Origin of the sequence: Marinobacter sp. DS40M6, assembly GCF_028581595.1 — a bacterium.
Taxonomy (GTDB): domain Bacteria; phylum Pseudomonadota; class Gammaproteobacteria; order Pseudomonadales; family Oleiphilaceae; genus Marinobacter; species Marinobacter salarius.
This window is the reverse complement of record NZ_JAFCAE010000004.1, coordinates 570,980-626,018: the sequence shown is the minus strand read 5'-3', so window position 1 is coordinate 626,018 and position 55,039 is coordinate 570,980. Positions and strand designations below refer to the sequence as shown.

Genomic DNA, 55,039 nt, shown 5'->3' with positions numbered 1-55,039 from the left:
CCCGTCGCCGGCATGACCGAGCAGGAAATGGAACGCACCGCCGAACTGCTCACCAGCCTCGCCGGCAAGCAGTCGGTGGTGGTGGTGGAGCACGACATGGGCTTCGTGCGCTCCATCGCCCGCAAAGTCACCGTGTTGCACCAGGGCAGCGTGCTGGCGGAAGGCACCATGGACCAGGTCTCCAACGACCCGGAAGTGATCAAGGTGTATCTCGGGGAGGAGGAGGCGTAATGCTCAAGATTGAAAAACTGAACCAGTTCTACGGCGAAAGCCACACCCTGTGGGAGCTGGAACTGGACGTTCCCAAAGGCCAGTGCACCTGCGTGATGGGCCGCAACGGCGTGGGCAAGACCACCCTGATGAAATGCGTGATGGGGGAGGAAACCACCAGCAGCGGCAGCATCCAGTTTGATGGCGGCACCGAACTGACCAAACAGAAACTGGAAGAGCGCTCTCGCCTGGGCATCGGATACGTGCCCCAGGGACGGCAGATATTCCCGCTGCTGACCGTGGAAGAAAACCTGCGCACCGGCCTGGCCGTGCGCAAGGACGGCAGCAAGAAAATCCCCGAGCGCATCTACGAACTATTCCCCGTGCTCAAGGAAATGAAAAACCGCCGTGGCGGCGACCTCTCCGGCGGCCAGCAGCAACAGCTTGCCATCGGCCGCGCCCTGGTGATCGAGCCTCAGTTACTGATCCTCGACGAACCCGGCGAAGGCATCCAGCCCAACATCGTCGCCCAGATCGGCGAAGTCATCCGCCGGTTGATCAAGGAAGACGGCCTGACGGTATTGCTGGTGGAGCAGAAACTGCCCTTCGCCCGCAAATACGCCGACCGCTTCGCCATCATGGACCGCGGCCGCCGCGTCGCCGAGGGCGAGATTGCCGAGCTGTCTGATGAACTCATCAAGAAGCACCTGACGGTATGACCGCCTACAAATCGATCGCCCTTAACGCCACCGACGCGGCCCATGACTCCGGCCACCGCTTCGACGCGGACCGACGCTGGGCCGCCACCCTGGACCTGGCCTTCGACGCCAGACAGGAGCAGGGCGCGCAGGTCACCCGCATGACCCGCACACGGTTCAAGGGTCCATTGCGCGTGCAGCGGCCGTTCTACCCGGAAGGCAAAACCGGTTGCTGCCACGTGTACCTGCTACACCCGCCCGGCGGCCTGGTCAGCGGCGATGCCCTGAATATCAATGTGTCCGTCGGCAGTGGCGCGCACACCCTGGTGACCACCCCGGCGGCGGCAAAACTCTACAAAGCCGACCGCAACGGCGTGGCCTGGGCACAGCACACACACCTGAACGTCGCCGATGGCGGCATTCTTGAATACCTGCCCCAGGAAACCCTCGGCTTCAACGGCTCCCGGGGCGAGCAGACCACCACTATCGAACTGGAAACCGGCGCCAAATGCCTGGGCTGGGAAATTCTCGCCCTCGGCCGCCCGGCCAGCAACCTGCCGTTCGTCACCGGCCACATGGAGCAACGCTTCAGCCTGAACATGGACGGCAAACCGCTGTGGCTGGAGCGCCAACTGTTAGACCCCACACACGCCCGTTTCAACGGCAAATGGGGGCAGGGCGGCGCCACCGTTCAGGCGACCTTGTGGGTGGTTGGTTTGGAAGACGAAGCCGGCGCCATCGAAGCCATCCGTGAACAACTGCCGGCTTCAGCCCACTGGGCCATCACACGCCGGCGTGGCGTTGTGTTGTTGCGGTACCTGGGTAATGAAAGAAACGAAGCCTGGGATGTTTGCCAGCGGGCCTGGGAGGTACTTCGGCCTCTGTTGGCCGGCCAGTCCGCGGTTGTTCCGCGGATCTGGTTGACTTGATGGTTGGTGCGGGAACAGGGCGGGGCGAACCGTCCGGGGCACGCTGTGAATACGTCCATGTACGCTTGACGAAAACATCCATGTTTTCGACATCCCCGGACGGTTCGCCCCGCCCTGTTAAGCGGAAAAATGAGTTAGCGCACTAGCTCGATAGGGTCAGAAACAACTATTTGGAACAACGGAAGTTAATCCAACAGGCAACTCAGAATTCAGACAAGGCAGGAGGGAAGGGGTGCACGGGATCGTAAAAAACATGGATGTTTTTTCCGAGCGTACAGGGACGTATTCACCGCGTATCCCGTGCACCCCTTCCCTCCTGCCGACAAACTCCAGAACCCGAGGAGAACAAAAATGGAATTAACGCCAAGAGACAAAGACAAGCTGCTCCTATTCACAGCAGCGCTGTTAGCAGAACGCCGCAAGGCCAAAGGCTTGAAACTGAACTACCCAGAAGCCGTCGCCCTGATCAGCGCCGAAATCATGGAAGGCGCCCGCGAAGGCCGCACCGTGGCTGAAATGATGACCGCCGGCACCGAAATCCTCACCCGCGACGACGTCATGGAAGGCGTGGCCGACATGGTCGACGAAGTCCAGGTAGAAGCCACCTTCCCCGACGGCACCAAACTCGTCACCGTCCACAACCCCATAGTTTGAGGAAGCTGCCATGATCCCCGGCGAATACCAGCTGAAAGACGGCGACATCGAACTCTGCGAAGGCCGCCAACGCATCACCATTGAAGTCGGCAACACCGGCGACCGCCCGATCCAGGTCGGTTCCCACTACCACTTCGCGGAAACCAACCCCGCTCTCGATTTCGACCGGATTAAAGCCAAGGGCTACCGGCTGGATGTGGCGGCAGGCACCGCCATCCGTTTCGAACCCGGTCAAACCAGAGAAGTGACTCTCATCCCATTCGCCGGCAACCGAGAAATCTACGGTTTCCGCCAAGAAGTCATGGGAAGACTCGACAAGAACTGAGGACAACAGGAGCAGGGGGTTAAAGAAGGCCCGAATGAACTCTGAGGGTCGGGCGGATAGGGCTTTCCAGGAATGTGCGGAGCCATGGATGGCGGAGCCCAAGCGCACATGGATGTGCTTGTAGCGTTTCCTGGAAAGCCCTATCCGACCGGCCCAGGCACCGAAGTTTTAGGCCTCAGTAACCCAGGCACCCAAGCAAAAACGAGGGACAGCATGAAGATAACAAGACAAGCCTACGCCGACATGTACGGCCCCACAGTGGGTGACCGAGTCCGCCTGGGCAACACCGAACTGTGGATCCAGGTTGAAAACGACGCCACCCACTACGGCGACGAAGTAAAATTCGGTGGCGGCAAAGTCATCCGCGATGGCATGGGCCAGAGCCAAAGGGCCGACGACACCGTCATGGACACCGTCATCACCAACGCCTTAATTCTCGATTGGTGGGGCATCGTCAAAGCCGACGTCGGCCTGCAAAACGGCAGAATCGCCGCCATCGGCAAAGCCGGCAACCCCGACACCCAGCCGGACGTCACCATCGTCATCGGCCCCGGCACCGAAATCATCGCCGGTGAAGGCAAAATTCTCACGGCTGGCGGCATCGACGCCCACATCCACTTCATCTGCCCCCAGCAGATCGAAGAAGCCCTCATGAGTGGCATCACCACCATGCTTGGCGGCGGCACCGGCCCAGCGACTGGCAGCAATGCCACCACCTGCACCCCCGGCCCCTGGCACATCGGCAAAATGCTCCAGGCCGTCGACGACATGCCCATGAACATCGGCTTCCTCGGCAAAGGCAACGCCAGCCTGCCAGAGTCCCTCGAACTGCAGATCAAAGCCGGCGCCATGGGCCTCAAACTCCATGAAGACTGGGGCACCACACCGGCCAGCATCGACAACTGCCTCACCGTGGCTGACAAGTTCGACGTACAGATCGCCATCCACACCGACACCCTGAACGAATCCGGGTTTGTGGAAGACACCCTCGCCGCCTTCAAAGGCCGGTGCATCCACACCTACCACACCGAAGGCGCCGGCGGCGGCCATGCCCCCGACATTATCACCGCCTGCTCCAAGGACTACGTACTGCCGTCCTCCACCAATCCCACACGGCCGTACACCGTCAACACCATCGACGAACACCTCGACATGCTGATGGTCTGCCACCACCTGGACCCCAACATCCCGGAAGACGTGGCCTTCGCCGATTCCCGCATTCGCCGCGAGACGATTGCAGCGGAAGACATCCTCCAGGACATGGGCGTGATCTCCATGATCGCCTCCGACTCCCAGGCCATGGGCCGGGTGGGGGAAGTGGTGTGCCGCACCTGGCAGACCGCCCACAAGATGAAAGTGCAGCGCGGCCTGCTGCCGGACGACGAACAACTGGGCGCCGACAACCTGCGCGCCAAACGCTACATCGCCAAATACACCATCAACCCCGCTATCACCCACGGCATCGCGCACGAAGTGGGTTCCGTGGAAGTGGGCAAGCTGGCGGACCTGGTGCTGTGGGACCCGGCCTTCTTTGGCGTAAAGCCTGCGCTCATTGTGAAAGGTGGGATGATTGCCGCGGCCCCCATGGGCGATCCCAACGCCTCCATTCCCACGCCCCAGCCCGTGCACTACCGCATGATGTTCGGGGCGCTGGGTCGGGCCGCCAGTGCCACCCGCCTGAGCTTTGTCAGCCAGGCCGCGCTGGATGCGGGCATTGGCAAGGAACTGGGGCTGAACAGCACCCTCGCGGCCTGTAAAAACGTACGCAGCGTTCGTAAGGGCGACCTCAAACTCAACGACGCCTGCCCACACCTGACCGTGGACCCACAAACCTACGAAGTGCACGCCGATGGCGAACTGCTCACCTGCGAGCCCGCCACCGAACTGCCACTGGCGCAGCTATATCATCTTTTTTAAGGAGCCCGACATGCTTGAGCTGACACAGAGAGTCGGCCCAGTGGAAACCAGCGAAATCCACGACCACCTCACGCTGCCCTTTGAGCTGCGCATGCGCGGCCGCCTGCGCGCCAGAACCGACACCGGTTACGATGTTGGCCTGTTCCTCGACCGCGGCCCCGTGCTGCGAGAGGGCGAATTCCTGCAGGCCCAAAGCGGCGAAATCATCCGCATCCGCGCTGCGGACGAACCCGTCGTCACCGCCCGCATCGAACCCGGCCTGCCGTTGGCACGGTTGTGCTACCACCTGGGTAACCGACATGTGTCGCTGTCCATCGGCAGCGAAGACACCGCAACAGATGGAAAGACCGGATGGGTACGCTTCCCGCCGGACCACGTACTGGAAGAACTGGCCGAACGCCTGGGCGCCACCCTGGTACACCACCAGGCTCCCTTTGATCCGGAGCCCGGCGCATACGCCCAAGCAGGGCATGCTCACGGCCATGGCCATTCACACGATCACAGCCACGGGCACGACCATGACCACCCTCATGCTCACTGACAGCAGCCAGACCGCCGTAGGCGACCTGTCCCTGCTGGGCTTGATGCAACTGGTCAGCCCCGCACTGCCCATCGGGGCCTTCGCCTGGTCCCAGGGCCTGGAAAGCGCCTTCGAACTGGGCTGGGTGAACAATGAAGACCAATTGGGCGACTGGTTGGAAGGCGTACTGGAAGACGGCCTCACCCGCTGCGAGTTGCCCCTGCTCGTGCGCCTGCAAACCGCCTGGGCCAACAGCGACAGCGCCGAATTGGTCCACTGGAACCAATGGCTGCACGCCACCCGCGAGACCGCTGAATTGAGCGACGAAGACGCCCGCCTGGGCTCTGCGCTCATTCGCCTGCTGGGCAGCCTGGAACTGATGCCGGCCGAAGGCCGAATGCCGGAAGACCCCGGCTACGTCACTGTCTTCGCCTGGGCCGCCCACATGCGCCACGTACCCGTGCGCCAAACCCTGCTCGGCTTCGCCTGGGCCTGGCTGGAAAACCAACTCGCCGTCGCCTGCAAAGCCATGCCCCTGGGCCACACCGCCGCCCAGCGGCTGACCGAACGGCTGCGCCCCAAACTGGTACACGCCGTCGACCAGGCGCTGACGCGGGAAGACAACGAACTCGGCCCGGTACTGCCCGGCCTCGCGCTCGCGAGCGCACACCACGAAACCCAGTATTCACGGCTTTTCAGAAGCTGAACAAAAACGATCTTGATTAGAGAAACGGAGAACACGCCATGAAACATTGTCTGAGAGTAGGAGTCGGCGGCCCGGTTGGCTCAGGTAAAACCGCCTTGCTGCGTCAACTTTGCAAAGCCCTAAAAGATCACTACGACATCGCCGTCGTCACCAACGACATCTACACAAGGGAAGACGCGGACTTCCTCCTGAAACACGATGCCCTCCCAGCCGACCGCATCCTGGGCGTAGAAACCGGCGGCTGCCCCCACACCGCCATCCGCGAGGATGCCAGCATGAACCTGGCCGCCATCGACGACCTGCAAAGCCGCCACCCCAATCTGGAACTGGTACTGGTCGAATCCGGCGGCGACAACCTCTCCGCCACCTTCAGCCCGGAACTGAGCGACTTGACCCTGTACGTGATCGACGTGTCCGCCGGCGACAAAATCCCCAGAAAAGGCGGCCCCGGCATCACCAAATCCGACCTGCTGATTATCAACAAAATCGACATCGCCGAACAGGTACACGCCTCCCTGGATGTGATGAACCGGGACTCAAAGAAAATGCGCGGCGAGCGCCCGTTTGTGTTCACCAACCTGTACGACGGAGTAGGGCTGGAAACCATCATCAGCTTCATCCTTGAACGCGGCATGCTGCCAGAAAGGCGGCCGGAAAAAGTCGCCGAAAGCGCCTGACCCGAACCACAAAGATTCAGAACCACCAAGACACGGAGAAACACCATGAACACAGTCACCCGCCTGCTAATCGCCACCGGCCTGATGCTGACAGCCACCACCGCAACCGCCCACACCGGTCACGGCACCCACGCTGAAAGCGGCTTCCTCAGTGGCCTGTTGCACCCCATGCTGGGCCTGGACCACCTGCTGGCCATGGCCGCCATCGGCTTCTGGAGTGTGCGCCAGAATAAACTCATGAAAAACGCGACGCCGGCCTTCGTGATCGGCGGCATGATTCTGGGCGCAGCCCTGGCCTGGGGCGGACTGAGCCTGCCCGGCGTTGAAACCGGCATCACCTTCTCTGTCCTGGTGGCCGGTATTCTCATCGCTACTCTGGCGAAACTGCCCACTGCAGTGGGCGGCACGCTCGTCGGTGCGTTCATGCTGTTCCACGGCTTCGCCCACGGCGCGGAAATGCCGGCAGGCGCAACACTGGCTGCCTACTTGGCTGGGTTCTCCATCGCCACCCTCGCTATCACCCTGGTTGGGCGCGGTTTGGGTAGCCTGATGCTGAAGGCGGATAGCCGATTTAGCCGTGGTGTTGGTGGTGTGCTGGCGGCTGCGGGAGCGTATCTGGCGGCTGCCTGATATTGCACAGTTAACCAAGGCAACCAAAAAAGCCGCCCGGGAAACCGGGCAGCTTTTTATGCATCTGGTTTACTAGATTTTACATCGGACGGGTAGGAAGTTTTCTAAAGTTTAGGCTAGTGTGTAGTCATAAGAAACGGATTCACGCCGCGGTTAAGGATGACGGATGGACCACACACTTCAAAACGCCATTCCAATGGAAATCTGGTACCTGATCCCGTTAGCCATCCTCGTGGCTGTCATCAAATCGCCCTGGTTCAAAGGTAAAGCCGGGGAATCGGTGGTTAACCTGACCGCCAGATTTTCTCTCGACAGAACCCGTTACCACCTCATCAAGAACGTCACCCTGCCCACGGACGATGGTACCACCCAGATCGACCACATCATTGTTTCCCGTTACGGGGTGTTTGTGGTGGAAACCAAGAACATGAAAGGCTGGATCTTCGGTAGCGCCAAACAGCGGTACTGGACCCAGAAGATCTTCAAGTATTCCCAGAAGTTCCAGAACCCGCTGCACCAGAACTACAAACACGTAAAAACGCTGCAGAGTTTGTTGGGCCTTACTGATGAACAGGTATTTTCAGTAGTGGTGTTTGTGGGGGATTCGACGTTCAAAACGCCAATGCCCGAGAACGTGACTCACGGGGGCGGGTACCTTCGCTTCATCAGAGCTCAAACGGAAGAGCGGTTGTCGGATGTTGAAGTTCGCGCAGTGGTTGAAAATGTTGAGTCCGGGCGACTGGTGGCTTCGTCGAGGAATCACCGGAAACATGTTGCCCATGTGAAGGATATTCTGGCAAACAAGAAGAGTGAACCTCGGTGCCCGAAATGCAAGGGGGAGATGGTGAAAAGGACAGTGAAGCGTGGGGTGAATGCAGGGAGCGAATTCCTGGGGTGTAAGGCGTTTCCGAGGTGTCGGGGAACTGTTGATGCTTCGTTATTGCAATAATGAAGCAGTCAAATGATTACCGCTCTTTCGGTGTTCTTTTGTGTCGTAGGCAGTTGATTTAAATGAAATTGGTTCAAGTTTGTGGTGTGGATCATTGAGCGAATTCGAGCGGTCAAATGATTGCAATAATGAAGCGTTCTATCTAACCACTGTTAGATTTATCTTTATGTTGGGAGAGTATAATGGATAAAACAAAAATCAGGATCGATCTTGTCCAAGGAATAATCGAGGCAGAAGGCGATTCTGCGTTTGTTAAATCAGTCTATGATGACTTCAAAGATCGCTTAAACTCCCCGCCTCCAAAACCAATGCAGGGTGTAAAGAAAGAAGAACAAGAAGCACCAGCAGCACCTACACCTAGCAAGAAGGCCACTCCAGCACGGAAGAAAAAAGCAAGTGGTGGAAGTGCATCTGGGAAAATGGTTAATGACCTGGATTTATCCGGTGCTGGCGGGGCAGAAAGACTCAAGGATTTCTTTAGTCAATATAAAATATCAAGCAATTACGAGCGCAACCTAATATTCGTTTACTACTTACAGCACAGGCTCAATATTCAAGGAATAACAATCGATCATGTTTTTACATGTTATCGAGATGTAGGAGTTAAGGTGCCCAGCGCTCTTCAACAATCTCTCTGGGATACATCAAAACACAAGGGATGGCTTGATACGAGCAATGGTGAAAATATAACTACTACTGTCCCGGGAATGAATCATTTGGAGCATGACTTAAAAAAACAAGAGGATGAGCAGTGAAGGAGGATATTGACGAATTTGTCCAACAAATTCCGAATATAACGGAGCAAAAACCAGCCATACTGATCGACTATTTTGTATATTTCATAACGGTCATTCTCAAAGAAGATTCTTCAACTCCAGCTGGAGTAGAGAGGTGCTTTGAGCTGGTTCGAATACAAAAATATTCGAATATTTCCTCTTATTTATCGAGAAATTCTAAGCGATCTAAAAGCACCGCTCCGAAGTTTCTTAAAACGAAAGCAGGTTACCAACTAGAAAGAGGAGCCGAGTTAGAAATACAAAAGACATTACATATTGGTCCAGCTCGGCAGGAAACTAGTCATCTTTTAAGAGGTCTTCTAGCCGAAGTTTCGAGCCAGCATAAGCGTGCGTTCCTGCAGGAAGCTATCGACTGTTATGAAATTGGCGCAAAGCGGGCATCTGTCGTTATGGTTTGGATTCTTACTATAAATCATCTTTATGAGTATATTTTTCATAATCAAAGGTCTTCTTTCGATGGCGCCCTATCGAAGAACAATGATAAAAGAATTAAAATAACGAAAATTTCAAAGATGGATGACTTTTCAGAGATTCCCGAAGGAAAATTTATTGAGTTGGCTAGGTCGGCGGGAATTATATCCAATGATATTCGTAAAATATTGGATGTAAAACTGGGGATTAGAAATTCGTATGCGCACCCATCGAATGTTACGATATCTGACGTCAAAGCTACTGATTTTATTATAGATTTGGTTGAAAACGTAGTGCTGAAGTACGAGGTCTAGTGTCGGAAAAATCTAACAATTTACTGCACTCGGAAAAATTACTCGCTGCGCTCCTAATTTTCCGGTGAGCAAGGCGTTCAGCCTCTAAAGGAAGGTAGTTTGGAATTTATACACGCCATAGAGCTATGTAACTTTTACCCATGTCATAACATCGGTATTGATGGGAGGCTGCGCTCGCCAAATTTGATGGCATTGACTGACCCTGAGGGTATAGGGCGTTCTCAAAAGAGAATTGATAGCTATCCAATAGATGACATTAAAAACGGTAAAGCACAGCTTGGCGCAGTTACTCCCCGCTTGGTCGCAGTGGGAATAGAAGCAGCGCTCCTTCGAAACGATATGAAAATCATCGACGGGTACGGAAGGGAGATTCTTTACAGTGAACCAGGTCGAGCTGAGAAGATCAAAAGGGCTGATATAGAACTCGAGTTTGAGCACTACAGGCGGCAGTACTACCCAGAAAAGATAAGCCGTTTAACATGTATCTATCTTGCCGATAGAACGGATGCAGGAAAGGATCTCATCCATTCTATGCTGGGGCCTGAAGTCGAAATTCTGGAAGTTAAGAGCTCGTTCTGTCTGGGCATTACGAAGGCAGATGTCTCGTGGTATGACCAGTACGCCTTGAATCCGAAACAAGAGTATATCGAGAATTACTGGTCAGGAGTCCAGTTCTCTGAAAGGGAAACATGGGAATATCTTTTTGACGGATGTATCGAAATTGAAGACGAAAGTCTGTTGAGGGTACTCAATGATGGAGCTTCGCTTTAAGAAGCCGAACAAGTCGCTGTTGTCGGACAATTTCTCCACCGCTTCGCGGTTCCAAAATTGCCTCAAAGCTTTGCGTTATGTTTCAGGGAGTCGAGATGTCCAATGATCGTCCCACCAGCGTCAGCGTTGTTGCATGGTTTTTTATCATTATTGGCGCCCTAAGCGTTATTAGTGCAATAGGCTACATAGTCGTTTCGATGGCCAGCGACAACGTCACAGGTAGCGCTTTGGTTGGTGCTCTTCAAATCGTCATCGCGGGCTTTGCTGCTTATGCGGGGTATGGGCTACTTCGAGGTTCGTCGGTTATGAGGCAAGCCCTAGAAATTCTGTCTTACCTTTTGGTTTTGGCGCTCGGGGTATACGGCGTAATCTTGGCTCGTGATTTCTCGTCTTGGGGGCCCTTGGTGAATTCTGGCTTGTACATTGTTCTGTTCGCGTTTGTGATTCGGGGCCTTCGAGGCCAAAAAATGCGGGAGTACGCATCAAAAACATAACCAGTGCATCAAATTCGTTCTGCACTTCCCCCACTTCAATAGACACGCATCGATAACTCCGCCAAAGGAGAAAACCGATGCCTACGATCAACAGGAGAACCGGGACAGATCTATTTTTTTGTTTTCTCTGATGGCCCAGCGCTAAAGTGAGTCACTACCGGAAAATAGATCTGTCGCGGTTTTCGGGACGAGGCCTGCGCTCGGTACAAGGCTCTGCAAGGGGAAATGCATTGAATCAGAAAGGTTTACTCACGGCATGGAATGACGCCAAGGGGTTTGGTTTTATTACGCCGGAGGGCGGTGGTGAACGGGTCTTTGCCCATATCAGCAGTTATAAAGGCGGGGGCCGGCCGATAGCCAATCGTAAGGTGACTTACAGCATCACGAAGGATGGTCAGGGCCGGCTGAGAGCAGAACGGTTCCATTACGCTGGAGCGGCAAAGGTAGGCGCTAGCATGGCTGCGGGCGCCTGGGTGGCAGCGGCTGTTGTGGTGGTGTTTTTCGCCATTCTGGCAGTACTGGTCCATTATGGTTATTTGCCGGTCTCGTTCTTGGCTGCCTACGGCGGGGTGAGTCTGGTGTTGTTCGTGATGTACTGGATCGATAAACGCGCGGCGCAGCGAGGTGCCCAACGCACCGCTGAGAAAACGCTGCATCTTTTCGAGCTTTGCTGTGGCTGGCCCGGTGCGCTGATGGCGCAGCAGGTTCTCCGACATAAGACGCGGAAGGGTAGCTATCAGTTCGTTTTCTGGCTGGCGGTCGTGGCTAATCTTGGTACTCTGGGTTGGCTGCTTGTCGCTCCGGAGGCGATGAGTTGGCGGCAACAACTTGGCTTTGATTTGTCGAATTCTTTGCAGCCGCTTATCTGGTAGCTGAGTGAAAACCGGGACAGACCTATTATTGCTTCTATTTAGACAAACTGGCGCGCTTTTCCGGAGACATTACCTTTTCCCACTCAGCCTCATCGCCCAGAAAACCGGGACAGATTTATTTTCTTGAAAACTAAAAATAGATCTGTCCCGGTTTTGCGGTTTTGGTTGTGGTTCGTCATTGATTCGTTTAGCCCCCCAGGCCCAAGCCCAATATATAGAGACCGATTCCAGCCCAGGTGAGCAGTAGCAGCGCCCAAGGTAGCCATGGGGTTCGATAGCGGATCTCGGATTTTGCAGGATTTTGTTCCGCGCTTTCGGTCGCTGTCTGGTGTTCTTCTTTTTTGCGCTGTTTGTCTTTTTCCCGGGCTTTGGCTTTTTGCTGTTTTTTATACTGATCGATGCCCTTCGCGATACCTTGCGCGATCATTTTTGTCTGCTCCTTGCTTTGCCGGGGCCGCTGAGTCGCCTTTGCCATGGTCAAGGCTTCCTCCTGGGTTTTCGGTGACGGTGCCTGCTTTTTAATTTTTGCCATAGGGCTCGGCTCGGGTTGTTGGTCAATGGGCTATTGTAACGGTTAAGATCGGCTTCGTTTATTCAGCTAGGAGCCACGCCATTACCGTGCCACTGCCTCGTTTATATTCTTTCCGTCGTTGTCCATACGCTATGCGCGCTCGGCTCGGGATCTTGTTTGCCGGCCTGACGGTGGAGCTGCGGGAGATCGTGCTAAAAAACAAGCCGGCGCAGATGCTGGCGGTCAGTCCCAAGGGCACGGTTCCTGTTCTGGAGCTGGCAGGAGGTGACCGTTCCGAGAGGCTCGTTATTGAGGAAAGCAGGGAAATCGTCGAATGGGCGTTGCGGCAGAGTGATCCGAAGGGTTTGTTGAACACTGATTTAATAAGCGCTAATGCCCTGATCGACCGCAACGATAACGAATTCAAACACTGGCTGGATCGTTATAAATACGCGGATCGCCATCCAGAACTCTCCCAGTGGGATTACCAGCAGAAGGGTGAGGTGTTTTTGCAGGCGTTGGAAAGCCTATTAGCCAGGAACCGGTATCTCCTGGGGAGCAACATCAGCATCGCTGATATTGGCATCATGCCCTTTGTACGCCAGTTCGCCCATGTCGATCGGGAGGTGTTTTACAGTCTGCCCTATCCGAATTTACAGAAATGGCTGAGGGATTGGCTGGATCATCCAGTGTTCCTGCAGGCCATGATCAAGTTCCCGTCTTGGCAGGAAGGCGATGATGAGGTGGTATTTCCACAAATAACCGCGTTCGCAAGATCTTAAAAACCGGGACAGATCTATTTTCCCCCTGCCCGTTCCCGCCGAATCAGCAGTGCCAAAGCCAGCGCCGCCAGTGACCCCATCACGGCGGCGAAAGTGATCCCGGTCGTCTTCAGGCTGGTCACGCTCGCCATCAATCCCAGGCCGATCACCGGTACCGAGATAGCGATATAGGCCACGACAAAGAACGTGGACGTCACCGCTGCCTTCTCTCTCACAGGGCTGGCGGCGGCGATGGCGCCCATGCCGGCGCGGAATGAGATGCCCTGGCCCATACCGGCAATCACAGCACCGCCGATGAACAGCGCGAGGGACTGGGTGTATATGCCCAGCGCTATCGGAATCACACCGAGCATCAGGGAAGCGCAGCCCAGAGGTAGGCGCAGCCTGAGCGGCAGTCTGCCCTGCAGGAACTGACCCAGGGTTGAGGCGATGAAGATGCTGCCGGCCACAACGCCGATCAAAAACCGATTGTCGTAGCCCAGGACCTTGCCCATCATCGCCGGGGCGATGGATGTGAAGAAGCCGCACATGGCGAAGCCTGCGAAACCGGCAATGGCGGCGGGAATAAAGACACCGCGGACTTCCGCTGGCACGCTCAGGCGCTGGATGGTCAGTTTGGGACGAGCGGGTTTCGAGACGGTCTCAGGCGCTGCCCAGATGCAGCACACGGCCAGCACAGCCATGGCAATGTGCACCAGAAAGGTCAGGTGCAGTGGCCAGGGTAGGTACTGGGAAAGAGCGCCAGCTAACATCGGCCCTAGGCCCAGCCCGCCCATGTTCGCCGCTGTGGCAAAGAAGGTGGCTTTCTCACGCCAGTGGGGCGGGGCAAGTTCAATGACTGCCACCGTGGCCGTGCCGGTAAAGATCCCTGCGGACAGCCCCGACAGCACCCGGCCGGTCAGGATCATCGCCAGGCCATCGGCCTGCAAGAACACCAGGTCACTGATGATGGAGCAAGCCAGGCCCGCAAACAGCAAAGGCCGCCGGCCTATCTGATCAGACCAGCGCCCGGTCAGTACCAGTGCGGTGATCACACCAAAGGCATAGGTGGCAAAGATGATGGTGATCATCAGGTCGGAAAACCCGAAACTGTTCTGGTAGATCGGGTAAAGAGGCGTCGGCATGGTGGTGCCGAGCATCGTGACACTGAATGTGAAGGCTGCGCCCAGGAAAATAAGCAGCGGAAACAAGCGGTGTTGCTTGGGTGAGGGCATGCAGGGGTCCTGGTCGGCGATCTTAAAAGTTGGTGTGCTCGTTTTTGGTCTGTTCACACCCGATCAATAATCCCACACAACGCATCCAGCCCATCCGTCAGCGCCGCCGATGGCGTAGAGGGTCTCTGTGGTTTCTTCGGTTAGGCAGACGATGCGTTGGGGATAGTTCATGGGGGCACTATACCGTGAAAGTGGGGCTTGACCACTCATGCAAATCCGCGTGATCGCAGACACCCACAGCAAAATGCGCCCTGGCATCTACTCGTAGACGTCTCGCAGGGAAAGCAGCTCAAAGTCCGGGGTAACGCCCAGCCCGGGTCGATCGCTGAGCCACATGCGGCCATTGGCGACCTCCGGGGCGCCTGTGGCGAGTTGCACTGTGTTGTAGTTGTGCAAATCGGTGGTGTTCAACAAGGCTCTGGGGGATGTACTGGCGGCCAGATGCGCATAAGCCGCCGTCGCAATTCCACTGCCCCAGGCGTCTTCTACGGTCATGGGTATGCCGGCATCTGCACAGACGTCGCGAATGATCCGGGAGGGCGTCAACCCACCGAATTTGCTGACCTTGAGGGCAATGGCATCCATGGCGTCGTCCCTGATGCCGCGCTGGAGCTCATTCAGGGTGTTGAAAGCCTCGTCCAGTTTGATCGAATGCCTGGCACGGCGCCGGACCGACAGGCACTCTTCGTAGCTGCGGCAGGGCTGCTCCAGGTATATATCCACATCCTCGACGGCTTTTGAAAAACGCAGCGCCTCGTCGCGCCGCCAGGCGGCGTTGATATCGCCGATCCAGAGCTCATCCGGCTGTTTGAGTTTGTTAAGCCTGCGAACTAGGTCGATATCCTCATCCACTTTATGGCCCAGCTTGATTTGAATGTGGCGGAATCCCTCGTCGCGGTAACGCCGTAGTGATTCTTCCATTTCCTCTGGCTCGGCCAGTGGCACAATCCGGTGCAAGGGCATGGAGGGCGATTGAAGCCCGCCAAGCAAGGTGTAAACCGGAAGTCCGGACACCTTGCCCAGTAGATCCCAGCAGGCAATATCGATGGCCGCTTTGGCAACCGACTGGCCGGTAAGGGCCTGATTCATCCGTTCCTGGATGACTGACACTTGCCGCGGGTCCTGGCCGAGTATTTCAGGAGCGAGCAGGGACAGGCAGGAGGGAAGGCCCTCGGCAAACGCCGGCATGTAGTTGGGGCCGCAGGGGCACACCTCGCCATAGCCTTCGAGGCCCGTGTCTGTTGAAAGCACAACCACCGTTGTTTCGAAAGCCTGGTGAGAGCGGCCACCAGCGAAGGCATAGGCTTTTCCAGTATATTCCAGGCTCGCCGTGTATACGGCCATTCGCTCGATACGCATAGACCACTCCGCTCTGTACCCATCCCTGATCAAGTAAATCTAGTTCAGCTATGTGGGGATAGATAGCAGAGCCGGTCGCCTTGAATGTCACGTTTGGCGACAAACGCTTCGGCGGGAGCCTATTCCTCGTAAATCATCTTCCGCGTCATACCACCGTCGATCACGAAGTTCTGACCGGTCACAAAGCTTGCGTCCGGCGACACCAGGTAGGCCACCATAGCTGCCACGTCCTCGGGTTTGCCGACACGCCCACTGGGGTGTTGCCCATGATCGGTAGCGGAAAGAGGCTGCGGTTCAGAAGGCGCATCAGCCTGCCAGGCAGTGACATCTATCCAGCCCGGGCTGATGCTGTTGGCCCGCACGTCGGGCCCCAGGCTCACAGCCAGAGCATGGGTCAGGGCGAGCAGGCCGCCCTTGGTTGCCGCATACGCCTCGCTATTGGGCTCGGACTGCAAGGCGCGGGTAGAGGCGATGTTGACGATGCTGCCCCGGCGTTGGCGCAGGTGCGGTACCGTGTGCTTGACCAGTAAAAAGGCGCCGGTCAGGTTGACGTCGATTCGCCGTTGCCACTCATCCAGTTCAAGCATTTCTATGGGGCCAGTGTCTGGATCTGCGATCCCCGCATTATTGACCAGAGCGTCCAGTCCCTGGCCCCATCGCGCGGCCTCCTCTACGGCCGAGGCGACGTCGGGCTCGCGGGATACATCCGTGGTGATTAGTAGCAGGTTGTTCGGATCGCCGAAATCCTGTCTGCACGCGCTGATGGCGTCTGCATTCTGGTCCAGGATCACCACTCGCCAGCCCTTGTCCAGGAAATGGGCGGCAATACCCTTGCCGATGCCCTGGGCGCCGCCTGTTATGAGGATGACCGGGGGTTGCTGTGCCATGTGTCTGGGCTCCTTTTGAAAACTGGGACAGAGCTATCTTCTCCCGCGGCCCTCTAAATCTCTACAAACCGCGGCACCAACATCAGCCCGCCACCCACTGCCAACATCTCCCAGGAGCTGCTTGCAAGGTACGGGTACAGAATCATCCCAATGCCGCAGTAACGGGTGACGATGTTTTTGTGCGCCTACCATACATGAAGTGCCCGAATCCGATGCAGGTCCAGATCGGCCAGTGGCTGCAATTGAAAGGAGTGCGCATCCCTTAAATTTTCGTAACCTGTTGAAAGATAAATAAAAAATAATAGGTGGAGCAGCGTGTATTTCTGGTATTCTCAAATGGTTCATAAAACTGGCAAGTGCCTGATGGGAGGATGGAGAAGATGGTCTCCTTCCCGTCATACCGGGCAGATCAGACCACCTGAACAATGGGATTTATATCAATGAAAATGAAATCACTGCTCGTTTTGTTATCTCTGAGTGCCACCTCATTGGGGGCCGTTGCGGGTGACACAGCTGACGCCGCGCTAGGCGGCGGTATTGGCGGAGCAATGGGGGCTGCCATCGGCAACGAGGTAGGTGGCAGAGATGGTGCTATTCTCGGCGGTGCCCTCGGTGCGGCAACCGGAACAGCCATTACCACCAGAGATCATAGAAAATACGATCGCGACCATGATCGCCATCGTCATGACTACGATGATCGCCGGCCTTACCGGAAGTCTGGTGGCCATTTCTGCCCACCGGGCCAGGCGAAAAAGGGCAACTGCTGAAACGCTACACGCCTTGCGCTGCCATTTTGAACTCCAGCGCCATGTTGTACGCGGCTCCACGCAAACATATGACGTGGTGCTCTCGATCATATATATCCATCTATCTCTCCCTGATGCTTCTCGCCACCTGTTTGTAGCGTGCGTCTTTTCCTTTGACGACAATATGATGAATAGCGGCTCGGTCAAAAATGTAGATATGCCCAAGACCGTGGGGCTCGCTATAACCTCCCAGTATGTCGAATGAATCGAGCGAATCTTTATAAACCGCATGGTCGGGTATATCGAAGGCTTCCCGTTGCTTGGATGTTCATATAGCACCCAGATAACAAGCGCAGCGACAGGCCTTATTATGCATTTGGATAAAGCAAAGAAGCGTATCGCAAAGCAGGTCAAGAAGGGCTTTCATGGCTATCCGTTGGTTTCGCTGGAATACTTTGGTAAAGCGCCGGATTCAGCCACCGAGGTCGTTGTTTCATTTACTGAGGAAGAGGGTGCCGATCCTCAGAAGCAAACGTTTGTAAGCGGCGGTGATGCCCGGGAAGATGAAACAATCCAATCCACCCTCGTGAAAATTATTGAGCGGGCGGATGCCAAGACGGTGACCGAGATCGAGGGCATTTCCACTCTATAATTAAAACAGACGTGTTAGCGCCATGATGACTTGTTCATGCAAGCACAGAGCCCCTCAGAGGTAATCTTGGCGAATAAGCATCTTTTGGAAAGAGTTACTTGGAGTTATCAGCCCATTTCGAAAAATATCTATCAAACAAGAGCTATCAAACAGACATGACGAGAAAGACATTAGGCTTAACCCGGAAACCCATTAAAGACGCCAAACCAGTGGCTGAGGAAGCCGAAGCTAAGGTTGAGGTTGAGGCTGATCCACAAAAACGTTTTTTAAACGGTGTGGCTATCAATCCAACGCCGGGGATTCGTTTGGAGTCAGGTTCAGAAAAACTCACGGTGCGTGCGATGGATTTGATCACGCCGATTGGAATGGGGCAGCGAGGTTTGATAGTTGCACCGCCGGGGTCTGGAAAATCGACGATCTTAAAAGATATTTGCCAGGCGGTGGGGAAGGCGTATCCCGAGATTAAACTTTACGCGTTATTGATAGATGAGCGACCCGAAGAGGTCACTGATTTCAGGCGTAGCGTCCCGGCTGAGGTACACGCTTCTTCTTCGGATGAAAGCTATGCTCATCACGTTCGCGTTGCCGATGAGCTTCTTGATATCGCCCGCCAACAAGCGGGCGAGGGTCACAACGTCATGATTGTGATTGATTCTCTCACGAGGCTTTCGCGTGTGCATAATGCGGAGCGAAAGAGCAGCGGTCGCACTATGTCTGGCGGGGTTGACGCTCGAGCGATGGAGATCCCGCGGAGGTTGTTTGGCGCTGCACGAAACATCGAGAATGGCGGGTCGCTGACCATTTTGGCAACCGTTCTGGTTGATACCGGCAGCCGTATGGACCAGGTTATATTTGAGGAATTTAAGGGCACGGGGAATATGGAGCTGGTTTTATCAAGAGACGTTGCGAATCAGCGAATCTTCCCCGCGCTGGACATTTCGAAAAGCAGTACACGCCGTGAAGAGCTGCTGTTAGATCCGAAATATTTAGACAAAATAAGAGCTTTGCGCCGGGCGCTCAGCGGTCTCAAACCCCTAGAGGGCACAAGAAGGCTGGTTGAGCTGCTTGAGAAGTACCCCACAAATGCCGAGCTTCTGAACAGCATCCCCGGAACGCACACCGATTGAATCTGCGATACGAGGTCAGGCCCGCGAGAAAGCCGCAAAAGTGATCTCGCTGGAATCCTCGCATGTCAGGTTGGCAATGATGGTCTTGCAGCTGGCCAGATCTTTTATTTCGGTTATTTGGGTAACCTGGGCCTCTTTTCTGGGGTCATTGAGGGATTAGGAGGGCGTAAGCATGCAAATCGGAGTGATCGCAGACACCTACAGCAAGATGCGTCCCGAAGCCCTGGAGGTTTTGGAAGGCTCGGATCTGATTCTTCATCGTTCAACGCGCAATCAGGCTGGTTCGCCAGTTTGAGCAAAACCAGCCAGTCTCCACATAAGGCCATCGAGTGCTAAACGGAACACGAATTAATGGCTAATGGACAGTTTCGGCAGCTTCACGTGGAAGAAGGACTTGATTTTGGCTTTGAGTGACACTGCCATCTGCGCGATATATTCGCTTCGTTCCTGCGATGCAAGCTTTGTGTAGTAATCAATGTCGATAGTGCCCTGTTCGTTCAGTTTCGGAGCCTGATAAGTCATGGTGGTGTGTCCTGGTTCGATAAGTGAGTATCTTCTACAGGACTTATGGTAATGAGTGCGAGGCTCTTGAAAAAGCGATCCTTTCTCATCAGACTGATGAATTAATCTCATCAGTCGAGCGAAGTTATGCGCCACCTGCCACCCCTGAATGCGCTTCGGGTATTTGAATCAGCGGCTAGACACCGCAGCTTTGTCGCAGCTGGCAAGGAACTTTTCGTGACGTCATCGGCGGTCAGTCATCAGGTGAAGACACTTGAAGAATATTTAGGGCTTTCACTGTTTGATCGAAGCAGGCGAGCGGTGACGTTGACCCCTGAAGGCGAGCAATATCTCTCATCGGTCAGGCATGCGTTCGATGAGATTGAAATGGCCACCCAACGACTGACCGCGAACCAGGAATCCAACGTGGTCAAGATCAGTGTTGCCCCCAACTTCCTAACCCGCTGGCTGATGCCACGCATGGCTCGATTCCAGGCCCTGTACCCGGATATTGAGCTGGAAATTAATGCGTCCATGGGGCTGCTGGATTTCGATCGCACCAGTACCGATATGGCGGTTTATTTCGGGAATGGTGAGTGGGACGATATTGAAGTGCATTTCCTGCGCAAAGTTATGCTGGTTCCGGTGTGTAGCCCGCGGCTACTGGACGGTGAGTTGCCGCTGGAGAAGCCTGAAGACTTGGCTAAACACACTCTGATTTATGTCAGCAAACGGAAGTGGGAGTGGGAGAACTGGCTGGAACAATCAGGCGTGGATTTTATATCCGCCCGGGGCAGCTTACAGATGTCCAGCGGGCAACTTGCCACGGCGGCGGCCCAAGAGGGCCTTGGAGTGGCGCTGGCTGATAGCACCCTGACGTCCCGTGAGATTAAATCGGGGAAGTTGGTGGTGCCTTTCGACATCCAATTGGATACGAATCGGGCCTTCTATCTGGTCTACCGCAAGCAACGTCCGCTGACCATCGGAATGAAAGCCTTCAAGGAGTGGCTGATGAGCGAGATATAGGGAGCCCTCGGGCCTGATTCTGGGAGGAAAACCGGGACAGAAACGGCTTAAACTCGGGGCGGCTCAGATGAACGTCCAGGCCAAGACCCGCGTAATCTTATTTCCCTGCTTCATCTCAATTTCCCTTATATCGACTGCACCAAGCTTACGAATCAACTTCTTTGCGGGCTTAACATTGTCGGCTTTTGAAACTAGGCTGGTAAACCAGCGACATTGAGTTGAATACGCCTGGCTTTCTCTTATCAGCTTTTTCAGAAACAGCTGCTCACCCCCCTTGCACCAAAGCTCTGCTCCCAGACCGCCAAAATTCAGAGTAGGGGATTCGGATTTTGTTTTTTGTTCACCGCGACTGCGAGCAAGGTTATTGAGTTTTAGCCGGCTACCTTTCATCGCGTCATCGAGAGATGCATGGAAAGGCGGGTTGCATACGCTGACGTCAAAGAACTCACCAGCTTGGATGATCCCTTCGAACATGTGGTTTTTATCGTGCTGGGTGCGGAGCGTGAAGCGACCTTGGAGTGCGGGGTTGTTGGTGATGATTGTGGCTACGTTCGCAAGCGACTCCGTATTGATGTCGCTACCGACACACTGCCAGCCGTAAATTTGGCAGGCCAGTAGCGGGTAGATGCCATTGGCTCCCGTCCCTATATCCAGCAGCTTGATGCTGGGCTGATCAAGCCCGGGCAAGTCAGCGATGTAATGGATATAGTCGGCCCTGCCCGGGATTGGAGGGCAAAGTGCCCCGTCCGGAATGTCCCAAGCGACAATGTTGTAGTATCGGTTTAATAACGCGGCGTTGAGAGTTTTTACGGCCAATGGGTCTGCGAAATCGATGGAAAGGTTGCCATGAGGGTTCGTTTTCACATGGGGGGCTAGTGCCGGGTGGGTTTCTACGAGAGCTGGGAGGTCATAGCCCTGATTGTGCAGATTCCTCGGGTGTAGATCCTTGCGAGCAGGCTTTGTGGAAATCGGAACAGGATTATTTTTTTGGTTCATAAGCAGGGGGAAGCTGTGACAGACCTATTTTTCGGGGCTTTCGCGTAGGTTCTCTGTGTAGATGAATTGCGAACAGGCGTATACGAAAGTCATCGGGTGGCAAAGTTGCATGCTATCACTCAAACGGTTGTTACACATTTCTGCCAGTGAAACATGCACTCCAGAAATACATGTTCTAACCTGGTCGACAAGAGTGTTGGTTGTGCGAGTCAAAGTGTTCAGACTGAGCTTGCAGTGCATGAAGCCAAGCAACCATGGGAAGAGGTTACGGCAGTTCTGTACCTTGAAAATAGGTCGGATGAGCCTCTGACCGTCAGCATTCGGTTAATCGGGTAACCTGGTTCGCTTTCCCGGAGTCATCCCCCGCTCCCACTCAGCTTCGTCTCCTGGCGCCGGAAGAAACCGGCCAAACTCGATCATCTGAGTGGCTGGAATGTCCTGCAGGTAGATCCACACGTCCTCAGCAGTTATGCCCGCAATTCGGGCTATCTCTTCAAGCATCTGGCTCATCAGGGCCTGCTTGACCTCGGTATTGCGGCCTTGCCGGACCAGGCCGTGCACATACACTTGGGGCGCGGTGTTCACGCTGCCACCGACAAAGTGATCGCCCTCATCGGTAGAAAAAAACAAAACCTGGGCAAAGAAACGGGGCGCACCTGTTTGTGTGCTGTGGGCCGTTGTTATGGCCTCCGCGATCTTTGATTTCTGCTGCTGCGACAGAGAAAGATTCGCGACCGTGACGGTATAAGTGGGCATGGGGGAATCCTACCGGGAGTGACATGTATTTACCTGTTCTGGCCGACATTGAGAATCAGGTGGTCTTGTTTCACTATAGCAATGCTTACCTGCATGGCCATACGCACGGGCCGGGTTGGCGTCATTGGGGAATCTGGAGGGCGTAAGCATGCAAATCGGAGTGATCGCAGATACCCACAGCAAGATGCGTCCCGAAGCCCTGGAGGTTTTGGAAGGCTCGGATCTGATTCTTCATGCCGGTGACGTGGGGCGGGACGAGGTTCTGGAAGCGCTGGAGCAGATCGCCCCCTTGGTTGCGATCCGTGGCAATATCGACAAAGTAGGCCGGGCAGCGACCCTTCCGGATGTTCGGGATCTGGAATTCCTCGGCCACGCCTTCCATATGCTCCACGATGTCAAAACCCTCCAAATCGATCCGCAGGGCCGTTACCGCGTGGTCATAGCCGGCCATTCCCACAAACCCCGTAATGAATGGATTGGCGATGTGCTTTATTTCAATCCGGGTGGCGCCGGGCCCCGGCGTTTTACTCTGCCGATCACGGTGGGGCGGCTGCAGGTGAGTGAGGGCGGTGTGGTTGGTGAGATTGTTGAACTGCCGGTTTGATGAGTTGGAAGAACCGGGGCAGATCTGTTTGATCGCGCGGGTTGATTCCTTCCTGATTATTTTGGAAACTCCGCTAGGTATTGCAGCGGCAGGAGCCAGTGAAGGCGATCCTGCGCAAAGATGGACAAATCTCCCTCAAGGACAGAAGGAGCAAAGGAATGAGCAAGAAAGTTGTTTTATTAGGTGATGTGGGTACTGATCACTCCGGGTTCCCACCAACCCCGGTAATCGCCGGTTCCTCCGATGTGTTGATTGATGGCAAACCTGTTGCCCGCGTTGGTGATCCCCTCGCACCACATTCCAAACCCAAGCATCCGCCTCATCCACGGGCTATAGCAGCGCGGTGGTTGGTGGCCAGGTTGTGTATGGTGCATCCAACCCATTCTTCGAAGTAGACCCGCGGATGGTCGGGTCTCGCGCTTCTGCCCTTACTTCGGTCTGATCTTGTTGTTTCCACCCGGTCGGATGGCAGGGGTAAAGGCGGATTCCATTTTAAAGCTGATGGCACCGCCGGCAAATTAAGCCCCAGATCACAATCCCGTCGCTTTGATATTTGGCTCTGAAATCGCCGAAACGCCGATGCGCTCGGCCAGGTAATCGCAAAAGTGTTGGGCGACGTCCTGACCGTCAAGGTCTTCGGCGATGGTGATCTTGTTTTGCTGGTTATCAACCGCAATAAGCTTGAAGTGTTCCACTTTGTCCACGCCCTGGCCCGTGCTACCCGTGCGCTTGATTGCCAAATGCCTAACCTGATTCATGGCCAGCTTGCGGCTGCGTACAGGCAGATAGAGCCAGCTTCTTAACGTACGAATTCCGTGGCGGTCGATACGAACGACCAGGCGGTTGAAGGGCAGGTACAAAGCCGCAGCACTTGCGGCGATGGCCACCAACACAAAGGGGATGGTGAACAGACCCGCTAGCAAGCCAAAGCCCCCGCCCGAGAAAGCGGACATCAGCATCATTGAGCTGGCAAAGCCGAAACCGCCGGCAAAAAACCAGGCGAATAAGGTGAGCACTTTATTGCGGAACATGGGGAAGCGCATTTTTATCTGATGGCCATAATCCTGGTAGTGCATGGCCCGGGAAAGGCCAGGCAGATCCAACCGCCCCGACTGTATGGCTTCTTTAGCGGCCCGTGATTTTTCGTCGCGTAAGGCGCGCACTTGCGCACTGATATCATGCCCTGCACTTTGAGAACGGGCATCGCCTTTGAACGCCGGAATGTCGTACTGGCGCTCCAGATCCACGCCCTCGATATCCGCTTTTACGGACAGGCGCCAGAAATGGTATTTGCTGGAACGTTTAGCATCTGCCTCTGGCAAGTCTTTCGGCAAGTCAAAGCTAAAAGCAAGGCGTACACCGGGCCCTGCAGCTTCAACTCGCGGCGTTCCGCGCTCGGCCCAGAGGATTCTCTCTACGCGGGAGCGGTTTTTCCCGGAGCCGGAGACGTAGGTATAAATGCACTCCAGCGTCACGGTGACTTCTGCACCGGGAGTTATCAGGTCCTGGGCCCGAAGCCGGGGCACAAGAATTGTGCCACCCATCTGACCACCAATGGCTGCCGGATAGGGGGTCATGACAAGCTCGACTGTGCCGTAGTGACGATATGCTCGGGTCATGGTTACCGCTTTCCACAATAGCCCGAGGCCCACTGCAGGAAAAAGCAATGCCATTAAAACCGTCCAGAGGCTTTGATCCCAGGCTTTGGGTAGGGTCCACAGTAGCGGCGTGCTTATGGTGTTCCACACAAGGGCTACTACCCATATAAGCAACAGGGTGCGTTTACGATCAGATCGGATGTGGGGGCTTTCCCAGCCCTTGCGGCTTTGCCAGTTGGAGTTTTTGGGTGCCATTGGTCCTTCTCGTTGCGGACAGAAAACCGGGACAGATCATTGAGCTTTTTCGTTAGCCAAATGCACTTTCAGCAGATTACATCCTAAATTGGATCCATGTTCACAGGCACGCGTCAATAACTTTAACCCTTTCTTCAGGTTCTTGGTCACTCCTTGACCGGAGGCATACATAGTTGCCAAGAAGGAACAGCCAAGCATAGAATTATTTGAGCACGACTTTTGAAAGTATTCTAAGGCTCGTTGGTAATCGATAGGTACGCCTCGGCCATGCAGATAAATTGCACCCAGCGCATCGCAGCCTATAGTTAGGTCCCTGTCACAGGCCATCTTATTGTAGTGAAGCATTTTTTGGATATCACGCTCCACGCCTAAACCTTTGTAGTAAAGACCGCCTAGATTGTTACATCCCCAAACTGCCTCATCGTTGCACGACTTCTCGTAGAGAGATTTTGCTTTTCGAATATCTTTTTCAACACCTCTTCCCTCTTGGTAAAAATAGCCTAAATTATTGCAGCCCTGCAGGGCGCCCCTTTCACAGGCCAAATGATATATATCCCTTGCGGCCGAATAACTCTGATCAACTCCCGCGCCGTTCTCGAACATGAAGCCAATGTTGACGCAGGCTTCAAGATCATCTGCTTTACATGCGACATCATAAAACTTTATTGCTCGCACGTAGTCTGAATCAACACCAAATCCAGTCATATAAAGCCAGCCAGCCCATTTGCATCCATCAGGATGCCCGAACTCGCAGGCTTTCTGGTAGAGGTCAGCTGCTTTCTTTCCATCATCGTCTAGGTAATAGTCGCTTGCTGCGATAATGCAATTTTCTAATCCACCTCCATCACAATTCTTTTCTAAGAAGAAAAGTGTTTGTTTCTCATTCGTGGAGAGCCGAGCCAGGTCATCGCAGGTGGCCTTTGGAAAAGTATCACATAGGTATCTGTCGAATAAGCTTGTGTTCGAGAGTTCTGAATCTTTAAAGAAAGGAAAAAGAATAGCGATGATCAGAAATATTGCAATGCCGCCTATTAGTGCGATTTGATGGCCCGGATTATGCTCGATATCTAAGAGTTCGTTGAGTCGTGTTTTTGAAATTAAACGAACACACCATGATGAAAGGCAGTAAAGCCATGCCCAAATGGATGTTAAAAAGGTGGAGTAGAAGAATATGGAAAATATACTGAAAACCGCCACCAATTCCACAAGCGATGGAGCTGGTTTTCCAAGAACAAAAAGATAGGCCTCAATGGCGAACCAGATAATGCCAGCAGTGATAAGTGCATCGAATGCCAGTAAAGCTAGCTGGTTCCATATGCTTGATATGGAGCTAAATTTATTAAGCAACCAACGCGTTTCAAATAATGATAAGTAATCAGAAATTACATTAAGTATCAGGGCATAAATGATAAGGTCCTTGGTGTCAAGATATACCCCAATTCGGCCTTTCTCTTGGAGGATGTCGCCCAGTAAAAAATACAATATAAATACTGTAATAAAAGATGCAACAGATGACCTTAGGAAACAAGCCCAGCTAAGATGTCTTCGGCCAAAAACAGCGTCGAATAATAGACAGAACTGCCTCAGCCAAGTGGACTCATAGCTTCCCCACAGCCAGAGTGACAAATGTTCCTTACTTTCTTTGGATAAATGTTTAGAACTAAACCAACTCACTGTTCCGTAAAAGCTGACAGCGATGCCCAGGGCGTAGGCCCAATAATTCGATATTTCAGAAAAATTAAATGTACTCAGATCAATGCTCATCGGTCGCGTTTGCCTATCTGGTTACATATGATCGGCCTAAGTGCAAGAAATAGCCGCTTAGAGCTATAGCAACCCTCATACATCCAGCTTGAGGACCGGCCATATTTGGACGAGTCCACGACCGTAGGATTCAGCTTAATTTACCTTATGGAGCTTTGCATAGAAAAAGCCCCGCCTAAACGGAAAACCGGAACAGGCTCCCCCTGCTGAGACGGATTCCTCATATCCATATACCACTCGCGTATAGCCCATAATTGCACCAAATTTCCTGAGGCCTTGTGGCACAAGGCTTATGGGCACTTAACCCTAGGTTCCTAACAAACTTATCCACAGCTTCTGTGAGTAAAGTACGTGGCAATACCGGTTTACCAACGAGCCGGTACTGACCAGAATCCTCGCCCTTACGTTTTTGAATGCCTGCTCACTAACGGGCCAGGGTATAACGGGAGCCTCCATGAAAGCTGTACTTGATGCTTATCTGAATACGTCGCTGGTTCTGCGCATTGGTATTGCGCTTGTTCTTGGTCTGATTGTGGGACTGGTGGGCGGGCCCGCGGTGGCCGAATGGCTGGACCCTCTGGGAGAACTGCTGCTTCGGTTGCTGAAGTTCCTGGTTGTGCCGATTGTCCTGTTAACACTGATGGTGGGAATCAATCAGGCCAATCTTGGCAGTATGGGACGTGTGGGCCGGAAGATGCTGGGCTTCTATGTGCTGACTTCGGCGTTGGCGATCACGGTGGGGCTGGGTGTAGCGTCTGCTTTCTCGCCTGGCAGTGGCCTGGAATTGACGTCTTCGGAAAGTGTCGAAGTGCCGGAGAATCCGGGCTTTATCCAGGTACTTCTGAACATTGTTCCCACCAACATGGTTGAGGCCTTTGCCGAGCCGAACCTGCTGGGGATTATCTTCACCGCGATTGTTTTTGGCATTGCTCTGTTGAAACTGCGGGAGTCAAAGGCTCACGGCGAAGTCGCTGAGCGGGTGTATGGCGTGGTTTCTGGTCTGAACGAGGTCACCATGAAGGTGATGGCCGGGGTGCTCCAGTATGTTCCGATAGGTGTGTTTGCGATTGTGGCCAGCACTGCAGGTGAGCAGGGCATGAACACGATACTGGCCCTCGGGGATATGGTCATGGTGTTGTACATCGCCCTGGCGGTACAGCTGGTGGTCTACGGGGTTCTTATGCGTCTTAACGGCGTAAACCTGATGGACTTCGTTCGCGAGGCCCGGGCTCCGGTCGCCACGGCCTTTGCCACCCAGAGCAGTTCCGGAACGCTGCCCCTGACCCTGAACGCAGCGCGGCGTTTGGGTGTTCCCCAGAGTATCTATGGCTTCAGCTTGCCGCTGGGCGCCACCATCAATATGGACGGAGCCGGCATCCGCATTGCCATTTCTGCAGCCTTTGCGGCCAATGTGATAGGGGTGCCCCTGGACTTTGTCACCATGCTGGAAATCGTTCTGATCGGCACTCTGGCCTCCATCGGTACGGCCGGTGTGCCGGGTGCGGGTATCGTGATGATTGCTACGGTGTTTGCCCAGGTGGGCCTGCCCATTGAAACCGTAGCGCTGCTGGTGTCCATCGATGCCCTTGTGGGTATGGGGGCCACGGCGATGAATGTCACCGGGGATCTGGTGTGCACTTCAGTGATTGCCCGTTCCGAGGATAAATATGAGGCGGCAGAGGCAGGCTCAAGCCAGGCGGTGCCGCAGGAACAGCTGTCCTAGGGGCAGCGTGTCAGTGGGAGCCGAGCATCGGCTGACTCACGTTCATGCGGCCCCTTTCATGCTGGTCATCTGAGCGACATAGGCGGTGATAAAGGCTGTTTCCTGAAACACCTTCAACCCCGTATCGGCAAACGCAATCGGCAGCGGGTTGGATGCCAGGGTAGATTTGATCATTGCCGGGGGCAGCAAGGTCACGGTTAACTCAGTATCGGTGATCAGTTGAATGGCCGCTTCCAATTTGAAGCTGATGGCACCGCCGGCAAACTTACCTTTCGGCATCCGCTCCTTGATCGCGACACGGGTGACCCCGTACTCGGCCATTAACTCCGCAAAGGCCGCCTGGAACCGCTTCAGGTCTTCACGGCTATGATTTTTCGGCAGTGACAGTTTGCGCACCTTGCACTCCGGCAGGTTGAACTGCCCTCTGTCCATATTCAGCAAACACACCACCGCATCGCTGCCCGTCAGTTCAACTCCGCAAACAATCATAGCCATTGTCCTCTGTGCTCCAGTTGTGATCAGCCACGAATGACTTTACCAGCATGCACTTGTCCGATGTGGTTCTTGGCAAACTTTTACAATTGACTACATTTCGCTATTTCATTTTTGCAGTAAAAACATAAGCTTGTGCCGTTGGTCTGACTGACCTTGTCATAACCAGTCTGCAGCAGGCGTTCCTGGTTGGCCGGATAGGGTTCCGTGTAGAGGGGAATCTGATTATCGACGAAGAGATCGACGGTTGCAGCGCAAACGCATAGTTCAGATTCTTGCGCGCTAAGTACCTGGAATTCTCTCGGCCGGCAGTTTCTGTCGGCCTTTTCAGCTCCGAACTCTCAAAGCACGTTTTTGTTGCTCGGCCACAGTGGCCGATGTTTCCTTGGCGAGTAGTTACAAAAATCCTAAGGCGCCGAAACGAAGACTGATTTATGTTTCACGTCGGATGGATTTAGGAAACGAAGCAAGGATGTTTGAGAAATGGATTTGAGCCCGGTCTACCAGCTCCTTATCACTCTACTCTGGTACCTGTTGCCCCTTGCAATCATGCTGGGTGTAATCAAGTCGCCCTGGTTCAAAGGTAAGTTTGGCGAGTTTCTGGTCAACTTCTCCGCACGGTGGTTACTGGATAAATCCCGCTACCATCTCATCAAGAACGTTACCCTCCCCACAGAGGACGGCACCACGCAGATTGACCATGTTCTGGTGTCGGAATTCGGGGTCTTCGTTGTCGAGACAAAAAACATGAAGGGCTGGATATTTGGTGGCCCTCATCAGCGCTTCTGGACCCAGAAGATTTTCCGCTCCAATCACAAGTTCCAGAACCCGCTGCACCAGAACTATAAGCACGTAAAAACGCTCCAGGCATTGCTCGGGTTAAACGACCATCAGGTGCACTCGGTGGTGGTGTTTGTGGGGGACAGCACGTTCAAAACACCCATGCCGGAAAACGTGACTCAGGGGCTGGGGTATGTTCGTTATATCAAGTCGAAGATTGATCCTTTGCTTAGCCTGGAGCAGGTGGCGGAGGTTCGGGAGAAGGTGGCAGCTGGTCGCCTCAAGGCATCTTTCGCCACCGACCGGGCCCATGCTCACCATGTGAGAAATTTGGTTGCCGAGCGCTACGCTGAAGCGCCTCGTCGGCCGAGTAGGGGACGCCTCAAGTTCTTGGTTTTTCCAGCCTTGATGTTGGGCGTCGGCGCGATCGGAATGAACGCCTATTGGAATTTTGCTTCGCAGGAGATGGCAATAGACACAAAAAGGGTGCCTGAGCACAGGGTTGAAAGCGCACCGCAGCCCACTCGTCACAGACCTGAAAGCGAGCCCAAAACCGATTCACGGACGGTGGAGCCTGAGCCTTCGTCAAGTGCTGTTATTCAGCGTGTTCATCAATCTTCCTCCGAGTTTCTTTTGGCGCGGCAGGAATGTAACTCCCTGATTGCGGCTGCTATTGGTAGCTCGGATCCGCGCCTTCTAAGAGACAGGGACAAGGCGTGTGCTCGGTATAAGGTTTTGCGAGGGGAAGAGCATTGAATCTGAAAGGGTAGCGCCCCTGGGCAAGTAACCTAGTTCAGTCGATAGAATGGACGATCATAATCGAGACTGGTTGGCCGCTGGTCTGGCGAACTGGTTGTGCCTTCTCCTGTGTAGAGAATATTGTTGTTGATGTAAACGACATTGTACTCGTCGATCTCGAAGTCGGCGCCATTGAACTGAGTCACATGCGACGTGAGTTCGGTAGCGGTGAGGCCGGAACTCAGTAAAACGTCTTCACCGAGTGTGAAGTTGCCTGATGAGGTAGGATTTGGAGCTTCCGGTAACGGGGTGGTGCAAGCGCTATCGATGTAGTTCTCGATACTTGTGGCAAATGCGCTGCGGGTGAAAGAGACCGTCACGATATTGTAGTGTGCTTCGCCCTCCACGTGCCCGCATGGTTTCTTCCAGGTGCCCTCGAGTACCGTGACTTGATCGGGTGGCGTCACGGGGTCGCTATCGTCGTTCCCGTCAGACGAACCTGAACCGGGAGTGGTATTTTCGTTGGTTTTTTCCAGATCGCTCCCACTTCCGCCGCCTCCGCAACCGACCATTAATGCCGAAATAAAGGTGCACGCCAAAATCCTTTTCATCGTTCTGTTTCCTTACAATGTTATCTAAATAGAATATTGTTATATCATTGTTGCATAAGGTGGATGGCCGCGATAGACCTGGCTCTCTCTGGAGAGGGCGGCATACTCTCCTGTTCATCCAGGATGAGCCGAGGTGTTCCGATCTCCGGCTTTCGGAGTCAGCGCCACTGCTGGCTATAATGGCCTACCTCAAACCGTTGCAGAAAACGTTATGCCAATCGAAAAGATTAAGTGGTCAGACGCTGTTGTGAATAAGTTTCAGGTGTTGGTGATTCCATTGCTGTCGTTAATCGCCGGCTGTACCAACATGGCCGGCGATGTCGCCAGAACCATTCATCCGGCGCCGTCGTCTGCTCTGGATGAAAACACGCTGTTTTCCGTTGCCAGTGAGTTCTTCATCGGGAAGGACTATGAGTGTGATGCCAGGCATGATCTGAGTACGCTTCGGTGTGCCAAAGAACTTCGCGATCTATATATTCACCAGACCCAAGCGGTGGTGCAGATTTATCCCGGCGACGATGTGGCGTATCCCCATACTTTGGTGACGTCTCGATGGGATGAAGGGCTGATTCCGGGTGAGTTCATTTCCAGTGAGTTCACGAATCCCGATGTGACGGCGTTTTGTGAGTATCTTCAGGCGCAGGCGGTGGGGAGTTGCCGATTGTTGACCGAACACGGCTCTGCCCGGGGGCCGGAATGATCAAGCCGAGTTGCTACAGCTGTCGGAAAAAATTTGACCCATCCGAACTGAGGCTTTCCTACTCAAAAAACTACTGTGAGGGCTGCGGCGTTGGGCTGTTTGGTGACGACTATTTTCGTTTCGCCAGAAAGCCCGCTCCAACGGCCCGGAAGAACCTGGCTGTTCATGTGGCGGTGCTTCTTTCTGTGGTTGCCGGCTTGTCGTTATGGCTTTTGATGGGTAGGGCGTGACGGCTCCAGCCTATTTGTAGATCTCCCGCAAGGACAGCAAGGTAGAATCCGGAACAACGCCAAGTCTGCGAATCAGATCGATAGTTTCCTTTTTTGAAACTTCGTGGTATGGTTTCAAAAAAGGAAACAAGGAACGTTTGTGCACATTATTTCAAGAAAACCGTTTAACGATGCTGGCAAGCAGTTTCCCAATGATCGGGAGGCTCTGGTGAATACCTACACCACGTTGCGAAATGGACGGTTTGAAACACCTGAGCAGCTGCGCAAGGTGTTTCCGTCCCTGGACAATTTTAAATACCGGGACAAATGGTGGGTTATCGACATCGGCGGTAACAATCTTCGGCTGATTGCCTTCATTGAATTTCGTGATAATCGCATGTACGTAAAACACATTTGCAGCCACGCCGAATACGACCGGCTTACTGACAAATACCGTCGCAATAAGGAGTGAGGCTTATGTTATCGCCTACTTTTGTTGAGATCAGAGAAGCGCTATCTCAGGTGCCTTTTGTGGCACACATTGAGACTCAGGACGACTATGAGCGAGCGTTGGAGCTGATGGACCAGTTGGTGGACGACTACGACGCCAACAGGCTTCTCATTGAGGTTCTGTCTGTCAGCATTGAGCGCTGGGAAGACCAGGCTACAGAGTTTTCCGACTTTAATGCCGCTGTTGCTGAAACGGACAGGGGGATTGCTGTGCTGAAAACCATGATGGTTCAGCACGGTCTTGGGGTTGCTGATTTGCCGGAGTTGGGTTCAAAAGGCAATGTGAGCAAAATTCTCAATGGTGCTGAAGGAAAGAAGCTGACCCGCAAACACATGGAGGCCCTAGGCAAGCGGTTTGGGGTGTCTCCGGTACTGTTTTTCTAGGATGCCTGCATATTCAAGAGCCCCTTTCAAACTCCGCCCGTACCAACGGGAAGCCGTCGACGCCACGCTGAATCATTTCCGCAGATCCGATGAGTCTGCCGTCATCGTGCTGCCAACCGGCGCCGGCAAAAGCCTGGTCATTGCCGAGCTGGCCCGTCTTGCCCGGCGCAAGATTCTGGTGCTGACCCACGTCAAAGAGCTTGTGGAGCAAAATCACGCCAAATACCAGAGTTATGGGTTGGCCGGCGGCATCTTCTCCGCCGGGCTGAAGCGCAAGGAAAGCCACCATCAGGTGACGTTTGCCAGTGTGCAGTCGGTATCGGCGAATCTGGATCAGTTCCGGGATGAATACTCGTTGGTCATTATTGATGAGTGCCATCGGGTCAGTGGCGATGAAACCAGCCAGTATCAACGGATCATCGAGTTGCTACGGCAACAGAATGACGCCCTCAAAGTGCTTGGGCTGACCGCTACGCCCTACCGTCTGGCCATGGGTTGGATCTATCGCTATCACTACCGGGGCTTTGTTCGCGGCTCTGTTGACGAGCAGGACAAGCCCTTTCAGCACTGCATTTACGAACTGCCGTTGAGCTATATGATCAATCGGGGGTATCTCACCCGGCCCGAGTTGGTGAATGCGGCAGTGGCGCAATACGATTTCTCCGCGCTGGCTCGGGACCGCTTTGGCGAGTATGCCGAGAAGGACGTCAACCAGCTGCTGAGCAAACACAAGCGTGTGACCCGCGCGATCATTGAGCAGGTGATGGAACTGGCCGCTGAGCGCCAGGGAGTGATGATCTTTGCGGCCACGGTGGAGCATGCGAGGGAGATCACCGGTTATCTTCCTGAATATGAGACCGCTTTGGTAACTGGCGCGACCGATCAGAAAGATCGGGACATGCTGATTCAACGATTCAAACAGCGGCAGTTGAAGTACTTGGTGAACGTATCCGTGCTCACCACGGGCTTTGATGCGCCCCATGTGGACGTTATTGCCATTCTTCGGCCTACCCAGTCGGTCAGCCTGTATCAGCAGATCGTGGGCCGTGGTCTTCGCCTTGACGAGGGCAAGCAGGATTGCCTGGTGATTGATTACGCGGGCAACCACGTGAATCTGCATCATCCGGAGGTGGGCGAACCGAAACCGAACCCGGACAGTGAGCCGGTGCAGGTATTCTGCCCGGGCTGTGGCTTTGCCAATATCTTCTGGGGCAAAACAGACAGTGAAGGCCGTGTGCTCGAGCACTACGGGCGCCGTTGTCAGGGGCTTCTGGAGCCTGTGGACGGAGACGAGCCTGCTTCGCAGAAAGGTCGCCTTGAGCAGTGTGATTACCGTTTTCGCTTCAAGGAGTGTCCCCACTGCGGTGGCGAGAACGATATTGCCGCCCGCAACTGTCACCGATGCCAGAAAGCCATTATCGACCCGGATGATCAGCTGAGAGATGCGCTGAAGCTCAAGGATGCCATGGTGATCCGTTGCGCTGGAATTGCACTCAGTGTTGATGGAAACAAGCTGAGAGTGACCTATCACGGCGAGGACGGGGAGGAACTCAGGGAGTCGTTTGATTTCAGCAAGCCTGGCCAGCGCACCGTTTTCAACAAGCTGTTCGGGCGGCGTTTCGCGAACGGCCGAGCGCCGAAAACATTCAGCAAGGCGGAGGAAGTACTTGAGAGCCAGGCCTTGTTGCCAGCGCCGGATTTTGTTGTTGCCCGCAAGCAGAAGCATTATTGGCAGGTGCAGGAGCGGATTTTTGATTATCGGGGTAGCTATCGTAAGGCGAATGAGGTGTAAAACCGATGGTCCGTAAAGCCCTGACCTTCTATATCGAATTGACTGAAGTGCACGCTGCCGAACCGGGGGGCGTTAGCGCCTGGTTGCGCGCACAAGGTCGTGATGCTCAGAGCTCGAAGGTCATGGCCACTTCCGGCGCCTGGATGAAGTGCCCCTGAAAATGGCGGATGCCACGGTCCCAGAACCACGTCAGAGCCTTGGCGTCTTCGACCCGGGTGGCTACGATTGGCTGGCTCGACCCGAAGACCCCGGTAAGCTGGCGAAGCATGTTTTCCAGTTCAGCCGTCTGCTCGGCGCTGGTGCCATACTTTGGAGCCAGCTTCACGAATTCCACGGTCGGCAACTCTTTCAGCAGTTCAATCGATGCCGGGCCGGTCTCAACGTGCTCGATGATAAGACCACAGTTCATGCCGTGCAGCACGTTTAATACCTGCTTGGCCTTTGCGACGTCTTTGATCACGGTTGGGCTGGACAATGCGAGGTAAATGCGGCGTTTGCCTTTGATGCTCGCGTTGCGCATACCGCTGCTGAGAAAGGGCATCATTCTGGCTACATCCGCCATGGGGGACGCGAGTTTGATCGCCACGGAGTAACCCGCTGCGGCTTTTCCCGAAAGCTCTGAGAGTCCCTCAAGCGCGTGCTCCACGACCCAACGATCGAGATCATGCAAGGTGCCATGATTTCCCTCTGTCAGCTGTGGCAAGAACTGGCCGGGCAGATACAAGGCATCGTCTTCATCCACTAGCCGTACCAGGGCTTCAAAGACAGTATCTCCGGAGTTCATATTCACGATCGGCTGGTAGTGCAGTTTGAAGGCCTGGGCATCTAGCAGTTCCCGAATGCGATCATCCAGTTTGCTATGATCGGAACGCTCCGGCGCCCGCCGCCAGACCACCCGAGCGTTGTCCGCCTGCATGGCCTCACAACAAGCCTGCTCGACTTCCATCAGGGCCTTGTCTTCATTCACCGCTTCTGTAAGAGGCAATACGCCCATACTGACGGTAACGGAATTCGGCGGTTCACCCAGGGACCATGCCGGGCTGTTCAGGCGTTGGTGAAACTGGTCCAGATAGGCACTTGCGTCCTCGGCTACAGGCGCGGTTATTTGAAACAGGAAGCTGCCGCCGCCCAGGCGACAGCCGGAATCCCTGGCACCCAATTGGTCCGCGAAGTGGTGCTCCATGCGGGCAGTTAAACTGGCCAGTGCGCGTGCGCCATGCTGTGCGCGCAGGTACTCCTCGCGGTCGATTCCCACCTGGACCAGAAACCGCGCCTGGTTGTTAGGCGAGGCCTCAAGATAAGCGAGGGAGGAGGCCAGTTCGGTCAGAAAAAAGTCATGGTTCTGCAAGCCCTGACGTTCTTTGCGTTGACTGACCAGGTTGATGCGCGCCGAGATGCGTTGAGCCTGTGCCAGGTGATGATGCAGCGCCGCCAAGAATCGTTGATTGTCGAGTGGTTTCTGGAAGAACTCATTGCCCGCCATGCTGTTCGTCTCGAGGTGGTCGGCTACTGCCTGCGACGCTGACACAAACAGGATGGGGATGGTGAGATATCTTGGGTCCTGGCGCAGCGCGCGGGCAAGTTCCAGACCTTGAACTCCCGGCATTTCGTGGTCCAGCACGATGGCGTCAGGTTGGAACTGTTCGATGCGCTCGAGAATTCTCGCGGGCTGGGAAAGGCCTTCTACTTCGTAACCTTGATTGAACAGTAAGTCTTGATAGTAGGCGAGCAGGCCGCTGTCGTCATCCACCCAAAGTACCCTTTGCCTGACACTGGTGCTGAGTAGCTGATCGATCCGCTCCTCCAGCGCGTCCATATCCAGGGGTTTGGTGATGTAGCCATCTGCGCCGGCCCGCATAGCCCGCATACGTGCGACGAGGTCATTTCGGGCTGACATCATGATCACCGGGCTACAGGCATCCACCTGATGCTTGAGGCGGTCAAGAAGCGTTATTCCCTCCAAAGCGCCGTCGGGGAAGCTGATGTCCAGAAGAATCAAGTGGTAGTAGTCGTTTGCTTGTTGGCTAAAGGCGTTTGGCGTGTCGAACGTGTCAACATCAAAGCCCCGTTGTTCCAACCAACCCTGCAGAAAAACCGCCTGGTTGCGATCATCCTCGATGACGGCGATTCGGTGATGGTTTATGACAGTCACAGCCGCCGGGGCCGTTTCGTTCGGGGTGGCGGTATTGATAGCCTGGTCAATGGCCCGCTCCAGAGCCTGGAGCGAGGCTTCAATCTGGTCACGTTCTATGGGAGTTGCTACCGGTTTATTCAGCACGTGCTGCAACTGGCTCTCGAGGACCTGTGCACTTTCGCTGATGGCAGAAAACTGGAACGTAGTTCCGCTGCCCGACAGCTTGTGGGCACACCGATCCATGAGCAACAGTGTTTTCTTGTCCCAATTGACATGTTGCAAATGGCTCCAGGAAGCTCTCAGTTCCTTTGCGCGGCTTGGAAGGTTTTGAGCATACTGCTGTCTGAGCTCCTGATAATTTACTCCCAAGTTGGCGCCTACCATTCATGAACCTCATCTGCTGTTGGAGGAAAATCAGAGTGTGGGTCAGATTTCGAATTAACGGAGAGTGTTGTTACCTGATCATAGCTTGCTGAAAAAAGTTCCGCGACCTGTTATCAGATGGAAGTGAACCGAGGCAGTTTTGATGTGCCTTCACTGAAGTCAAGGCCGCCACTGGGTAGAATGGCGGACTTTGAACCGTCGAAGAGAACCTATCCTATGCCAATCGAAAAGAATCAGGTGGTCCTGTTTCACTACAGTGTCCGTGATGAACAGGGCAACGAAGTTGAGAATTCCCGTGGTGGCAAGCCGAACGCCTACCTGCATGGCCACGGCGGTGTTATCCAGGGCCTGGAAGAAGCCCTGGAAGGTCGCGAGGCTGGCGATACGTTCAGCGTTACCGTCACTCCTGAAAAAGCCTACGGTCCGCGCAAGGCCGATGCCGTGCAGCGCGTGCCGGTCAAGCATCTGATGGGGGCCAAACGCTGGAAGCGGGGCATGATCGCCCAGGTGCAAACCGAACAGGGCCCGCGCCATGTGGTCGTCGCCAAGGTCGGCCTCAAATTTGCCGATGTCGACACCAACCACCCGATGGCCGGTAAAACCCTGACCTTCGATATCGAAGTGATCGAAGTACGTGCCGCCGATGCGGAAGAGATAGCGCACGGCCACGCGCATGGGCCGGGTGGGCATCACTGAAGATAAAAGGGGGCGTAGATGCAAATTGGTGTGATCGCAGATACCCACAGCAAAATGCGCCCCGAAGCCCTGGAGATATTGAAAGACTCTTCAGCTATGCGGCAGAAGCCGATAGTCTTTCAGAACTACCTCTTTCATTTGCAGCGCATACTGTGTGGCAAATCCCGGATACATCGTCGCGTTAAACCCATCCTCGGTGAGATACCAGCTTTTGCAGCCGGTGTTCCAGTTGGTTCGTGACAACCGTTTTTGTATCGCACGATTGTGACTTTCCTGTGCGCTCTGGCGCACGTCCAATCCTTTCAGGTCAAGGCTGGTGATGGTGCGCACGGCTTTAACAATATAGTTAATCTGCGACTCCATATACACCAGAGCGGAGTTATGCCCGGGACCGGAGTTGGGGCCGAACGTCAGGAAAAGGTTGGGGTAGCCGGCAACATTGATGCTTTTATAGGCCGATGCGCCCCTTTTCCACTCGTCGTTCAGTTGCCGGCCATCCACACCGGTAATCGGAAACGGTGTGCCGGCGTTGCTTACGTTGAAACCGGTGGCAAAAATCAGGCAGTCGAACTGGTGCTCGATGCCCTCAACCGTGCGCACTCCGTTTTCATCGATCCGGGCAATGGGCCAGGTGATCAACTTGCAATTGGGTTGCTGTAGGGCCGGGTAATAGTCGCTGGATACCAATACCCGTTTGCAGCCCAGGCGGTAGTTTGGGGTTAGCTGGCGGCGAAGCCAGCGATCCTTCACTTGATTGCGTAGGTGCCACTTGCCCAGCCGCTCCGCCAGGCGAGTGAGGGGTGAGTTCCAGATCACCCCAAGAGCCATGGATTCGTGGGCGAGGTAGAGCGCCTTGCGCAATGCGTTCTGGCTCAGGGGCAGTTTTCGAAACGCCAGCTTCTGCCAGTCCGGCGTTTCGAAATCTGGCCGTGGCATGACCCAGGGTGGTGTCCGCTGGAACACGGTCAGCTTGTCGACCTTGCCCACGATGCTTGGCACGATCTGGATGGCGCTGGCACCGGTACCGATTACCCCGACACGCTTGCCTTCAAGGTTGTAGTTGTGGTCCCACTGGGCGCTGTGGATTTTTTTGCCTTTGAAGTCTTCGATGCCTGCAATATTCGGAAAGCCCGGGTTCGATAACGGCCCCTGGGCCATCACCACGGTTTTTGCGTAGTAGGTTTCTCCGCCCTCGGTGGTGGCCTCCCATACGCCCCTGTCCTGATCCCAGTTCAGGCCGGTGACGTTGGTGCCAAAGCGAATGTATCGGGCCAGGTCAAACTGGTTCACCAGATGGTGGATGTAGCCCAGGATCTCGCGAGCACCGGAGAAGCTTCGGGACCAATCCGGGTTTGGCGCAAACGAATAGGAATACAGGTTTGAGGGGATGTCGCAGGCGGCACCGGGGTATTGGTTATCCCGCCAGGTTCCACCTACCTGCTTGTCCCGTTCCAGTATGACCATGTCATCGATGCCTTCCTGCTGCAGGCGAATGGCGGTGCCGAGGCCGGCAAAACCGGCCCCGATGATCAGGGTGGTAACCACAGGCGTCGTCTGTGCGTCAGTCATGGTGTCAGGCCGTCGTCTGGTAGGTGATTTCGCGCACCCAGCTGGGTACAGTGGGGAAGGCTCGCCGGGGGATGGCGTCGGTCACTTTGACCAGGGCGTCGATCGGCTTGTGGTAGAACCGGTTACCCCGATCCACCACGAAACGCCCGTGGTATTTGATGATCTGGAACCAGGGGTTGCGCCGGCCGTCTTCTGAGCGGCCACCAATCTTTTCGAATTTCTGCATGGCTGCGTACAGTTTCTCTTCCGGCAGGCCCATTTCGATGATGTTGTCGCGCATCTTGTTCAGCAACGGAAAGTAGGAGGCGATACCGAGGATCAGCCGGGGGTCCATCAACTGGGCCACCATACGCGCCAGTTCCCTGTAGGTTTTTCCATGGCCTTGCATTTCCATCACCGTGAAGCCAACGCCAAGGTGCCGGGACTCGTCGTTGTTGATCAGCTCAAAGGCCTGATGGCAGACGGGGTCGTCCACGGTTTCCAGCAGGAACTTGCAGAGGGCACCATCAAGCGCAATCTCCAGCATGGGGACCACGGTGCCCAGCACGTACACGGGCTGGTCGTCGGCAAAGCGGTCCAGCCACTCGATCACCAGGCGCAGGTTGTTGTTGGGCTCGGGCAGCTCGTTTTCTTCCAGCATGCCCCAGCGTTTCATCAGCGCCATTTCGGCGTTGGCGTGGCGCTGTTCTTCGGCGTGGAAATAGGTGTAAATTTCCCGCAGCGTGTCATCCGGTGCTTTCTTGGCCATGGCTGCGAAAGCGCGGGCACCTACATGTTCGATCCACATCAGGTCGGCCATGAAGGCTTTCAGTTTGGGCCACTGTTCGGCGGTTATCAGCTCGGCTCCCGGTGCGTCCCAATCCACGTCGGACAGTGACCACTGGGAGCTCTTGATCTTCTCCAACATCTTGTCCAGGTCGATTTTAGCCATGGAGTCTACCTCTCGTTGTCTCTTCTTCGGTTACGCTCCCGGTCCTACTGACAAAACGGTTCAGCAAGCCTGTGCCGACGGCGTAGCCGCTTGGCAGCAGTCGTTTCAGGCGCCAGATCAGTTTTGCGTCCAGTTGCGGCATCACATACAGCTGGCCCCGGTCCAGGCCATTGAGGGTGATTCTGGCCACCTGTTCGGCTGACATTCCGAAACGGTCCATCAACCGGTTGAACAGGGCACCGGAATCGCCAGTGATCCGGCCATTGGCGGCAATGTTGGTTTTCACCAGGGTGGGGCAGAGCGCGGTGACCTGAACGTTGGTTTCGGAGAGCTCCGCGGCCAATGTTTCCGAAATCGCCAGGGCGGCCGCTTTGGTGGCGTTATAGGGCCCCATCAACGGTGCCGCGGAGAAGGCCGCAGTGGAGGCAACATTGATAATGCCAGCGGCTGGCTGGCCCTTCAAAAGCGGCGTGAACACGTGGCAGCCGTGGATAACGCCCCACAGGTTGATGTTGATGGTCCAGGTCCAATCCGCGATTGGGACGTCGCCGATCTTCTGGCCGCCGATACCGATGCCGGCGTTGTTGATCACCAGGTTCAGGGGTTGCGGCAGTAGCTCCTGAGCTTGCTGGGCCAGTGCCTCAACCTGCGCCAGATCGCTAACGTCGCAGGCGACAGCCCAGGCCTCGCCGCCTTCTGCCCGAACCTCCCGGGCGGTCTGCTCAGCCGCTTGCAGGCTGATGTCCGAACAGACGATGAGCCCCTTGCGACGGGCCAGCTCCAATGCGAGGGCTTTGCCGATGCCGCTTCCAGAGCCTGTGATGACAGCCCGTGACTGATGGGTGAGTCTTTGCTTTTGAAACATTGCCGATTCCGCTTATCAAGTTTCAAACAGGGTCGCACGAGACGGCCGAGCTTTTTGGGCCGTATGTGATTCGAGAGAGGACGATTTACTTGCGGACTGTTACCAGATTGCGAACCTGGCCGGCGTTGGAGAGCGTGGTCCAGAGCCTTGGGAAAGCGTAGGCTGGCGCCTGATGCGGTTCTTGAAAGGTCAGCACATTGCGTTGTCTACCGCCCCGAAGCCCAACTGCCACGGGCCAGGTCCATGGCCCGGTTGACTTCATCGGCAGGGATGTCGCCCGGCTCGCCTTTTTCTATCGGGTCATAGTGGAACACGTACAGTCGGGAGACGAACTCGGCTACCGGTAAGGAGGCTTCGCCGAAGAGTTCACCGTGGCCATGGGTGGAGGTGATGACGCCCTGGCCCCAGTTCTGGCCGCTGTCGTTGTTGGGGTTGAAAAAGTAGACGCGCATGGTCTTGTCGGGGTCCATGGCGAGCCGTTGGATGGTGATGGCGTGCCAGCCGAGAAAGCGCGTGGCGCTGTCGGTCACCGCGATACCGGCCGGCTGTGGATTGATCACGGGAATGTTGCCGTTATAGAACGGGTGATAGGCGGCGTAGAAATCCCGGACAAACCCTTCGAAGTCCTTCAGGCCGCCGGTGAAAACGTCCACGGCGATGCGAAATCCGTGGCCAACGTGGTCGCCGTGAAACTCGGCGTTGACCCATTTGTGGGGATCCTCTCCGCGGCCAATACTGCGCCGCCCCATTTCAAAATAGATACGGTCCAGATGCGGCACGGTCAGCAGGGATACGGCATCGACATCCACGGGCGGTTCGGTTGCCAGTCCGGCGCCAAGCTCCTTTGAAGAAATGCTGTTGCCTTCGAAGCGCATAACGATCTCATCGTCCCGCGCTGCCCAGGCAAGGATGCGCAGCAGTTCTGCCGGCATGTTGTACGCCCACATGGACAGGGCGCGGGTGGACTGGCAGGTCGGGTAGTTGCCCTGGCCCACGCCCAGTGGCCGCCCCAGCACGTTGAGTACGTCGGCAAGCAAAAAACATTCGGGGGAGTGGCTGCTGCCGAAGACCGTCGCGATCTTCTCGGCTGCGGCGTCACAAAGCGTCATGCGTATCTGGCGCCACAGGGATGGCGCTACCGGTGGCGAGTAAAGAATGCCCCGCTCCAGCATCATGGCCAGGCCGTAAGTGCATTGACTGGTTTCCGGAAACACGGCGTCGTCGATCAGGCGGTGAATCAGTGCAGGGTAGCAGTGGAATGCATCGGCACCGGTGTAGCTCAACCCGAGGGCTGTGGGGATCAGGGCGTTCCAGCGCCCGCGCAGGTAGCGTATGAACACCGGCATGTAGGCCGACACCAGGCCGGTATTGTGCATGGCCTGGGCAAAGGCGATGGCTTCCTGCATCAGGGCGGCATCGTCCATGTCCGCCAGTCGTTCGGAATAGACTTCAAAACCGGGGTCTTCACGGCAACCTTCAGTGGGGCTGAATACGGCGTTGATCAGTTGCAGGGCGTCATCGCCGACTTCTCCGCCCAGGGCGTCGGGTTTTTCCAGGCAGACGGCAATCTGGGTCACCATGTGCTTGACGCCCTCAACCTGCACCGGGCGCTGCTCCAGAATACGCCAGACTTCGGCCACCAGGTGCTCCAGCAGGTTTTCATATCCCAGATGCTGGAGCAGGTAGTGATACAGGTTCTGCACGGCATGGCCGAGCTGATCGGGCCGCAGCCGGTCGCTCTCCTGCAGGTCATCACTGACCACCAGGTCCAGGTTCATCGCCATCACCTGGGCGAGGAAATTATGGGCATGTTCCGCCGAGATAGAAGCGTGGACGTAGTCGCCTTTGGTGACCGCCAACAGGCGAACCTGACTCAGGCATTCGACCAGTGTTGCGGTGGGCTCCCCGTGGCGGACCGTACGCGCAGCCAGGGAAGGCACCAGTGTCTGGGGGTAGTCCCAATCGCTGCCACCAAAGAACCCGGCGGATTCAATGGCCGGAACGCGTTCGTAGATTGCGTCCAGCCCTTCGGGGCTGAGCACCAGGGGCCTTGCCGCATCAATTACTTCGAATACGGGCGAAACGCCCTCGATCGCGTTGATTGCAGCAAGGCGGCTAACGGCGTCGTCAAATGCATTTACAAGTTCCGTTGGCGCGCGGCTGTTCTGGTTTTCGGTGTCTTTTTTTTGTCTGGCCATACAACCATCCTTGAGCCAACCTCGGACTGTGTCAACCTGGACTGTCGAAAACATCCGTGCCCACCGGTTGGCTGAAGCCAGGAACCTGTTGGTCCACCATTTCGGATAGGATCAATGGCTGATGATTGGTAAACAGGCTGACGTTAACCTACATATCATTGTGAGCAAGAGATCCGATAAAGTGACGCCCACCCCCACAACAAAAGAAGAGCAGACACCTGATGGCTGAATCCTTTGGTACTGAGCTGGTTGAACAGCTCCAGCGAAATATTGGCGATGCCTTCCTGGCCGTGTCAGGTGAGGATTTGGACTGGGGCGCGCTTGTCGTACAGATGCTTGGCCAGTTGTTGGTCTCTGTAATCTATCTTGGGGTGTTTTTCGGGATCTATCTGGTGGTGACCGGTGCTATCCGGCTGGTCTTGGGCAAGCAGCGGGCCAAAACACCTCTGTTCATTCAGGTGCGAAGCACTCTGCGTTATCTGGCCGGGTTAGGGGCGCTGGTCTTCATTCTTGCACAGTTCGGGACGTCTCCTGAGGTTCTCAAGGCGATGGCGAGGGCGGGCTTTATGGCCCTCGGTTTCTATGTGGCCTGGCTGGTTCTGGCACGCCTGATCAAGGACAGCATGGTGCGCTACAAAATGGATCCTTCGATTCGTCAGCTGGTCGAGAACCTGTTTTCGGTGGTCGTCTCAGCGCTGGCTGTGGTGACGGTGCTCGCCCAGTTCGGTTTCGATGTGGTTTCGATTGTGGCGGGGTTGGGGATCGTCGGTATCGCCGTTGGCTTTGCGGCGCAATCAACCCTCTCCAATTTCATTGCCGGTATCACCCTGCTGATTGAGAGGCCGTTCCGCATTGGTGATTGGGTGACCATCAACGGGCAAGACGGCAAAGTGGTCAAGATTGCCTTGCGCACCACCTGGCTGCGCACCCGGGATAATATCTTCGCGATGATTCCAAACGACAGTGTGGCGTCATCCGACATCATCAATTACAGCGCAGAAGGGGTCACCCGCCTGAATATCCCGGTGGGCATTGCTTACAAAGAATCCGCGAAGGCCGCGAGGGATGTGCTGATGCCGGTTCTGCTGACGCACCCTGAAGTTTTGCAGGGTGCTGGTATGGAGCCCCGTGTTCTGCTTAAAAGCCTGGGCGATTCTTCAGTGAACCTTGAAGCCAAGGTGTGGATTACTCCCGATAATCTGGATGTGCAGCCCAGAATCATGGCTGATGTTCTGGAACAGATGAAAGAGGCGCTGGATGCCGCCGGCATTGAAATTCCTTTCCCTCATTTGCAACTGTTTATAGATGATGCAAAAGGGCTCAAGCCGGTTCTGGAGCCCCTCTACAGCAAGCGGGAAGCTAACGGATAACTCCTTGATCCCTCCTCTCTCCCACGACGGGTGACGTGAACCCTGTTATGACAATGGTGACACTCTCGTGATCATTCCGTGATGACCTGGTCGGCCCATGCAGCGCACTATTTGTTCAGGCGGGAAACACATGCTGAATGGTTGCCTGCCGCTCCGAACTCATAGATGAAAAGGAAACAGATATGAACACGATGCTAAACGGTGCCCGCATTGCAGCTCTCGCCGCCGCCTTCGCGACTTCAGGATTGGCCTATGCCGCTGAACCACCTGCCGGCTCCAGCGGTGCGGCGGTCTCCGGCAGCGATAAAGTGCATTGCTACGGGGTGAACTCCTGTAAGGGAACGGCCGACTGCAAAACCACCGAAAATGCCTGTAAAGGACAGAACGCGTGCAAGGCCCAAGGCTTCAAGGGGATGTCAGCAAGCGAATGCCTGTCGGAAGGTGGTGTGATTGGCGATCTGGGCTGAGTAGGCCAGATCAAATGTGTTTGTCCGGAGGCGCGTTCCGGCGCGCCCCGGGTTTTCAACGGGAGATTTAACGGATGATGAATCACTCTGCCAAAGCCAAACCGAATGGGCTGAAGAACAGTCTCCGTGAGCCGTTCCAGGGTTTTGGGCTGGGTTTGCGCCCGCGTCATTACAACAGCTTTCTTGCCCAGCCGCAGGCGGTGGATTGGCTCGAGGTCATCTCCGAAAATTACATGGTCCAGGGCGGAAAACCGCTTGCGATGCTCGACAGGATTCGCGCCGACTACCCAATCGCGATGCATGGTGTGTCGATGTCGATTGGTTCTGTATCTCCCTTAGACCATGGCTATCTGCAGCGCCTGAAAGCGCTTGCGGACCGTGTCCAACCGATGTGGGTTTCTGATCACTTATGTTGGACCGGTGTGCACGGCACGAACCTGCACGATCTTTTTCCCTTACCTTATACCGAAGAAGCCTTGCGACACGTTGCCGCGCGCGTTCGCGAGGTGCAGGAAACGCTTGGGCGCCGTCTGGTGCTGGAAAACGTTTCAAGCTATATCGATTACGCCAGTTCAGAGATGAGCGAGTGGGCGTTTCTGACCGCCCTTGCGGAGGAAGCCGACTGCCTGCTGCTACTTGATGTAAACAACATCTACGTAAGCGGTATGAACCACGGCTTCGACCCGCGTGACTTCATCGACGGCGTACCAGCGCACCGCATCCAGCAGATTCATGTGGCCGGGCACTCAAACCTGGGTGACGTCATCATCGATACCCACGATGCGCCGGTACCCGACGAAGTGTTTGATCTCTACGCCTATGCATGCCGTCGCTTCGGGCCGGTCAGCACGATGATCGAGCGCGACGATTCAATTCCGCCGCTGGAGGACCTGATCGTGGAACTCGACCGGGTGAGGGCCGTGGCAGCTCGTCACACCCCTGTGTGGGATCGAGAGGAGGCATACGCATGACTGATTACGCCCCTCGTTCGTTAGCCGATCTGCAAGCGGGACTGCAAAACTATGTTTTGGGCGATGGTGTTTCGGACGACATTCTTTCCGAGCTGACGGGCGGTGCTTCTGACCAGAGTAAGCGGCGCCTGCATATCTACCATTCTGGCTATCGCTCGCGGATGAACGAGGCGCTCCAGTCTGCTTTTGAGCAGACCTGGGCCTATCTCGGTGACGACGCATTCGACGCAATTTGCACTCGCTACACCGAGACGAATCCATCGCACTCGCCGAATCTGGGCGACCATGGCCGCAACTTCCCACGCTTTTTGCAGCAAGCTTTGTCTTCCGATCCGGAAATCGCCGAGCTGGCAACCATGGACTGGAGGCTCCACAGCGCCTTCGATGCACCGAATGCCGCCATTCTCACCGGTGAGCAATTGGCAAATGTCGGCGAGGCGCAGTGGGCATCGCTGGGATTCGTCTTCCACCCGTCCGTTTCGCTCGCTCAGTTCGAGTGGAACGCACTGGAAATCTGGCATGCGCTGGATCAGAAACAGACGCCGCCCGTCGCCGAAAAGCTGAACGAGCCGGTAGGGCACCTGTTCTGGCGCAGCGACCAGCGAAGCTACTTTCGCACACTTGAGTCGGATGAGTATGCCGCACTTAAGGGCCTGCTTGAGGGGCTTGGTTTTGCACAAGTGTGTGAGCAACTCGCAGAGGGCTATCCGAATACCAGTATTGACGCGTCGATTGGCACCTGGCTGGCGCGTTGGCTGGCGGATGGGCTGTTGTCGGAGGTCAAGCCGGGGCCTGTTTGAGTGACACCGAAACCCTTATCGGCGTGCTTTGGCCGACCGTAAAATTCAGGAGTCTGACATGTCCAAATCCAAAATCTCACAGTCCGAGATCACCGAAACCAACACCACTCGCACCATGACCGCTGCTGCCATGGCACTCGCCCTGGGTTCTGCGATCTCCATCGCTGCCGTTCCGGACGTTGCCCACGCGGAGGGCATGGAAAAGTGCTATGGAGTTTCGCTCGCCGGTAAGAACGACTGCGCCGCCGGGCCGGGCACTACCTGTGCGGGCACGTCCACTATCGATTATCAAGGGAATGCCTGGACGCTGGTTCCGAAAGGCACTTGCGAGGAGACCGCATCCCCGACTTCACCCACAGGCTTCGGACAACTCGAAGCCTTCGAGGAGAAGTAGCAATGCTGCCCTCACGGGCAGGCTTGGGCCTGAAACCAGAGCACTTTCGGAACATTCTGGAATCGGGCCCAGACATTGGTTTCTTTGAGGTTCATGCCGAGAACTACATGGTTCCGGGTGGCCCTATGCACCATTATCTGGGGAAAATTCGTGAGCACTACCCGTTGTCATTGCATGGGGTAGGGCTCTCGATCGGAGCCGACGCTCCCCTGGACAAAACACATCTTGATGCGCTGGCGGTGCTGATTGACCGTTATGCGCCGCAGGTTTTTTCTGAGCACCTGGCCTGGTCGAGTCATGGTGACTTCTTTCTCAATGATCTGTTGCCGCTGCCATACACGGCCACCACCCTGAACCGTGTGTGTGACCACATCGATCAGGTGCAGACGCATCTGGGTTGCCGCATGTTGCTGGAGAACCCGGCGACCTATCTGGAGTTCTCGACCTCGACCCTGTCGGAGACCGACTTCATCAGCGAAGTAATACGCCGCACGGGCTGTGGCCTACTGCTCGACGTCAACAACGCTTATGTTTCGTGCATCAACCATCACCGCGAGCCCGGGGCTTATATCCGTGCATTACCGCTTGACCGGGCGGAGCAGATTCACCTTGGTGGTTTTGCCTCCCAGGCCGATGCCAACGGCGACCCGCTGCTTATAGACAGCCATAGCGCACCCGTTGCGCAAGACGTGTGGGCACTCTATACCGAAGTACTTGAGCAAATGGGGCCGACTGCCACGCTGATCGAACGCGATAACGACATTCCACCATTTGACGTTTTGCTGGCCGAGGTCAATCTCGCCGACTCGTACCTTGTTGAAGCAGGAGGCCAACGTGAGTGAGCAGACAGTATTCGCCAGCGCATTGCTTGATCCGGCGCAACCCTGCCCGGACGGGTTACGGGCGTGGAACGGTTCCGATCCGAACCAGCGCTTTGCGGTGTATCGCAACAACATCGTGGTATCACTGATTGATGCACTCGCTGCCACGTTTCCTGTTTGCCAACAACTGGTTGGCGAAGCCTTCTTCCGCGCCATGGCCAGGGTGTTTGTGGTGGCGCAACCACCGCGTTCGCAAATCCTGACCTTCTACGGGCGCGAATTTCCGGCCTTTATCGACACCTTTAGCCCGGCATCATCAGTACCCTATCTGGCCGACGTGGCCCGGCTCGAAAGACTACGACTCGACGCATTCCATTCTGCCGATGTTGAGTCGCTTGGCACGGAGGACATAACCGGAGTGCTGTCTGCTCCCCATCGGCTACCCGGGCTTCGCATGGATATCCATCCCTCGGTGGCGGTGCTGCAATCACGGTTCGCCGTGCTTTCGCTATGGGCCGCGCACCAGCAGGCAACCCCTGAACTGGCCCGTGTCGAGCCCCTGCAACCAGAATCCGTATTGGTGCTGCGTTCCGGGCTGGAAGTCCAGTGCATCGATATCGCAGAGGCCACCGGCGTTTTTATGGATCGACTGATACAGAAGGAAACGTTGTCGCAGGCTGAACAGGACGCCAAGGCATGCGAGCCCGGTTTTGATCTTGTTGCAGCGCTGACCCTTATGCTGCGCTGGCAGATCATTACCACCCTTTACCCCGGAGATGATCATGGAAAACTCGACTGAAACCTCAGCTGGCAAGGGTGTCCTGCCAGGCTTGATCAATCAGGCAACCGCCCTTTTCGGACGCATTCCGGACACGCTGATCGCAATGATCGCCCGCTTTTCGATTGCCGGCGTGTTCTGGAAGTCAGGCCAGACCAAAATTGAAGGGCTGGCCATCGACGTTGTCTCCGGTGAGTTCAGCCTGGGGGTACCACGGTTGTCGGACAGCGCGCTCTTTCTGTTCAAGGAGGAGTACAGTCTGCCGTTGATCGCCCCCGAGCTGGCGGCCTTGATGGCGGCGTTCGCCGAGCATCTGTTTCCGATTCTGCTCTTGTTGGGACTGGCTACGCGTTTCTCGGCGCTGGCTCTGCTGGTGATGACACTGACCATCCAGATATTCGTCTATCCCGGTGCCTGGCCAACGCACGGGGTATGGGCGGCGGTGCTGCTTTATCTGATGGCTTACGGGCCGGGTTGGTGTTCAATGGACCACTTCATCGCGGCACGTTACCGGCGCTGAAGTGCATCCAAACACTTTTTTCCTATTTCATATATCATGGGTGTTTAGTTGTTGGATAAGCCAACAGTTAACGTGGAGAACACCATGAGCAAGAAGCCCGAGAAAGTGACATTAACCTCTGCCACCATTGAAGAGCAGACGGCAGCTTTTTTAAAGGCTGGTGGGGCCGTTGAGTACGTAGGTAAGGGTAAGAGTGGCCAAGAAACCTCAGCGGGCCCGAAGCAGATTAGCGTGAAATAGTCACCGGGGCAGATCTGGTTCTGAAGCGCAGGGATTAAAGCGTTAATGAAAGTCGTAAACCCAGTCCTTGTTTTTCTACTCTCTATGATCTTTGCAGTCTCTGGTCATGCAAAGATTTATAAATGGGTGGATGAAGACGGGAAGATTCATTTCAGCGATCGGGAAGACCATCGCGTTGAGCAGGAAGTTGTCAACGTGAAGCCTGGCGCGTCGAAATGGTCGCGTTTTGATATCAAGATTAAAGCCGTCGATGTGGAGCTGAGTGAAGAGGAAAATCAGCAGATTGTTGATGGCGTGAACAACGTCTACGAGTTCTTTGACCGTGTGATGTCCTTTGATATGTACAGGACGGTTCCGGTCAATATACTGATGTTCAAGGATAAGGCTGAATACCGGAATTACCTTGTTCGCAGGAACAAAGGTCTGGCGGTTGCTTCATACGGCCTGTATATATCTTCCGAACACCAGATAGTCGTCTATGTGCAGGAAAACAGAAGCCGCACCTTTGAAACGATCAAGCATGAGGTGAGCCACGCGGTTGTCGATACCATCGTTCCTTATGCGCCGCTCTGGTTGAATGAGGGGCTTGCCGAGCAGATGGAAATGCTGGAACGTGATGAATCGGGCCTGTACTTTGAACGTCATCAGGAAAACAGTTGGGTGGTTGCTCAGGCCCGTGAACAGGGCCGTTTAACGGGCATTTCACAGTTTCTGAAATTATCCAGTTATAAGTGGCGCCATTCAGAGCTGTCGGGGCATGGGAGTTTGAGGGCTCAGTCCGGTCAATTCCTGAGTTTCCTGCTCTCCAAACCGACCCGCCGCAACTTCGTGGTGCGGCTGATGCACAACTTCAACCGGGGTGACCGCACTCTCGCATACTACCTGGTGGATGATAATTACATCGGCGGAGTCAGTATGTTGGATTTGGACTGGCGGCGTTGGCTGCATGAACAGGGTAACGACATCATCCGGTTTTAACCGTCGGTCGTTGCTCTTCATCTTTGAAAACCCGCAATGAGAGGACTCACTATGCCTCACGTTCGTTTTACCCACCTGCTCGGTTTTGCGTTTCTTGTTGCTGCTCTCGCTGCCTCTGCCGCTCATGCTCATCACGGTTGGGCCTGGGCCACGGACGAGGAATTTGAAATCACCGGTACCATCCAGTCAATGCGCCTTGGTAATCCCCATGGCGAGGTCACGATAGACGTTGATGGCGAGGCATGGGTTGTGGAAGTCGGCCAACCCTGGCGTAACGACCGTGTCGGGCTCAGTAAAGAGATTTTGAGCGTCGGCCGGGAAATGACCGTGCACGGTCACCGTTCCGCCAAAGAGGGCGAACGGTTGGTCAAGGCCGAGCGGATTGTCATCGATGGGACGAACTACGACTTGTATCCCGGTCGTGATTCCTGAGCCTGGGAATGATTGAGCCGGCGCTGGTCTTTGTTGAAAACCTGGCCTTTGTATCGGCGCTGCGCAATTCCACCCTCGCATACCCGCTGATCAACGCCGGGCATATTCTTGGTGTTGCCCTGCTGATTGGTGGAATTGTGCCGCTGGATCTGCGTTTGCTGGGGCTCTGGCGCCGCTACCCTGTGATGGTGTTTGTCGATGTGCTTCGAGTCACCTCCGCGTTTGGTTTGGGGTTAGCGGTGGTCTGTGGTTCGCTTCTATTCGCCACAGCGGCGGTGGACTACGCCGGGTCGATGTTGTTCCGGGTCAAGATGGTGGTTGTCCTGTTGGGAGTGTCGAACGCGTTGCTACTTGCTCGGGTGTTAAAGCGCCGGGATATACGGAGCCTCCCAATGGGTGCTTCCATGCCTTTGCCCTTGAGGGCAGGTGCCTTGATGTCTCTGGTGTTCTGGATGAGTGCGCTGACTCTTGGCAGGCTATTGGGCTACTTCTGAGCAGGCGGGTAGCGACAGGAGTTGCCGCTACCCGGTGTTTCGAAGGCTAGCTGAATGCAGGTTCAAGAGGTTTACTGCCAGCAACCCGTTTCATCCACGCCATGTCCAGTGGAACAAGAATGTTCACTGCGAACAGCACCCAGCCCAACGCCTGCAGGCTCTCCGCAAACCACAGCATCAGGGCGAAAGACAGCAGGGCCCAGCTGACATCCACAACCATCATCAGGTTGAAGTATTTCTCCAGCCACCGTGCGTTCATGGCCATAGCAGCCATATCCACGCACCAGAGCAACATCACTATGCCCGCCACCAGATAGAAGGTTGCACCTGGCCCTCCCGCTAACTGGGCGATCGGCTCTGCGGCCAGGATCAGTGCCAATGCCAGTGGCGTGGAGAGGAAAACATCGCTCAGGACGATCTGTTTTACGCTGAATTGACGGACGAAGTTTTTCATAGGATCACCTCAATCGGGTTTCACAATGTGTTGGACTACGCTACAAAGCATCTACCTGGGCGGTGATGGGCACAATTACCTGTGAGGTAATGGTGCAGCACACCCTTGAGGAAGATAATCGCTGAACACTCGAATATTCACAGGAACTACCATGAGCGCCTTCGGTACGCTTTTTAGAGAAATGCGGCAGGGTAAACGGTTGAGCCAGATGGATTTCGCCCTGGAATGCGAAGTATCGGCGAAGCACATCAGCTTTCTGGAAACGGGCCGAAGCCAGCCCAGTAAGGGCATGGTTCTGCATTTGGCGCAGATGCTTCAGACGGATTTGGCGGCGACCAACCGCCTGCTGTCTGCGGCGGGTTACAGCCAGGTTTACAGCGATCAGGATTTGAACGCGCCAGGCATGGCAATGATCAAAGAAGCGCTTGATCACCTCTTGCAGGCGCACCTGCCGTACCCGGCGGTTGTCTTTGATCACGAGTACTATCTGGTGATGGCCAACACAGCCATGCAGGCGATGATGGTAAGAATGATGGAACTGGGCGCTCACTTTCCCGCAAGGCCGAACTTTCTGCTATCGCTGTTGGACAACGAGGGCATGAAACCCTTTGTGGGAGATTGGGAAAACATCGCATGCCACATGCTGCAGCGGGTCTACCATGAGCATCTAGCCGGCCCCTTCCGGGACCAGCCCAACCGATTGCTGGAGCATGCCTTGACTCTGCCCGGCGTTCCGCAGAACTGGAAAAGCCACGTGGTGGAACATCTCGACTACCCGGCGATTCCTTTTACCCTGAACCTGGGAGATCAGCAGCTTAGAATCTTTTCGACCATTGCAACGATAGGCACGCCTTTGGATGTCACCGCACAGAACTTGCGGATCGAGCATTTTTTCCCAATGGATGAGCGTAGCAAGGCTTTTTGGCAAAGCTGAAACGGGCTGCTGCCAGGGAAAAGACTTCCGGGCCGGCGAGGTAGATGCGTTTGGATCGTGTCATGGGGAATCAACTGGTCATCAAAGGCCGAAAGATACGTGTTTCCTGTTTTATCCTACCGCACCGTCTTTCCAGTGGCATAATTCAGCTTGTTAATAATAACCACGGAGCGACGGCATGTCTCTGGCTGAAAAAATCTGCCTTTCAGCGGCTTTCCTGTTTTTTATGACAGGCCTGCTTACCGGCATTTGGAAATACCGGCATATGGCGCGGAGTGAGGACGCTACCTCGCCGGTATATGTGGATATCGCTCACCGCAGTTCGCTGCTCTACAGCTTTGCGGCGCTGCTGCTGGCGGCGTTTAGCGCTCATAGTGTGCTGGCTGATTGGGTTAACACGACTGCCGCCGTGGCTGCACTGATGTTCTTCGCTTTTGCAATTGGTACCTATGTGATTCACGGCCTGCTTCAGGATACAGACAACCAATTGCGCCGGCCCCACCGCCTGGGTAAGCGGCAGTTGCCGTCCTGGGTGACCGGGTTCTTCATGCTGTTGCTGATCGTCGGGGAAGTCGGCGGGGCGCTCGTTCTGGGTGCAGGCGCAATGCTGGGAATCTGGCAGGGTTAAGTAGGAGATATTCACTGCACCGCCTTGCGAACGTTCGGACTCGTTAAGCTCCAACGCACTCGATGATTTCAAGCGACGCAGGCAGGCCTATCTGTTTTCCGGCACTAATGAAGTCGGTGTAGAAGCGATCCACATACTTGAATGAGGCGACTTTACAATGAGAGCTTTGGGTCCATTTGCTATGGTTGGCCACCAGCAAGCGTGACCGGGTGTTGGAAATGATGGCCCGGCTGACTTCGGCCTCGCGGATATCAAAATCCATCAGGCCATGCTGTGGGTCCATGCTACCGGTGCTGATGATGCCAAAGTCGGTGATGAAGGAGCTGAAAAATCCGGTCACTTCCGGCCCGACCACATCATGGTGGTTGTGCCGGTATTGCCCACCGGAAACGATGACTTCGATGCCGGAATTGCCGGAAAGCGCAGAGGCCACACTGAGATTGTTGGTCAGGATGCGCAGTGACTGATGATGAATCAGCGCTTTCGCCACCAGTTCGATGGTGCTGCCGACTCCCAGGCTGACGGTGGCGCCTTCAGGAATATCCATTGCAACCCGCTGAGCCATCTGCTGCTTGGTGGCATGATGATGGATCCGCGCGTTTTCAACGGGAGAAACCGTGGCACTGGCCGGTAGGCTGACGCCGCCATAACGACGACGTAGCACACCCTGTTCGCACAGTTTGTTGATGTCTCGGCGAATGGTTTGGGTGGTGACTCCAAAGCGTTGGGCAATGTCTTCAACCTCGACATGCTTCTGCTCGTTCACCCAATCCAGAATGCTTTTTTGCCGATCTTTGGCGCCCATCAGATTAGATACTCGGTCCATTACCCCTGGCTTGATCACACAGGATGTGTTTCGGCCTGCGGCAGGTCGGATTCGGTCCGTTGCCTCAGCCAGTTTTCGGCCATTTCCGCGAAGCCCAGCCCGGAACGCTGGCTGACAACGGCGGCCGGCCGATGGGCCATCCCGGGCAGATGCTTGCGAATGTTTGCCACGCCAACACTTAGTGGAAAACATCGAAACATGCTTTCGTCATTGGGTGCGTCACCAATGAAAACTGCGCGCTGTTGCAACGCCTGCAGATCCAGTCCCAGCACTTCCTGCCCTACACGCACGGCCATCGTGGACTTGTCAAAATCGCCGAGCCAGACGTTGAGGTGGATCGAGCTTTGCCGAACGTTGAAGCCCCGGCCAACCAGAGCATTATGAAGAACCGCTACTTGCTCTGAGCTTAAAGACTGCTGCTGGTTGTAGTCGACCGCTACATCGACATAGCGGAAGGCCTGGTCGCTGGCGAGTTGTGGCTCGAAGTCCAGATCCAGTGCGGCGACTGCAGTCAGTATGGCCTCTTGGTCGCGCTTATGGCTGGCTGCGTCGTTCCAGTAGTGC

64 protein-coding genes (2 of these 64 cut by a window edge) are annotated in these 55,039 nt (G+C 55.3%); 44 read left to right on the top strand and 20 right to left on the bottom strand.

What is annotated here, in order from left to right; translation table 11 throughout:
- From urtD to JJO78_RS13605, 16 genes are all read left to right on the top strand, one after another.
- On the top strand, positions 1-231 hold the final stretch of the coding sequence (gene urtD, locus JJO78_RS13680) for an urea ABC transporter ATP-binding protein UrtD (protein ID WP_273623894.1). Its footprint begins 597 nt before the window's first position; only the last 231 of its 828 coding nucleotides appear in the window; its start codon lies off the left edge, out of view; its stop codon occupies positions 229-231.
- Complete coding sequence (urtE, locus tag JJO78_RS13675; protein WP_091642994.1) at positions 231-929, top strand: urea ABC transporter ATP-binding subunit UrtE; 699 nt, start codon at positions 231-233, stop codon at positions 927-929. Before urtD ends, urtE begins: the two co-directional genes overlap by 1 nt.
- Positions 926-1,837, top strand: a complete 912-nt coding sequence (locus tag JJO78_RS13670) for an urease accessory protein UreD (protein WP_273623892.1) — start codon at positions 926-928, stop codon at positions 1,835-1,837. The genes urtE and JJO78_RS13670 overlap by 4 nt, the downstream gene beginning before the upstream one ends.
- 351 nt (positions 1,838-2,188) lie before the next feature.
- Positions 2,189-2,491: an urease subunit gamma gene (gene ureA, locus JJO78_RS13665; RefSeq protein WP_007152777.1), complete on the top strand. Its 303-nt coding sequence runs from the start codon at positions 2,189-2,191 to the stop codon at positions 2,489-2,491.
- A 10-nt stretch (positions 2,492-2,501) separates the two neighbouring features.
- Positions 2,502-2,816, top strand: a complete 315-nt coding sequence (locus JJO78_RS13660) for an urease subunit beta (protein WP_273623884.1) — start codon at positions 2,502-2,504, stop codon at positions 2,814-2,816.
- 213 nt (positions 2,817-3,029) lie between these two features.
- The gene (gene ureC / locus JJO78_RS13655) at positions 3,030-4,733 is read left to right on the top strand and encodes an urease subunit alpha (RefSeq protein WP_273623883.1); all 1,704 of its coding nucleotides are present in this window, start codon (positions 3,030-3,032) and stop codon (positions 4,731-4,733) included.
- Between the two features lie 10 nt (positions 4,734-4,743).
- Positions 4,744-5,274, top strand: coding sequence for an urease accessory protein UreE (ureE, locus tag JJO78_RS13650; protein WP_075194454.1), 531 nt, complete (start codon positions 4,744-4,746; stop codon positions 5,272-5,274).
- A complete protein-coding gene (locus JJO78_RS13645; protein ID WP_178380757.1) occupies positions 5,264-5,959 on the top strand; it encodes an urease accessory protein UreF in 696 nt (231 codons plus the stop codon). The genes ureE and JJO78_RS13645 overlap by 11 nt, the downstream gene beginning before the upstream one ends.
- Before the next feature lie 38 nt (positions 5,960-5,997).
- Positions 5,998-6,636 carry an urease accessory protein UreG gene (gene ureG, locus JJO78_RS13640; RefSeq protein WP_273623881.1) on the top strand — a complete coding sequence of 213 codons (639 nt, stop codon included), beginning with the start codon at positions 5,998-6,000 and terminating at the stop codon, positions 6,634-6,636.
- Between the two features lie 45 nt (positions 6,637-6,681).
- On the top strand, positions 6,682-7,266 hold the full coding sequence (locus tag JJO78_RS13635; RefSeq protein ID WP_273623879.1) for a HupE/UreJ family protein: 585 nt from the start codon (positions 6,682-6,684) through the stop codon (positions 7,264-7,266).
- Between the two features lie 166 nt (positions 7,267-7,432).
- Positions 7,433-8,215, top strand: coding sequence for a nuclease-related domain-containing protein (locus JJO78_RS13630; protein WP_273623877.1), 783 nt, complete (start codon positions 7,433-7,435; stop codon positions 8,213-8,215).
- A 182-nt stretch (positions 8,216-8,397) separates the two neighbouring features.
- Positions 8,398-8,970 (top strand): hypothetical protein, encoded by a 573-nt coding sequence (locus tag JJO78_RS13625; RefSeq protein ID WP_273623875.1) that lies wholly within the window; start codon positions 8,398-8,400, stop codon positions 8,968-8,970.
- Positions 8,967-9,737, top strand: a complete 771-nt coding sequence (locus JJO78_RS13620; RefSeq protein ID WP_273623874.1) for a hypothetical protein — start codon at positions 8,967-8,969, stop codon at positions 9,735-9,737. Before JJO78_RS13625 ends, JJO78_RS13620 begins: the two co-directional genes overlap by 4 nt.
- 99 nt (positions 9,738-9,836) lie before the next feature.
- Positions 9,837-10,508, top strand: coding sequence for a hypothetical protein (locus JJO78_RS13615; RefSeq protein ID WP_273623873.1), 672 nt, complete (start codon positions 9,837-9,839; stop codon positions 10,506-10,508).
- A 95-nt stretch (positions 10,509-10,603) separates the two neighbouring features.
- Entirely contained in the window at positions 10,604-11,002 is a 399-nt protein-coding gene (locus JJO78_RS13610) for a hypothetical protein (protein ID WP_273623872.1), read from the top strand.
- A 230-nt stretch (positions 11,003-11,232) separates the two neighbouring features.
- Positions 11,233-11,874, top strand: coding sequence for a cold shock and DUF1294 domain-containing protein (locus JJO78_RS13605; protein ID WP_273623871.1), 642 nt, complete (start codon positions 11,233-11,235; stop codon positions 11,872-11,874).
- A 187-nt stretch (positions 11,875-12,061) separates the two neighbouring features.
- Here the strand turns inward: JJO78_RS13605 and JJO78_RS13600 are convergent, their stop codons facing one another.
- Complete coding sequence (locus JJO78_RS13600; protein ID WP_273623869.1) at positions 12,062-12,406, bottom strand: DUF2956 family protein; 345 nt, start codon at positions 12,404-12,406, stop codon at positions 12,062-12,064.
- 92 nt (positions 12,407-12,498) lie between these two features.
- On the opposite strand from JJO78_RS13600, the gene JJO78_RS13595 reads away from it, so the two are divergent.
- Positions 12,499-13,167, top strand: coding sequence for a glutathione S-transferase (locus JJO78_RS13595; RefSeq protein ID WP_273623903.1), 669 nt, complete (start codon positions 12,499-12,501; stop codon positions 13,165-13,167).
- Between the two features lie 14 nt (positions 13,168-13,181).
- Here JJO78_RS13595 and JJO78_RS13590 read toward each other — a convergent pair whose 3' ends face one another.
- The 4 genes from JJO78_RS13590 to JJO78_RS13575 form a co-directional block, all read right to left on the bottom strand.
- Entirely contained in the window at positions 13,182-14,381 is a 1,200-nt protein-coding gene (locus JJO78_RS13590; RefSeq protein ID WP_273623868.1) for an MFS transporter, read from the bottom strand.
- A gap of 258 nt (positions 14,382-14,639) precedes the next feature.
- A complete protein-coding gene (locus tag JJO78_RS13585; protein ID WP_273623867.1) occupies positions 14,640-15,740 on the bottom strand; it encodes a mandelate racemase/muconate lactonizing enzyme family protein in 1,101 nt (366 codons plus the stop codon).
- A gap of 119 nt (positions 15,741-15,859) precedes the next feature.
- Positions 15,860-16,627, bottom strand: coding sequence for an SDR family oxidoreductase (locus tag JJO78_RS13580; protein ID WP_273623866.1), 768 nt, complete (start codon positions 16,625-16,627; stop codon positions 15,860-15,862).
- 524 nt (positions 16,628-17,151) lie between these two features.
- Positions 17,152-17,355 carry a hypothetical protein gene (locus JJO78_RS13575; protein WP_185906453.1) on the bottom strand — a complete coding sequence of 68 codons (204 nt, stop codon included), beginning with the start codon at positions 17,353-17,355 and terminating at the stop codon, positions 17,152-17,154.
- A gap of 388 nt (positions 17,356-17,743) precedes the next feature.
- On the opposite strand from JJO78_RS13575, the gene JJO78_RS13570 reads away from it, so the two are divergent.
- From JJO78_RS13570 to JJO78_RS13560, 3 genes are all read left to right on the top strand, one after another.
- Positions 17,744-18,025 (top strand): hypothetical protein, encoded by a 282-nt coding sequence (locus JJO78_RS13570; protein ID WP_075194466.1) that lies wholly within the window; start codon positions 17,744-17,746, stop codon positions 18,023-18,025.
- A 98-nt stretch (positions 18,026-18,123) separates the two neighbouring features.
- Positions 18,124-19,152, top strand: a complete 1,029-nt coding sequence (gene rho, locus JJO78_RS13565; RefSeq protein WP_228301507.1) for a transcription termination factor Rho — start codon at positions 18,124-18,126, stop codon at positions 19,150-19,152.
- Between the two features lie 172 nt (positions 19,153-19,324).
- Positions 19,325-19,447: a metallophosphatase family protein gene (locus tag JJO78_RS13560; RefSeq protein ID WP_226909949.1), complete on the top strand. Its 123-nt coding sequence runs from the start codon at positions 19,325-19,327 to the stop codon at positions 19,445-19,447.
- A 53-nt stretch (positions 19,448-19,500) separates the two neighbouring features.
- On the opposite strand, the gene JJO78_RS13555 is transcribed toward JJO78_RS13560, so the two are convergent.
- Complete coding sequence (locus JJO78_RS13555) at positions 19,501-19,674, bottom strand: RSP_7527 family protein (protein ID WP_156105514.1); 174 nt, start codon at positions 19,672-19,674, stop codon at positions 19,501-19,503.
- 126 nt (positions 19,675-19,800) lie between these two features.
- Between JJO78_RS13555 and gcvA the strand changes: the two genes are divergently transcribed.
- Positions 19,801-20,679, top strand: a complete 879-nt coding sequence (gcvA, locus tag JJO78_RS13550) for a transcriptional regulator GcvA (protein ID WP_041334084.1) — start codon at positions 19,801-19,803, stop codon at positions 20,677-20,679.
- Positions 20,680-20,742: 63 nt separating this feature from the next.
- Here gcvA and rlmF read toward each other — a convergent pair whose 3' ends face one another.
- Positions 20,743-21,675 (bottom strand): 23S rRNA (adenine(1618)-N(6))-methyltransferase RlmF, encoded by a 933-nt coding sequence (gene rlmF, locus JJO78_RS13545; RefSeq protein ID WP_273623864.1) that lies wholly within the window; start codon positions 21,673-21,675, stop codon positions 20,743-20,745.
- 324 nt (positions 21,676-21,999) lie between these two features.
- Positions 22,000-22,431, bottom strand: coding sequence for a tautomerase family protein (locus tag JJO78_RS13540; protein ID WP_273623863.1), 432 nt, complete (start codon positions 22,429-22,431; stop codon positions 22,000-22,002).
- A gap of 148 nt (positions 22,432-22,579) precedes the next feature.
- On the opposite strand from JJO78_RS13540, the gene JJO78_RS13535 reads away from it, so the two are divergent.
- Together JJO78_RS13535 and JJO78_RS13530 are read left to right on the top strand one after the other, a co-directional pair.
- A complete protein-coding gene (locus JJO78_RS13535) occupies positions 22,580-23,035 on the top strand; it encodes a metallophosphoesterase family protein (RefSeq protein WP_126811764.1) in 456 nt (151 codons plus the stop codon).
- A 158-nt stretch (positions 23,036-23,193) separates the two neighbouring features.
- Positions 23,194-23,430, top strand: a complete 237-nt coding sequence (locus tag JJO78_RS13530; RefSeq protein ID WP_075196943.1) for a PAAR domain-containing protein — start codon at positions 23,194-23,196, stop codon at positions 23,428-23,430.
- Between the two features lie 135 nt (positions 23,431-23,565).
- On the opposite strand, the gene JJO78_RS13525 is transcribed toward JJO78_RS13530, so the two are convergent.
- Positions 23,566-24,708, bottom strand: coding sequence for a hypothetical protein (locus JJO78_RS13525; protein WP_075196944.1), 1,143 nt, complete (start codon positions 24,706-24,708; stop codon positions 23,566-23,568).
- 216 nt (positions 24,709-24,924) lie between these two features.
- Positions 24,925-26,652, bottom strand: a complete 1,728-nt coding sequence (locus JJO78_RS13520; protein WP_075196945.1) for a tetratricopeptide repeat protein — start codon at positions 26,650-26,652, stop codon at positions 24,925-24,927.
- A gap of 454 nt (positions 26,653-27,106) precedes the next feature.
- On the opposite strand from JJO78_RS13520, the gene JJO78_RS13515 reads away from it, so the two are divergent.
- Positions 27,107-28,375: a dicarboxylate/amino acid:cation symporter gene (locus JJO78_RS13515; RefSeq protein WP_085679442.1), complete on the top strand. Its 1,269-nt coding sequence runs from the start codon at positions 27,107-27,109 to the stop codon at positions 28,373-28,375.
- Between the two features lie 42 nt (positions 28,376-28,417).
- Here the strand turns inward: JJO78_RS13515 and JJO78_RS13510 are convergent, their stop codons facing one another.
- Positions 28,418-28,864 (bottom strand): DUF3010 family protein, encoded by a 447-nt coding sequence (locus JJO78_RS13510; protein ID WP_007152752.1) that lies wholly within the window; start codon positions 28,862-28,864, stop codon positions 28,418-28,420.
- Between the two features lie 486 nt (positions 28,865-29,350).
- Between JJO78_RS13510 and JJO78_RS13505 the strand changes: the two genes are divergently transcribed.
- A complete protein-coding gene (locus JJO78_RS13505) occupies positions 29,351-30,403 on the top strand; it encodes a nuclease-related domain-containing protein (RefSeq protein WP_007152751.1) in 1,053 nt (350 codons plus the stop codon).
- A 32-nt stretch (positions 30,404-30,435) separates the two neighbouring features.
- On the opposite strand, the gene JJO78_RS13500 is transcribed toward JJO78_RS13505, so the two are convergent.
- On the bottom strand, positions 30,436-30,996 hold the full coding sequence (locus JJO78_RS13500) for a hypothetical protein (RefSeq protein ID WP_273623862.1): 561 nt from the start codon (positions 30,994-30,996) through the stop codon (positions 30,436-30,438).
- Positions 30,997-31,243: 247 nt separating this feature from the next.
- On the opposite strand from JJO78_RS13500, the gene JJO78_RS13495 reads away from it, so the two are divergent.
- From JJO78_RS13495 to JJO78_RS13480, 4 genes are all read left to right on the top strand, one after another.
- Positions 31,244-31,696 (top strand): hypothetical protein, encoded by a 453-nt coding sequence (locus JJO78_RS13495; protein ID WP_273623861.1) that lies wholly within the window; start codon positions 31,244-31,246, stop codon positions 31,694-31,696.
- 369 nt (positions 31,697-32,065) lie between these two features.
- Positions 32,066-32,377 carry a type II toxin-antitoxin system HigB family toxin gene (locus tag JJO78_RS13490; RefSeq protein WP_007152747.1) on the top strand — a complete coding sequence of 104 codons (312 nt, stop codon included), beginning with the start codon at positions 32,066-32,068 and terminating at the stop codon, positions 32,375-32,377.
- 59 nt (positions 32,378-32,436) lie between these two features.
- Positions 32,437-32,799, top strand: coding sequence for a helix-turn-helix domain-containing protein (locus JJO78_RS13485; protein ID WP_273623860.1), 363 nt, complete (start codon positions 32,437-32,439; stop codon positions 32,797-32,799).
- Position 32,800: 1 nt separating this feature from the next.
- Entirely contained in the window at positions 32,801-34,591 is a 1,791-nt protein-coding gene (locus JJO78_RS13480; protein WP_228209931.1) for a DEAD/DEAH box helicase, read from the top strand.
- Between the two features lie 106 nt (positions 34,592-34,697).
- Here the strand turns inward: JJO78_RS13480 and JJO78_RS13475 are convergent, their stop codons facing one another.
- On the bottom strand, positions 34,698-37,109 hold the full coding sequence (locus JJO78_RS13475) for a response regulator (protein ID WP_273623859.1): 2,412 nt from the start codon (positions 37,107-37,109) through the stop codon (positions 34,698-34,700).
- 216 nt (positions 37,110-37,325) lie between these two features.
- Between JJO78_RS13475 and JJO78_RS13470 the strand changes: the two genes are divergently transcribed.
- Positions 37,326-37,805, top strand: a complete 480-nt coding sequence (locus tag JJO78_RS13470; protein ID WP_007152743.1) for an FKBP-type peptidyl-prolyl cis-trans isomerase — start codon at positions 37,326-37,328, stop codon at positions 37,803-37,805.
- Between the two features lie 90 nt (positions 37,806-37,895).
- Here JJO78_RS13470 and JJO78_RS13465 read toward each other — a convergent pair whose 3' ends face one another.
- From JJO78_RS13465 to JJO78_RS13450, 4 genes are all read right to left on the bottom strand, one after another.
- The gene (locus JJO78_RS13465) at positions 37,896-39,374 is read right to left on the bottom strand and encodes a flavin-containing monooxygenase (protein ID WP_075196953.1); all 1,479 of its coding nucleotides are present in this window, start codon (positions 39,372-39,374) and stop codon (positions 37,896-37,898) included.
- A gap of 4 nt (positions 39,375-39,378) precedes the next feature.
- Positions 39,379-40,305 carry a reductase gene (locus JJO78_RS13460; RefSeq protein ID WP_075196954.1) on the bottom strand — a complete coding sequence of 309 codons (927 nt, stop codon included), beginning with the start codon at positions 40,303-40,305 and terminating at the stop codon, positions 39,379-39,381.
- Positions 40,298-41,170, bottom strand: a complete 873-nt coding sequence (locus JJO78_RS13455; RefSeq protein WP_091640768.1) for an SDR family NAD(P)-dependent oxidoreductase — start codon at positions 41,168-41,170, stop codon at positions 40,298-40,300. The genes JJO78_RS13460 and JJO78_RS13455 overlap by 8 nt, the downstream gene beginning before the upstream one ends.
- Before the next feature lie 206 nt (positions 41,171-41,376).
- Positions 41,377-43,368: a hypothetical protein gene (locus JJO78_RS13450; RefSeq protein WP_273623858.1), complete on the bottom strand. Its 1,992-nt coding sequence runs from the start codon at positions 43,366-43,368 to the stop codon at positions 41,377-41,379.
- A gap of 221 nt (positions 43,369-43,589) precedes the next feature.
- Between JJO78_RS13450 and JJO78_RS13445 the strand changes: the two genes are divergently transcribed.
- The 12 genes from JJO78_RS13445 (at position 43,590) to JJO78_RS13390 (ending at position 51,633) form a co-directional block, all read left to right on the top strand.
- Positions 43,590-44,738, top strand: coding sequence for a mechanosensitive ion channel family protein (locus JJO78_RS13445; RefSeq protein ID WP_199480907.1), 1,149 nt, complete (start codon positions 43,590-43,592; stop codon positions 44,736-44,738).
- Between the two features lie 182 nt (positions 44,739-44,920).
- Entirely contained in the window at positions 44,921-45,205 is a 285-nt protein-coding gene (bufA2, locus tag JJO78_RS13440) for a BufA2 family periplasmic bufferin-type metallophore (protein ID WP_040474347.1), read from the top strand.
- Between the two features lie 74 nt (positions 45,206-45,279).
- Positions 45,280-46,176, top strand: a complete 897-nt coding sequence (bufB, locus tag JJO78_RS13435) for an MNIO family bufferin maturase (RefSeq protein ID WP_228209927.1) — start codon at positions 45,280-45,282, stop codon at positions 46,174-46,176.
- Positions 46,173-46,976, top strand: a complete 804-nt coding sequence (locus JJO78_RS13430) for an HvfC/BufC N-terminal domain-containing protein (protein ID WP_041334115.1) — start codon at positions 46,173-46,175, stop codon at positions 46,974-46,976. Before bufB (JJO78_RS13435) ends, JJO78_RS13430 begins: the two co-directional genes overlap by 4 nt.
- Positions 46,977-47,034: 58 nt before the next feature.
- The gene (locus JJO78_RS13425) at positions 47,035-47,370 is read left to right on the top strand and encodes a BufA1 family periplasmic bufferin-type metallophore (protein ID WP_051947014.1); all 336 of its coding nucleotides are present in this window, start codon (positions 47,035-47,037) and stop codon (positions 47,368-47,370) included.
- Between the two features lie 2 nt (positions 47,371-47,372).
- Positions 47,373-48,212, top strand: a complete 840-nt coding sequence (gene bufB, locus JJO78_RS13420) for an MNIO family bufferin maturase (RefSeq protein ID WP_007152732.1) — start codon at positions 47,373-47,375, stop codon at positions 48,210-48,212.
- Positions 48,205-48,990 (top strand): HvfC/BufC N-terminal domain-containing protein, encoded by a 786-nt coding sequence (locus JJO78_RS13415; RefSeq protein WP_075196957.1) that lies wholly within the window; start codon positions 48,205-48,207, stop codon positions 48,988-48,990. The genes bufB (JJO78_RS13420) and JJO78_RS13415 overlap by 8 nt, the downstream gene beginning before the upstream one ends.
- Complete coding sequence (locus JJO78_RS13410; RefSeq protein WP_052479476.1) at positions 48,974-49,489, top strand: DoxX family protein; 516 nt, start codon at positions 48,974-48,976, stop codon at positions 49,487-49,489. Before JJO78_RS13415 ends, JJO78_RS13410 begins: the two co-directional genes overlap by 17 nt.
- A gap of 84 nt (positions 49,490-49,573) precedes the next feature.
- Positions 49,574-49,729 carry a hypothetical protein gene (locus tag JJO78_RS13405; RefSeq protein WP_007152729.1) on the top strand — a complete coding sequence of 52 codons (156 nt, stop codon included), beginning with the start codon at positions 49,574-49,576 and terminating at the stop codon, positions 49,727-49,729.
- 45 nt (positions 49,730-49,774) lie between these two features.
- Entirely contained in the window at positions 49,775-50,707 is a 933-nt protein-coding gene (locus JJO78_RS13400) for a DUF4124 domain-containing protein (RefSeq protein ID WP_273623855.1), read from the top strand.
- 51 nt (positions 50,708-50,758) lie between these two features.
- A complete protein-coding gene (locus JJO78_RS13395) occupies positions 50,759-51,139 on the top strand; it encodes a DUF6152 family protein (RefSeq protein ID WP_075196959.1) in 381 nt (126 codons plus the stop codon).
- A gap of 8 nt (positions 51,140-51,147) precedes the next feature.
- Complete coding sequence (locus tag JJO78_RS13390; protein WP_036209231.1) at positions 51,148-51,633, top strand: hypothetical protein; 486 nt, start codon at positions 51,148-51,150, stop codon at positions 51,631-51,633.
- A 46-nt stretch (positions 51,634-51,679) separates the two neighbouring features.
- On the opposite strand, the gene JJO78_RS13385 is transcribed toward JJO78_RS13390, so the two are convergent.
- Complete coding sequence (locus tag JJO78_RS13385) at positions 51,680-52,087, bottom strand: hypothetical protein (protein ID WP_075196960.1); 408 nt, start codon at positions 52,085-52,087, stop codon at positions 51,680-51,682.
- Between the two features lie 151 nt (positions 52,088-52,238).
- Here JJO78_RS13385 and JJO78_RS13380 point away from each other — a divergent pair, with 151 nt between their 5' ends.
- Both JJO78_RS13380 and JJO78_RS13375 read left to right on the top strand, forming a co-directional pair.
- Positions 52,239-53,021: a helix-turn-helix domain-containing protein gene (locus JJO78_RS13380; protein ID WP_075196961.1), complete on the top strand. Its 783-nt coding sequence runs from the start codon at positions 52,239-52,241 to the stop codon at positions 53,019-53,021.
- Between the two features lie 178 nt (positions 53,022-53,199).
- Entirely contained in the window at positions 53,200-53,649 is a 450-nt protein-coding gene (locus JJO78_RS13375; RefSeq protein WP_036209237.1) for a hypothetical protein, read from the top strand.
- 43 nt (positions 53,650-53,692) lie between these two features.
- Here the strand turns inward: JJO78_RS13375 and JJO78_RS13370 are convergent, their stop codons facing one another.
- On the bottom strand, positions 53,693-54,475 hold the full coding sequence (locus tag JJO78_RS13370; RefSeq protein WP_226909945.1) for a DeoR/GlpR family DNA-binding transcription regulator: 783 nt from the start codon (positions 54,473-54,475) through the stop codon (positions 53,693-53,695).
- 14 nt (positions 54,476-54,489) lie between these two features.
- Positions 54,490-55,039: the 3' portion of an HAD-IIB family hydrolase gene (locus JJO78_RS13365; protein WP_075196962.1), read on the bottom strand. 260 nt of this gene lie beyond the right edge of the window; 550 of the gene's 810 nt are visible here — the last part of the coding sequence; its start codon lies beyond the right edge, outside the window; it ends in the stop codon at positions 54,490-54,492.

Excerpts from the sequence above, each read along its gene's own strand:
- ureC (WP_273623883.1), top strand. The coding sequence starts at position 3,030 with ATGAAGATAACAAGACAAGCCTACGCCGACATGTACGGCCCCACAGTG.
- JJO78_RS13425 (WP_051947014.1), top strand. The coding sequence starts at position 47,035 with ATGTCCAAATCCAAAATCTCACAGTCCGAGATCACCGAAACCAACACC.
- gcvA (WP_041334084.1), top strand. The coding sequence starts at position 19,801 with ATGCGCCACCTGCCACCCCTGAATGCGCTTCGGGTATTTGAATCAGCG.
- JJO78_RS13445 (WP_199480907.1), top strand. The coding sequence starts at position 43,590 with ATGGCTGAATCCTTTGGTACTGAGCTGGTTGAACAGCTCCAGCGAAAT.
- JJO78_RS13590 (WP_273623868.1), bottom strand. The coding sequence starts at position 14,381 with ATGCCCTCACCCAAGCAACACCGCTTGTTTCCGCTGCTTATTTTCCTG.
- JJO78_RS13670 (WP_273623892.1), top strand. The coding sequence starts at position 926 with ATGACCGCCTACAAATCGATCGCCCTTAACGCCACCGACGCGGCCCAT.
- JJO78_RS13645 (WP_178380757.1), top strand. The coding sequence starts at position 5,264 with ATGCTCACTGACAGCAGCCAGACCGCCGTAGGCGACCTGTCCCTGCTG.
- JJO78_RS13475 (WP_273623859.1), bottom strand. The coding sequence starts at position 37,109 with ATGGTAGGCGCCAACTTGGGAGTAAATTATCAGGAGCTCAGACAGCAG.
- JJO78_RS13540 (WP_273623863.1), bottom strand. The coding sequence starts at position 22,431 with ATGCCCACTTATACCGTCACGGTCGCGAATCTTTCTCTGTCGCAGCAG.
- JJO78_RS13500 (WP_273623862.1), bottom strand. The coding sequence starts at position 30,996 with ATGAAAAGGATTTTGGCGTGCACCTTTATTTCGGCATTAATGGTCGGT.
- JJO78_RS13515 (WP_085679442.1), top strand. The coding sequence starts at position 27,107 with ATGAAAGCTGTACTTGATGCTTATCTGAATACGTCGCTGGTTCTGCGC.
- JJO78_RS13630 (WP_273623877.1), top strand. The coding sequence starts at position 7,433 with ATGGACCACACACTTCAAAACGCCATTCCAATGGAAATCTGGTACCTG.
- JJO78_RS13370 (WP_226909945.1), bottom strand. The coding sequence starts at position 54,475 with ATGGACCGAGTATCTAATCTGATGGGCGCCAAAGATCGGCAAAAAAGC.
- JJO78_RS13400 (WP_273623855.1), top strand. The coding sequence starts at position 49,775 with ATGAAAGTCGTAAACCCAGTCCTTGTTTTTCTACTCTCTATGATCTTT.
- JJO78_RS13465 (WP_075196953.1), bottom strand. The coding sequence starts at position 39,374 with ATGACTGACGCACAGACGACGCCTGTGGTTACCACCCTGATCATCGGG.
- JJO78_RS13450 (WP_273623858.1), bottom strand. The coding sequence starts at position 43,368 with ATGGCCAGACAAAAAAAAGACACCGAAAACCAGAACAGCCGCGCGCCA.
- JJO78_RS13470 (WP_007152743.1), top strand. The coding sequence starts at position 37,326 with ATGCCAATCGAAAAGAATCAGGTGGTCCTGTTTCACTACAGTGTCCGT.
- JJO78_RS13455 (WP_091640768.1), bottom strand. The coding sequence starts at position 41,170 with ATGTTTCAAAAGCAAAGACTCACCCATCAGTCACGGGCTGTCATCACA.
- JJO78_RS13560 (WP_226909949.1), top strand. The coding sequence starts at position 19,325 with ATGCAAATCGGAGTGATCGCAGACACCTACAGCAAGATGCGTCCCGAA.
- JJO78_RS13525 (WP_075196944.1), bottom strand. The coding sequence starts at position 24,708 with ATGGCATTGCTTTTTCCTGCAGTGGGCCTCGGGCTATTGTGGAAAGCG.
- JJO78_RS13390 (WP_036209231.1), top strand. The coding sequence starts at position 51,148 with ATGATTGAGCCGGCGCTGGTCTTTGTTGAAAACCTGGCCTTTGTATCG.
- JJO78_RS13600 (WP_273623869.1), bottom strand. The coding sequence starts at position 12,406 with ATGGCAAAAATTAAAAAGCAGGCACCGTCACCGAAAACCCAGGAGGAA.
- JJO78_RS13570 (WP_075194466.1), top strand. The coding sequence starts at position 17,744 with ATGCATTTGGATAAAGCAAAGAAGCGTATCGCAAAGCAGGTCAAGAAG.
- JJO78_RS13580 (WP_273623866.1), bottom strand. The coding sequence starts at position 16,627 with ATGGCACAGCAACCCCCGGTCATCCTCATAACAGGCGGCGCCCAGGGC.
- JJO78_RS13510 (WP_007152752.1), bottom strand. The coding sequence starts at position 28,864 with ATGATTGTTTGCGGAGTTGAACTGACGGGCAGCGATGCGGTGGTGTGT.
- JJO78_RS13535 (WP_126811764.1), top strand. The coding sequence starts at position 22,580 with ATGCAAATCGGAGTGATCGCAGATACCCACAGCAAGATGCGTCCCGAA.
- JJO78_RS13625 (WP_273623875.1), top strand. The coding sequence starts at position 8,398 with ATGGATAAAACAAAAATCAGGATCGATCTTGTCCAAGGAATAATCGAG.
- ureA (WP_007152777.1), top strand. The coding sequence starts at position 2,189 with ATGGAATTAACGCCAAGAGACAAAGACAAGCTGCTCCTATTCACAGCA.
- JJO78_RS13585 (WP_273623867.1), bottom strand. The coding sequence starts at position 15,740 with ATGCGTATCGAGCGAATGGCCGTATACACGGCGAGCCTGGAATATACT.
- JJO78_RS13660 (WP_273623884.1), top strand. The coding sequence starts at position 2,502 with ATGATCCCCGGCGAATACCAGCTGAAAGACGGCGACATCGAACTCTGC.
- JJO78_RS13375 (WP_036209237.1), top strand. The coding sequence starts at position 53,200 with ATGTCTCTGGCTGAAAAAATCTGCCTTTCAGCGGCTTTCCTGTTTTTT.
- JJO78_RS13505 (WP_007152751.1), top strand. The coding sequence starts at position 29,351 with ATGGATTTGAGCCCGGTCTACCAGCTCCTTATCACTCTACTCTGGTAC.
- JJO78_RS13385 (WP_075196960.1), bottom strand. The coding sequence starts at position 52,087 with ATGAAAAACTTCGTCCGTCAATTCAGCGTAAAACAGATCGTCCTGAGC.
- JJO78_RS13530 (WP_075196943.1), top strand. The coding sequence starts at position 23,194 with ATGAGCAAGAAAGTTGTTTTATTAGGTGATGTGGGTACTGATCACTCC.
- JJO78_RS13610 (WP_273623872.1), top strand. The coding sequence starts at position 10,604 with ATGTCCAATGATCGTCCCACCAGCGTCAGCGTTGTTGCATGGTTTTTT.
- rlmF (WP_273623864.1), bottom strand. The coding sequence starts at position 21,675 with ATGAACCAAAAAAATAATCCTGTTCCGATTTCCACAAAGCCTGCTCGC.
- JJO78_RS13430 (WP_041334115.1), top strand. The coding sequence starts at position 46,173 with ATGACTGATTACGCCCCTCGTTCGTTAGCCGATCTGCAAGCGGGACTG.
- bufB (WP_007152732.1), top strand. The coding sequence starts at position 47,373 with ATGCTGCCCTCACGGGCAGGCTTGGGCCTGAAACCAGAGCACTTTCGG.
- JJO78_RS13520 (WP_075196945.1), bottom strand. The coding sequence starts at position 26,652 with ATGAGCATTGATCTGAGTACATTTAATTTTTCTGAAATATCGAATTAT.
- JJO78_RS13460 (WP_075196954.1), bottom strand. The coding sequence starts at position 40,305 with ATGGCTAAAATCGACCTGGACAAGATGTTGGAGAAGATCAAGAGCTCC.
- bufA2 (WP_040474347.1), top strand. The coding sequence starts at position 44,921 with ATGAACACGATGCTAAACGGTGCCCGCATTGCAGCTCTCGCCGCCGCC.
- JJO78_RS13575 (WP_185906453.1), bottom strand. The coding sequence starts at position 17,355 with ATGGCCACCAGACTTCCGGTAAGGCCGGCGATCATCGTAGTCATGACG.
- bufB (WP_228209927.1), top strand. The coding sequence starts at position 45,280 with ATGATGAATCACTCTGCCAAAGCCAAACCGAATGGGCTGAAGAACAGT.
- urtE (WP_091642994.1), top strand. The coding sequence starts at position 231 with ATGCTCAAGATTGAAAAACTGAACCAGTTCTACGGCGAAAGCCACACC.
- JJO78_RS13410 (WP_052479476.1), top strand. The coding sequence starts at position 48,974 with ATGGAAAACTCGACTGAAACCTCAGCTGGCAAGGGTGTCCTGCCAGGC.
- JJO78_RS13480 (WP_228209931.1), top strand. The coding sequence starts at position 32,801 with ATGCCTGCATATTCAAGAGCCCCTTTCAAACTCCGCCCGTACCAACGG.
- JJO78_RS13380 (WP_075196961.1), top strand. The coding sequence starts at position 52,239 with ATGAGCGCCTTCGGTACGCTTTTTAGAGAAATGCGGCAGGGTAAACGG.
- JJO78_RS13635 (WP_273623879.1), top strand. The coding sequence starts at position 6,682 with ATGAACACAGTCACCCGCCTGCTAATCGCCACCGGCCTGATGCTGACA.
- ureG (WP_273623881.1), top strand. The coding sequence starts at position 5,998 with ATGAAACATTGTCTGAGAGTAGGAGTCGGCGGCCCGGTTGGCTCAGGT.
- JJO78_RS13555 (WP_156105514.1), bottom strand. The coding sequence starts at position 19,674 with ATGACTTATCAGGCTCCGAAACTGAACGAACAGGGCACTATCGACATT.
- JJO78_RS13405 (WP_007152729.1), top strand. The coding sequence starts at position 49,574 with ATGAGCAAGAAGCCCGAGAAAGTGACATTAACCTCTGCCACCATTGAA.
- JJO78_RS13395 (WP_075196959.1), top strand. The coding sequence starts at position 50,759 with ATGCCTCACGTTCGTTTTACCCACCTGCTCGGTTTTGCGTTTCTTGTT.
- ureE (WP_075194454.1), top strand. The coding sequence starts at position 4,744 with ATGCTTGAGCTGACACAGAGAGTCGGCCCAGTGGAAACCAGCGAAATC.